Genomic DNA, 56291 nt, shown 5'->3' with positions numbered 1-56291 from the left:
TCATGCGCATCACTTCCGAGCTCATCTGCCAGGCCGCCGACCAACTCAAAGGCTTCGTCGGCCTCAATCGCAAGACCGGCCAGTACATTGTTCGTTTCAGCGAAGACTCTTTCGGCATGGACGTGGCTGACGACGGCATTATTCCCACCAGCGAATTCGTCTGGGCCTCAGGTACCGCGCAGGCCATGACGCTCAAGCGTGAGTTGATTCAGTTGCTGCTGGATCAGAACATCGATGATCGGATCAACATCACCGAGCCGTTGCGGGTGTACATGAATCGGCGGGAAGTGCCGGAGATTTCGGCGGTTCGCAGTCTCGTGCAGAGCTGAGTTTTGCGGTGACTGCGTCGGCGTTCTTCAGAGCGCCAAATGGTCACTGATCAAACCGATACGCCCGCTCAACCTTGCACACCCGCGTATGAAAAGACGAATACCAGGTCGAGCGCCCGCGTTCGCGAATCTCACTGTGCTCGGGATGATGTTTCCACGCCAGAATCGCCGCTTCGCTGGCCCAGTAGGAGACCGTAATCCCGAGCCCGTCCTCACCCCGAGCCGATTCCACACCCAGGAAACCGGGTTGCTCACGGGCCAGTTCGACCATGCGCGTGGCGGCCTGCTCGTAACCGTGATCACCGTCAGTGCGCAGGGAGGTAAAAATCACCGCGTAGTAGGGCGCTGGCGGAGTCTTGACGATCATGACTTCTGCCTCTTGCAGGCTGCGATCAATGCACGGACCAGCGGCGGCAGCTTGCCCTTGAGTGCTGCGCGTTCAGGTTGGAACAGCGTCGCGACGAAGAACGGATGACCTTTGAGTTCCACCGCCCGCAAGTCGCCGGTTGAATCGTGTCCAACGGCGCACAGCTGTTGGGTCAATAACTCACGTTCGAATGCTGGATTAACGCCGTAGCGGCAGCGATATCCCTCGACAATCTCAGTGCTTTCGTACGCCTGCGCGATCAACGAGCCTTCAACCAGATGAATGCTGTCGACGGCCTCCACCAGCGAACAGGTCAGTGGCGTGATCAGCGCTCGCGCCGCATCCGGCGATGTTTCACCATGTTCGGCATCGTCCCAGCCCAGAACATTTCGGGCGTATTCGAGTACGGCGTGTTGAAAACCGCCACAGGTGCCAAGGAAGGGTCGCTGCTGTTCACGGGCAAAACGAATCGCCCGCAACGCACCGTCCCTATCGCGGTAAGGGCTGGCGGGCACGCACCAGAAACCGTCGAAGCCCGCCAATGGCGCATCGGCGCTGATGCGGTCGGTGGCCAACCATTGGAACTGCACGTCTGTGTTCGCATGTTCAGCGGCCATGCCGAGAGCGATGGGGATGGCCTGGTGAGCGGTGACTTGCGGATCGTAATCGCCGATCAGGGCGATGCGGATTGGGCGGGTTTCCATGAGTGCGCTCCACGCTTGTTGATTCCTGGCACCCACTATAGATTGGCGTTCACGCACTCAATATTGGCGGTATCCCAATTGATCAATGCATCAACGCACTATCGACTGGACTACCCCGACCTGTCCCTGATCCTCGCACTGGTGCGCGGCGGCTCTCTGGCCCGGGCGTCGACGCTGTTGAAGGTCGACGTCTCGACAGTATTTCGCGCCGTGCGCCGACTGGAAGCCGCGCTGGGCCAGCAACTGTTCGAAAAAAGCCGCGCCGGCTACTTGCCCACCACCTTGGCGCAAACCCTGGCCGAGCAGGCTGAACGGGCTGAACGGGCCGAACAGGCGCTGGAGGCGGCGCGCATTGGCGTGGAGCAGGGCGGTGAAGTCATCAGCGGTACGGTGCGCCTGACCTGCACCGATTCGGTCTTGCAAGGCTTGCTGCTGCCGGCGTTGGCGAAGTTCATGCCCGGTTACCCGGCGCTGACCATCGAGTTGAGTACCTCCAACGACTTCGCCAACCTCAGCCGCCGGGATGCGGATATCGCCTTGCGCCTGACCCGCACACCGCCCGAGCACTTGGTTGGCCGGCGATTGGCGGAGGTGTCGTATCGAGTTTGTGCCAGTGAGGCATATCTGAAATCGGTCGACTCCGAAGACTTGGCTTCGCTGACCTGGATTGCGCCGGACGATTTCCTCCCCGATCACCCCACCGTCGTGTGGCGCCGTCAGCAGTTGCCCGGCGTCACACCGGGTTATCGCTGCAACAGCATGTTGTCGGTGACTGAACTGGTACGGGCCGGGCTCGGTGTCGCGGCATTACCGGACTTCCTCATCGGTGAAGGGCTGCAACCGTTGAGCGAGCCGCTACACGGTTACGACACGGCGCTCTGGTTGCTGACCCGCCCGGACTGCCGCGCCTTGCGCTCGGTGGTGACGTTGTTCGATGAGTTGGGGCGGGCGCTTCGATTGCCGTGAGCGAGCGCTAAACCTTCGGCTGATCTTGCGCACGAAGTGCTGATGCATTTCCGAGGTCAGGCTTTCGATGCGTTCGGTGGGCCTTGGTCATTTTCCGCGCTACCGATCACTGCTAAAGCGGCGGACATTGTCATTTATTGCAGCTGATAGCAGGCCAGAAACATGTCCAGCGCCGACTCCACCACCGTGGTCTGCATCTCGGCTGACAGGCCGGGCAGGCCCATGGAAATCTGTGGCCAGAACGCAAAGGATTTGAGCATTCCCTGAATCTGTTGTGCAGCGAATTCGGGGGCGACCGGTTTCAATCGGCCATCGGCCTGAGCGGCGCGGATCCACACGGTCAGGCCTTCTTCGCGCTCACCCATTCGGGCGACCATATTCTGGGCGCGCTCGGGGGAATGGATGGTGGCGGCGATGGCCACTCGCGCCAGGTCGAGAAAATTGTCATCGCCCAGCATCTGCAATTTCGCCATCAGCATCCGGCGCATCTGATCGCGCAGCGGCAGGTCAGGGTGGTAGGGCGTTTCCTGTTCTGATGTCACCCGCGCCCATAATTGATTGAGGATTTCGGCGAACAATTCTTCCTTGCTGGGGAAGTGGTTGTACACCGTGCGCTTCGATACGCCGGCGATGGCAGCGATCTTGTCCATGCTGGTGATGTCGAACCCGTTGGCACGGAATTCGGCAATCGCCGCTTGAATGATGGCTTCGCGTTTTCGGTCGGTGAGGCGCTGTGGAGCTGTCATAAGTACGCTTCGGCAGGAAGAAGTGAGAACTACACTTGGCAGTTTACTTGTGATCGGGTTTGATGCAACCTAGAAACTACACTGTGCAGTGTAATGTTTTGTGAATCCTGCGCAGTGAACAATAGAATCTGCGGCTGATGCGTGCGTGCCTTGGCCATTATCGTCCCAAGCGGAGAACCGCGAATCATGTGGTTTTCCTGGAGTCATTCAGTCATGGCCACATCAACTTCCCCATCGGATAACGCCTCTACTCCTGAAGCTTCCCGTCAGGTAGAAGGGCTCTTTCGAAACCATGCACAGGTAAAGCGCGAAGGCTTTCGCAAAACCTTGCGCATCATGTGGAACATGATCTTCCACAAACCGCGTAACACCCGCCCGACCGCATCCGTCCCGGTGAAAACCCTGACTCAGGCAGCGTTGATCGCCGCACCCAACCACAGCGTTTACCGCCTCGGTCATTCCACGGTACTGCTGAAACTGCGGGACAAATTCTGGATCACTGACCCGGTCTTCGCCGAGCGCGCCTCACCGGTGCAATGGGCCGGCCCCAAGCGCTTCCACCAGCCGCCGATCAGCCTCGAAGAGTTGCCGCCGATCGAAGCGGTGATCCTGTCCCACGATCACTACGACCACCTCGATTATCAAGCCGTGCTCAAACTGGCGGACAAGGCCAAGTACTTTCTGACGCCGCTGGGTGTGGGCGACACCCTGATCAAGTGGGGCGTCGACGCCAGCAAAGTGCGCCAACTGGACTGGTGGCAGGGCACAGAAGTTGACGGCATCCAGTTCATCGCCACGCCATCGCAACACTTTTCCGGTCGCGGTCTGTTCGATAGCAACAGCACATTGTGGGCCTCGTGGGTGATGATCGACGGCGACACGCGGATCTTCTTCAGCGGCGACAGCGGCTACTTCGACGGCTTCAAACGCATCGGCGAACAGTACGGCCCTTTCGACCTCACGCTCATGGAAACCGGTGCCTACAACGTCGAATGGCCGCATGTTCACATGCAGCCGGAGCAAACCCTGCAAGCGCACATTGACCTCAAAGGTCGCTGGTTACTGCCGATTCACAACGGCACCTTCGATTTGTCGATGCACGCCTGGTACGAACCTTTCGACCGGATTCTGGCATTGGCCTGGGAGCGCAATATGTCGATTACCACACCGCAAATGGGCGAGGCGTTCAACGTCATGTATCCGCAGCGTGGTAGTGCTTGGTGGGTAGGGTTGGAAAATGTAGGCGATCAGGTCGCGACTCAGAACGCTTGATGATGTGTTGCCGGGCCGACTCACGTGAGCGGCCCGAGTTTCACCACTAAACTACCTGCGTTCATCCTCTAGCAGGTTTAGATATTCCGAGATCTTTGCCACGGTCAAATCGCGAAATTCTCCACGGAGCATTTCATTCCACTCCTCCTGAGACAGCCCGAGCTTTTGCGCCGCCTCCGTCTTACTTAGCCGACCGGTTTCGAGGAGTATGCCAATCTTCATAACGTACTCAGATTTGGCCCGCATCTGACCCGCATGGGGATAGTTCAGCGCCTCGTAAAAACAGCTGTCGTTTCCATCGACTTCACTCATTCGCTGACACCTCACTCAACCATCGCATAATCCCCTCGCCCCACCGGATTCGGCGTAGACCCCTTCACATTCATCCCTCTCCCCGGCGCGAACCCCGGAAAGAAAACCAAACCCTCCGATTCAAACCGGTAAGCCAACGCAAGCCGGGTCACATCCCGCACATCACGCTCCGCCTCGAAACGCTGAATAGCGTCAACCGAAACCCCGGATTCCCGAGACAGCTCCTCCACACTCCAACCCAGCATCGCTCGGGCCTGAGCGCAATGCGCGGGGGTGAATTGGAAAAGGGCGATACGTTCCAGGGTGATTTTCATCGCAAGAGAGGCCATGGTGTTCTCCGGGCTCGAGAGTGCTGATTCAAAATATACTGTGTTTTTGTACAGTTGTTTTGCGCCCGGATCAAACTCATTTTTTGATCGGTTATGTTTTTTCTCTCTGGCAGGAGCGTCGGAGCGACTACGCTATTTCTATGCGGGATCCTGAAAACTCAGTGGCTTTCAGCCCCCGTCAGCAGCAATGTTTGAACGTCAGCTTCTGATTTTCAACACAAGGAAAGGTGGCGTTTCAAAAGCAAGCAGGTGGTATGCGTCACAGGGAAGGCAATCATGAAAAGATTACGTCTGCTGTGTGCCCTGATCGGTTTTACAAGTCTGCCGGTCCTGGCCGATATGGAATCGTCTAACAAAGATGCCTTTGTCACCCACCTGATAAATCAGATGACCCAGGAGGAAAAGATCGGCCAACTGCGGCTGATCGCTATTGATGAAAAGATGACTCCCGAAAGGATGCGCCAAGAGATCACCGCCGGGCGAATCGGAGGTACGTACGGCTCTGTGAGCCGTTCCGTAAACAGACCCATGCAGGACGCGGCTCAACAAAGCCGCCTGAAAATACCGATGTTTTTCGGCTGGGACGTGATACACGGCCATCGAACCATTTTTCCCATTGGCCTGGCGCTGGCCTCCAGCTGGGACATGGACGCCATTGAGTTGAGCGGTCGAACGGCGGCGAAAGAAGCCAGTGCGGACGGTATCGATTTGACCTTTGCACCGATGATAGATGTCGCCCGTGATCCTCGCTGGGGGCGTACATCCGAAGGCTTCGGTGAAGACACCTATCTGGTTTCGCGCATTGCCAAAGTGATGGTTCAGGCCTACCAGGGCAAAAGCCTGAAAGCACCCGACAGCATCATGGCCAGCGCCAAACACTTCGCGTTGTATGGTGCTGTCGAGGGTGGACGCGACTACAACAGCGTCGACATGGGCCTGGCCAGAATGCACCAGGACTACCTGCCACCTTATCGTTCGGCGATTGAGGGTGGCGCGGGAGCGGTGATGGTGGCGCTTAACTCGATAAATGGCGTGCCAGCCGCTTCCAATGCATGGTTGATGCAAGACCTGCTTCGCAAAGCATGGGGCTTCAAGGGGTTGGTCATCAGCGACCACAATGGGATAAACGATCTGGTTCAGCATGGTGTTGCGAAGAATCACCGCGAAGCGGCCAGGCTCGCGATCAGGGCCGGTGTTGATATGAGCATGAACGACTTCTCCTATGGTCCGGAGCTACCCGGGCTGCTTGAGTCTGGCGCTGTTTCCCAGAGCAATATCGATAACGCAGTGCGGGAAGTCCTGGGGGCCAAGTATGACATGGGGCTGTTCGAAGACCCTTACCGGCGCATCGGCGTTGCCAGTGAAGACCCCGCTGATAACAATGCCGAAAACCGTCTGCACAGAGCGCCGGCTCGTGAGGTGGCACGCAAGACATTGGTGCTGCTGAAGAATGAAAACGGGCTCTTGCCGCTAAAAAAAGAGGGTGTGATCGCGCTCATAGGCCCGTTGGCAAAAAGTACCGTCGACATCATGGGCAGTTGGTCCGCAAGCGGCGTGCCCTCGCAATCGGTGACGATCTACGACGGGTTGAAAAGCGCTATGGATAAGGGCTCGCTGATCTATGCCCGAGGCGTCAATCTCACGGAGGATCAAGAGGTTATTAAATACCTGGGAGCGTCTGAAATCGAGAACGACGCTCGTCCGGCAGCAGAAATGATTGACGAAGCGGTCAAGGCTGCACAACAAGCCGATGTTGTGATTGCAGTAGTGGGTGAGCCCCGCAGTATGTCTCATGAAGCGGCCAGTCGAACCAGCCTCGATCTGCCAGGACGCCAGAGTGAATTGATCACCGCCCTGAAAGCCACCGGCAAGCCGCTGGTACTGGTATTGATGAACGGCCGGCCCCTTTCCATCGGCAAGGAGCACAAACAGGCCGATGCGATTCTGGAAACCTGGTACAGCGGCTCTGAGGGAGGCAACGCCGTTGCCGATGTATTGTTCGGTGACTACAACCCCTCCGGCAAGTTACCCATCACCTTTCCACGCTCCGTGGGGCAGATCCCGAATTACTACAGCCATTTGAACACCGGCCGCCCCTACCTGCCGGGTGGGCCTCGCAACTACACGTCTCAATATTTCGATCAATCCCATGGTCCGCTTTATCCCTTCGGCTATGGGCTGAGTTATACCGATTTCAGCTTGACCGACATGGCCCTGTCTTCGACCACACTGAACAAGACCGACAAGCTCGTCGCCAGCGTCATGGTGAAGAATATCGGCCAGCGCGACGGCGAAACAGTGGTTCAGCTGTATATCCGCGATGTCGTTGGCTCCCTCAGCCGTCCGGTCAAAGAACTGAAGAACTTTAAAAAAATCATGCTCAAGGCCGGAGAAGAGACAGCGGTCCACTTCAGCATTGATGAGAACGACTTGAAGTTCTTCAACGCTCAGTTGGAGTACGCCGCCGAGCCGGGCGAGTTCCAGGTGCAGATCGGTCTGGATTCTCAGGATGTGAAGGCGCAGAGTTTTGAGTTGCTGTAAGAGTGAAGGCGCGTCAGACACAAGACCTGTGGCGAGGGGGCTTGCCCTAATTCCAGTCAGTCAAGCGCAATCCATGTGGGAGCGGCGGTGCGGCGATCCGACTTGCTCGCGAAGACGGCGGCACAGTCAACATTGATGTCGCCTGACACACCGCTTTCGCGAGCCCGCTCCCACAGGTTTCGCAAACTAACTGGCAATTAGCGGCAATGGCCTCTCTATTTCACCCCCTCCAACCAAACGGTCGGCGCCTGCCCCAGTATGCGGCGGAACATTGTCGAGAACGCCGCCGGGCTGTCATAGCCAAAATCCAGGGCAATGCGCGTTACCGGTTCGCCCACCACCAGCCGCGCCAGAGCCAGCACCACGCAGGCCCGCTGCCGCCATTGGCTGAAACTCAGGCCAGTCTGATGGCGGAACAGGCGATTGAAAGTACGCAGGCTTACGTGCAAATGAACGGCCCATTGCTGGGGCGACTGATGAGCGTCGGGCCGCTGCACAAAGCCCTGGCACAACGCGAGCAGCCGCGCATCGACGGGCAGCGGAATGTGCAACGGCAGGTGAGTGCTGCGCCCAAGTTCATGCAGCAGCAAGCCGATCAACGTACCGTCGCGCCCGCGCTCGTCATACTCCAGCGGGATTTCTACCGCCTCCATCAGCAAATGCCGCATCAACGGCGAAACGCTGATCACCTGACAGCGATCCCCCAGATCCACCACCGCCGGTTCGATATACACACTGCGCGTGCTCACCCCCAGCATCAGCACCTCATGCGCCACCCCCGACGGAATCCACACCGCCCGTTGTGGCGGCACCACCCAGCTGCCGTCGTGCGTGCTGACCTGCATCAACCCGGTGGCGCCGTACAACAATTGCGCCCGCCGATGCGTATGACGAGGTAACAAATGCCCGTGAGAATAATCCGTGCCGATGGCCACCACTGGCCGTGGCGTGTGGTCCAGCAGATCAATCGAAACATTGCGCATCGAACAGCCTCAGCGGTTGGCGTAAACGAAAACATTATTGGCTAACTTGCTGAAGCAGGCCAAGGCGCATTGCCCTAACGTCGACCGCTCTCACCAATGGACGACACGCAATGCTCTATCTCCTGCTGGCACTCTTCGGCTGCATGACCGGCATCACCGCGGTGCTGTTCGGCTTCGGCGGCGGCTTCGTCGTCGTGCCATTGCTGTACCGCATGCTCATGGCCAGCCACGGCACAGACGACCCCGTCGGCCAATCGGCAATGCACATTGCTGTGGCAACCTCGACCTGCGTCATGATCGTCAACGCAACGATCGCCACCGGAAAACACCGTCGCGCCGGAAACCTCATTCGCCATTACCTGTGGCCGTTGGGCGGGTTCATCGGCTTGGGCGCGATCGTCGGTGCCGTCTCGGCGATGTGGGTGAGTGGCGAAGTGATTCGCTATGCCTTCATCGCGTACCTGGGAGTGACCATCGCGGATTGCCTGTTACGACGCGGCTTTCTTACAGCGTCCGACACCGCAGTCCCACGGCGATTGGGAAGGGCAGAAGTGTCTGGCGGGGGCGTAGGAATCGGCACCATCGCCACGTTTCTCGGCGTAGGCGGCAGCGTCATGACCGTGCCGTTGTTGCGGCGTTGCGGGCTGAGCATGTCCCAGGCGACGTCCATGGCCAATCCGCTCAGTTTGCCCGTGGCGCTGGCCGGGACGCTGACTTACATGGCGATGGCTGGGTTCACCAAGTTTGATCTGGGGCCGTGGTTTATCGGTTATGTGGATGTGCTGGCGTTTGCGATTTTGACGGTCGGGTCGCTGGTTGGGATTCGGTTGGCTGCGCCGTGGATTGGGCGGATACCGGATCGAACCCATGCGCGGGTCTATATCGGTTTGCTGATGTTTGTGATGCTGAGTATGTGGGGCAACTAAATCACCCCTCTATTTAGGGGTTGGTATTGGTAGGTTTTTTCGCAAGAATGAGTCTTTGCGCTGAGCACAATTCTTCGCGGGAGGATGTCATGTCCATCATCGAAAGTGACTGGAAGAAATTCAAGGAACTGCACAAACTTGCGCTCGATCGTTTCTGCCAGGGTGTGCTGGCTGATGCCAAGACAATTGCCCAGCATGACGCGCTCTCGGCTCATGCCAGGTATCGAATGCTTTATCGCCTGATGCATGATCGGGACAAGGACATCGTCCGAACTTTCGACCCCTACAGTCGTTCCAGTGCACCCATAGCTTTGCGATGGATGGTCAAGCACGACTTGCTGACCGATGCAGAGCTGTCGGCTCTTAGCGAAGCAATGTTAGAAGAGGTCGCTGACGTTGTTCGTCAACCCTATAAGCTTGAATGGGCTGAAGAGATCGTGCGAGAGGACTGAAAACGGTTATCAACCAGCCCTTTATAAGAGAACGATGGATGTGGATCTTCAATTGTACCGACGCTGCAAGTAACTTCTTCAGCCGCGTGCACAAGGGTAAAAAAATCAGCCCGGTGCACAAACCGCCAACGTCCGTCATTGAAGATGACGTGTCTGATGAGTCAACCGAACAGTGGCTGGTTCACGCCGTCACTGTTCAACGCAAGCATGTGTTGTACGTCATTCACGTAAAAACTCGTTATTGCATGATTTTTGCGGACGCGAAAAAAGCGGATGTCGAAGGTTTCGTTCAACGTTTTTCCGAGCGTTGGATAAACGGCGTGATTCAGCATGCGGGGCAACACGACATACTTCGTTGGTTCAACGACGAACTGATAGCGGAGCGATTCCAAGAGAGTTGTCGCGAGTACGTGTTTTACAAACGCGGACATCGCGGTGCGCAGAAACACATCAATGACATCGCCTGGGTGTTTGAGGGATGTGCTGCCGAACGAGGTTCTTTACCCCCTGACGAGTTCTCGGCAGGCCGCTTCGATACCGACATGAACAACTACCTGAGAGGCGGTAAAGAACACAAGGATTACTTCTACCCGGATGAGGAAATGATCGTTCACTGGTTAAGCCGTTACGGCGGCCTTGATGAGCCTGGCATTCAAGCAGCACGTGAGCGGCACAAGGAAGCGAAACGGGAGATTAGGGAGGCCGTAAGGCAGCTTAATCTCGAAGCGCAATGAGTCGTCGTAATAACGCCGTGACCCGGTTCTTTAACCTTTGAGCCCCGGCGCCTCACGAATAATGAAGTGATCCAGGTTCTCAATATTCGCACTGAACACCCCGAACATTTGCTCGGGGTTTTTCTTGCTCGGCACCTGCTTCAACCCCGGCGTCACACCATAGAAAAAGCAAAACAACTCTTTTTCACTCTCGATTGCGTGCTTGATCTCTTCCAGAAACGCTTTGCGCTTGCGGTAGTTGTCGATCAGCTTTTTGCTCAGGTAAACATTGACTGAATAAGGCTTCTTCTTCGCCTCGTCCGGTTGCTTGAACCAGACCTTCTGTTCGAAGTCGATGCGAAAACTTGCGCTGTGGTAATCCTCGATCTTCTTGATCTTGCCCCAGTAAATCAGCCCCTTGTGGTCCTGCAGATACTCGATCTTCTTGAAGAACGACCCATAAGGCGCCGTGTGCTCGCCAATCTTCAGCGGCATGCGCTTGAGCAACTCCTTGTCCTCGAAGTTCGACACAAAACACTCCACCGGGTGGGCGAAGACACTGGTCTTGTCTGGTGCTGATTCGCGGCTTGGGTGATCGACGTCACTGGCCGCTGAAGAGGGTTTCGGATCGTCCCGCATCACGTCAGCCGCCACCGCCGGGTTCGACGGTTTACGCACATACTCACGCCGCGTCAGCAACAACTCCGACGGGAAATGCTCCTCGCGACTGTCATCCGTTTCCGCACCGTCCGCGTCCACACCTGACGCCGACGTCTTGAGACTGACATAAGGACAATCCGCAACATGCCGAGTGCTGGGCGTGTTCTTGAAGTGCGGGGTGCGCACGTAATTCACGTTTTTGGCGTTGAACGTCGTCAACACATTCGCCGCATCAAACGCCGCCCGGCAGGCATCGATGGGGCACTGGAAGTGTTCCTTGGCGGAATCGAAATCCATCGTCTCGTCGAAATTCAAATCGCGCACGTCATAGATCGACAGCTTGTCGTCGAGGCTGAGGCAGTAGGCGAGGTCGAATTTCATGGTGGGCTCGGGTCCTTGCAGGCGCGAGCTTGCTCGCGATGGTTGCTAACGATAACGCATAAAACCTGATACCTCGCGGCGTTCTCAGGCTTTCGTCGCAACGCCGCCCGGAGCAAGCTCGCACCTACACCCATCAGCGCAATCCAATCCTGCCCACCGGTGCTCAACCCTGGCGGATATCCACCAACCGGGGCTTGGCAATCGACAGGTAATCCTGCGTATCGAGCACCATTGATGCATCCAGCCGACCGGCGTTGAAGGCGATTTCGCCGTAGCCCGTGATCAGGGACGGGTCGACGATCAATTGAATCCTCTCATCGAAGGTAAACGGAGGGATGGCGCCGATCCTGCACCCGGTCAGTTGCATGGCAGTTTGCGCGTTCACCAGCTCGGCTTTTTTTCCTCCCAGGGCCGCTCCGACTTTCTTCATGTCGAGCCTCTGGTCCCCTGGCAGTATCACCAGGGCATAGGGTTCGGCCTGACCCTTTAGCGCGCAGAGCATGGCTTTCGCGCCTTGGCCGGGTTCGGTGCCACGGAGTTCGGCGACCCGCGCCGACTGGCCCTCGGCATCGTGCATCAACACCCGATAGGCGGCGGCGTGGGCATCGAGTAGCGCCACCAGGCGATCAAACATGGGCTGCATGGGCTTTCCTCAGGTTTTCAGCAACAGGTCGTAGGACAGTTTGCTGATCAGAATCACCAGCAACACCAGAAACAGCGCCCGGACAAAGGGCACGCCTTTACGCACCGCCAGCCAGGTGCCGGTCAACGCGCCCAGGATGTTGAAGGCCGCCATGGGGAGGGCGATCAGGTACAGCACGTTCCCTGTCGGGATGAAGAATATCAGCGCCGCCACGTTGGTCGCGATGTTCACCAGCTTGGCCGACGCCGAGGCGTGCAGGAAGTCGAAGGCGAAGCAGCGGATAAACAGGAAGATCAGGAAGGAACCGGTGCCAGGGCCGAACAGCCCGTCGTAGAAACCGATGGCGCCGCCGATGACGACCGCCAGCCACTTCTGCCGGATACCGATGTGCGTGGGGGCGTGCAGGGCGCCGAAGTCCTTTTTCCAGAAGGTGTAGATCGCCATGAGCACGATCAATACCAGCACCGCCGGGCGCATGACTGACTGGGGCACGAACGATACCGTGGCCGCGCCGAAGAAGGCCATGACAAAGGCGGCGCAGGCGGCTGGAATCACCAGGCCCCAGTCGATCACCACCTTGCGCACGAAGGACCGGGCCGCGAACGCGGTGCCGAACGCGGCCGCGACCTTGTTGGTCCCCAGCAGTGCTGCCGGTGGTGCGGCGGGTAGCACGTTGAACAACGCGGGTATCTGGATCAGGCCGCCGCCGCCCACCGCCGCATCGATCAGGCCGGCGGCGAAGGCGAACACACAAAGAATGACAATATCGACCATGAACATCAGGCTCTTGCGATGAAGGGTTGTTGGGGGTTCAGCGCCAGCACGCGGGCCGGGTCGTTGACCCCGAAAACGCGCAGCAGCCAGCGGTCGCGCCCGTCGTAGCGCGGGGTAAAACCTTCCCTGGCATGCAGGGTTTGCTGGTTCTTGAAGATCAGCATGTCCCCCGGTTGCAGCAGGATGGGGCGTGCGACATCGGGGTGATTGGCGGCGGCTTCAAACAGCTGCAGGGCCAACTTCGCGATGGCGCAGGTGGCTGTGACACTGGCCTTGTTGTAACGGCAAAACAGTTCGCCGGTTGCGCTTTTGTACAGCAGGGGCACGTGTTCCAGCACATTGCCTGGCTTGCCGAAGGACACCGGTCGGTGAATGGCGAACTGCGGTTGTGACAAGGCTGTTTCAACCCAGGCGGGCAACATGGCCAGCACCTCGCTAATGGCAACGATGCGGGTCGGCACATCCGGCTCGCAGCGCAGACCGGTCAGGCACAGGTACTCCGGACAGGCCGACAACGTTGAGACAGGTTCGCAGGTCAAGGGCAGGTGCGGGTTGTCGACGTGCATGCACAGGTCCATGCGCGACCCATAGGAGCTTTTTTCGGCTTCACGCTGGTGCTTGGGCGACACGTGGCGGAACACCGTGTCGTCGTTTTCACCCTCGTAGGCCACCGGATTAGTTTGCAGGGTCTGCAGCACCGCAAGGATAGCGCCGGCCACTACCGGCAGTTGCTCGATACCCGGCGTCATATCGTAGGGGGTGGCGGGCAGGTGCGAGTCCAGGGGCAGCCCCCTGACGATCATTGCCGTCTCGGGAGCCTTGGGGAAGTTGCGCAAGCGATCGATTTTTTCACCGCGCAGGATGCTCTCAAGCAGTTGCCCCAAGGCCGGCATGCGACGGATACCCGAGGCGCTGTCGGTCACGGCCAGGGAAGCCAGGCCGGCGTGAAGCGCGTGCTGCTCTTCGAACGAGACATGAATCTGCGGTATCGCCTGTCGGGTTGAACTCGCTGAGTGACTGCGCTGCCAGTCACGAATATGTTCACCCTCAGTGGGCGTTGATGTCCCGATTATTTCTTCCAGCTTTGCCACGTCCATTTGCTCCGGTTTGCCTACATCCCTGTAAATTGAGCGCGAAGGTTAACGGAAGGGCCTTTTTTGTGTTGCAATGCCACGTTGCGATAAATGCAATGAGGTGTTCAATGGCTCTGGATAAGTTATGGGCGCTTGAAGCCTTCGCGACCGTAGCGCGCAAGCGCAGCTTCGTCGCGGCGGCACGCACGCTGGGGCGCTCTCCCAGTGCGTTGACCCGCGCCGTTCAAGGCCTGGAGGAAAGTGCCGGGGTCAAGTTGTTTAATCGCTCCTCCAGCGCCGTAAGCTTGACGGAGGCGGGTGAACGCTTGCTGCCCCACGCCTGCAAAATGCTGGAATTGCAACGTGAGGCGGATGAAGACCTGGCCGGTCTCAGCGGCATGGCGAGCGGGTGGGTGCGTTTTTCCGCCCCCGAGTCCCTCGCTCACGGTGTTTTGCCGCAACTGATCGCGCAGTACGCCGAGGGTTATCCAGACGTGAACGTCGACGTGATCTTCACCGATGAGACCCTCGACCCGGTCAAGAGCAAGCTGGACTTCTCGATTCGCGGCGCGTTTGCGCAATCCAGTGACCTGATCGGCTATCCACTCTGGAGTTACTCGCGTCATCTGTACGCCAGCCCCGGCTACCTGCAGCGGCGCGGGACGCCTGAGGCCATTGAAGCGCTGGGGGACCACTCGCTGATCCTGCACACGGCGCCGCGCATCCTCAAGGAATGGAATTTCCGCAGTGAGCAGCAGGCCATCAGCGTTCGGGTCCATCCAGGGTTTCGGTTCAGCTCGGGTGTGGCGGTGTTCCAGGCCGCCCTGGCGGGCATCGGCATCGCCCGCCTGGCGGACTGGCTGGCGGAGCCCGAAGTGCAAGCGGGGCGCCTGCACCGGGTCTGCCCCGATTACCGGCTCACCTCCAGCAACGGCGACAGCCCGCAGATGCACGCGGTGTACCCGGCCGGGAACTTGCCGCTGCGGGTGAAGGCACTGCTGGAGGTGATTCGCGGGTTTGGTCACAGCCTTGAGCGCAAGCACGGACCTTAAACCGCGAATTTTGAAGGAGCACAATCGGGTCCTTGAATGGGGAAGAGTATTAATAGCGGGAGGCGGGGCGGGTTGCACTGACTGTTTTCAATACACCGCAAAATCTGCGGCAACACACCAAACCTGTGGGAGCCTGCTCGCGATTCCCAAGATCAACACCGCAACCAAGCCAGGCACGAACCTGTGGTGAGGGGATTTATCCCCGTTCGGCTGCTGAGCAGCCCTAAAACTCAGCATATGCGGTGAATCAGACATACCAAGTTGTTTGCTTGGCGACTGCTCCGCAGCCGAACGGGAGCAAGCTCCCTCGCTACAAATCTTGTTCAGTCCAATTGTTCACGCTTCAATCGTTCTACCTTCTGATAAAGCGTGGCAGTGAATTCGTCTTTGTCGTTGGCGTGATGGCACCGCTTATGGCAATTAGGACAAAGCGCGACCGCGTTACTCCGGCGATCCGATCCGCGGTTTGCTAAATGCTTTACGTGGTGAACCTCAAGAAAGCGAGTGCCATCAGCTTGTTCGAAAGGACCTGGCTGATCGCAACCTTCGCAAATCCCTTTTGCATTGTCCAAAATCCAGGCTTTGATCCGAGGGGAACGAGCGTACGAGGTGGTGGTGACAGTTACCTTTTTTGGCTTCTCTATACCTTCTGGCACGCCTAGGAGTTTTTTTCCTCGAAGCTTTTCAGTGCGACGGTTGAGCGTCTCTTCGTCCGCAGTTGGTAAATAGTCGTCAAGGTCGATCACGCCTTTCGAGGCAAGAATTATTTCGACGCGTGCTGCAACCCCTGACCCGATATTCGCCATTAAGGGGTAACTATTAGGCTTCAGGCCTAACTCAACAAACAGGAACGACAGGTTCTGTAGGCGGAAATCAACGGCTTTGGTGGTGCGGTTGATTAATGCCCCTTCTTGCAGAATTCGTTGTTCAAGAGGTTTGTCGACTGTCTGACCATCCTCTTCGAGAGCGAGAATTTTAAGATAGGTATCGACCGACGCCGCTAGCTCTTCGTCAGTCCATCTAGATTGCTTCTTTTCCGTGTCCATACAATCGCCGAGGGTTGAAAACCCTCGGACGATACTGAGTGGCCATTACGACTGTCTACGAAAATTCCTACACAAAAGAGCGACGAGTCGTTCAATTCATCCTACAAAGGAGCAGCCGCGCTAACCCACCGAATGCTTCGAAGACTGAAACACCTCCGCAACCTTCCGCCACCAAGGCTTAACCACCGGCACTCGCCGTCGCGTGCGATTGAGTAACAAATAAGGCATATCCCGCAGCCGAATCCAGCCTTCATCCTGCCAATGCAACAGACTCAACGACATCTCCGGCCAATCCAACAAACTCAACATCGGGCGATCCGTGTTCTTCGACTGCCCCGCATCGCGCAAGGCGGGCACTACTTGATGAGTCAACCACTCACGCAACAATCGATGCCCCGGCGCGTAATGGTAGACCAGCAGCGCATACGCACCGGACTCGCTGAGCATCAACCGCTTCTCCGGTTGCCCGTGGTACTCAATCAACAATGTTTGTCGCTGGTCCTCGTCCAGTTTGTTGACCACACGATCACTCAGATGGAAACCCATTAAACGACCCAGATCGCGGGCGCAGAACCATGGCTGGTTTTCTAGAAGAAGGGCATGGAGGGCAAGGTTGTGGCGAGTGAAGACTTTTACAGAAAAGGGATCAGTCATGACTGATCTCCAGAACGGCGAGAGTGCGGAGTAAATCGTGTTCAGGCATATCCATTACCTCTACGTATAGATTTAGGAGGGCCTGGGCCCAACGCAGAGTGGACTTAAAAAAATCCCAACGAGCAAAGCCTTCGCACATCCGAACGACAAATCACCATAGGATGAATTGCGTGTCTGTGTGATTGACCAAGCTTCTACGTTGGGCGTTTCTTAGGCACCTGCAATGGAGCTTAGAGGTGCTTTGAAAGAGCATCAATGCGGACGGAGCTGTAAGTGCTGTAGGAGTTTTAGCGTCGTAGCGTAGGGTTGGAAAAAAGTATTTTCATTCCCCAATAAAAAGGCCCCGATCAGATCGGGGCTTTTGCTTTTTCGATTCTTCGATTCAGATTGCAATCGTCAAATCGCGGCTAGCTAGGGAATCAATCCCAGCTCAACGCCCCACCAGTCTGATACTCAATAACCCGAGTCTCAAAGAAGTTCTTCTCTTTCTTCAAGTCCATAATCTCGCTCATCCAAGGGAACGGGTTAGTCGTCCCTGGGTACTCTTCTTTCAAACCGATCTGCGACAGGCGACGGTTAGCGATGAACTTCAGGTAGTCCTCCATCATCGCCGCGTTCATGCCCAACACGCCGCGAGGCATGGTATCCCGCGCATATTCGATCTCAAGCTGAGTCCCCTGCAGAATCATCTGGCTCGCTTCTTCCTTCATTTCAGCATCCCACAAGTGCGGGTTTTCGATTTTGATCTGGTTGATCACGTCGATGCCGAAGTTCAGGTGCATGGATTCGTCGCGCAGGATGTATTGGAACTGCTCGGCGACGCCGGTCATTTTGTTGCGGCGGCCCATGGAGAGGATCTGGGTGAAGCCGCAGTAGAAGAAGATGCCTTCCAGAACGCAGTAGTAGGCGATCAGGTTGCGCAGCAACTCTTTGTCGGTGTCGACGGTGCCGGTTTCGAACTTCGGATCGGAGATCGAACGGGTGTATTTCAGGCCCCAAGTGGCTTTTTTCGCGACCGATGGGATCTCGTGGTACATGTTGAAGATCTCGCCTTCATCCATGGCCAACGATTCGATGCAGTACTGGTAGGCGTGGGTGTGGATCGCCTCTTCGAACGCCTGGCGCAGGATGTACTGGCGGCATTCCGGGTTGGTGATCAGGCGGTACACGGCCAGTACCAGGTTGTTGGCAACCAGGGAGTCCGCGGTGGAGAAGAAGCCGAGGTTGCGCATGACGATGCGGCGTTCGTCGTCGGTCAGACCTTCCGGGTCTTTCCAGAGGGCGATGTCGGCGGTCATGTTGACTTCTTGCGGCATCCAGTGGTTTGCGCAGCCGTCCAGGTACTTCTGCCAGGCCCAGTCGTACTTGAACGGGACGAGTTGGTTGAGGTCGGCGCGGCAGTTGATCATGCGCTTTTCGTCGACAGCCACACGGGCGGAGGCACCTTCGAGTTCGGCGAGGCCTTCGGCGATGTCGAGGTTGTCCAGGGCAGCTTTTGCACGGGCGATTGCGGCGGAGTCGGACGCGGTTACAGCGCGGGCTTCTTGCGCAGCGACGCCGCCAGCGGTGTCGAGGCGGTCCATGTTGGCTTCAGTGGCGTGCCCAGCGTTGGCGCCTTTTACAACGGTTTCGCCGCTGTCTTCTTTGTCGAATTCGTCCCAGCTCAGCATGACGTGTCGTCTCCTGCGTGAGGGCCAGATGCCCGTGTGAAAACTGATAGGTTGGTTTTTCACACGGCCTTACTGGCCGCATTGGATCTAAAGGAAATCGTTTTTTGCAGCAGTACAACGCAGGCAATAAACAGAATTTTGTACGGGTGTTCTGAGGCCACTGACGGGCGCAGAAAATGTGAACAGCTTCTGCGTGGGCTTCAGACTGGCGTGTTCCCTGTAAGGGAATATTGCAGGCCCGATTTACGCCGCATTATAGGGAAATTTTCGGCCGCGTGGTGCGACGAAGTGGCACTGCGAGGGGGCGGCAGGACATGTTTTTAGGTCGGAGCGAGGGTTTACAGGGCTTTGGCTGGATGTCGCGAGTGAAGATTTTTTTCCATAAATTTTGGCTAGCCATTTTTTTGTTCAAAAAACAGCCAAAAAATCACGTTTTTCACTACATGTTGTGTTTTAAGTCGCTTTTCGAAGGCCCCAGACACAACTAAGCCCGACCGAAGTCGGGCTTTAACGTCACGCTTGATGATCAGCTGAGGCGGGCGGCACCCACGTGATCTGCACCATCGGCAGCCACTTTGGCAGCGCCGGTGCGATCAAAACCGTCAGAAGCGAGTTTGGCAGCGCCAGTGTGATCGGAGCCATCGGAGGCGAAAGACGCCGAGCCGGTATGGTCGTAACCGTCAGAAGCGACAGCCGCTTGCGTGTTGTAAGCAGCCGAGCCAGTGCGGTCGTAGCCGTCAGCGGCGAAGGTGTTAGCGGCCAGGACGGAGAGGGTCAGGGCGAGGATCAGTTTGGTTTTCATGGTAGCGGCTCCAGGTTCGTTGGCGTTTTGTGCCTTGGGTGTGGAATTGATACTACGCCAGATAATTTGATTAAAAAGCGCAATTAAACGCTTATATCAATCGTATAAATCGATATATAAGGTTCGGCGCTTTCATCTGCCTTATGTAGCGGGCGAGTGGGTCGAACCTTGGAGGGGTGAGAGCGGGTGATTAGCCGTTAGAACAGCCGTTACCCATGACGCTGTAACGAAGAATGTGGCGTTGGCCTTTGGAGTCGTCGTATTCCATTTTCGCCGGAACAACTTCACACACATTCGGGATTTCGCTCATGGAGACAACTTTGGCGATGTCCAGGTGAGTGGAGTAGGTGTATTCCTCAACGGCGGGTTGCTGCTGTGCGACATCAGTCGGGACCTCGTCTGCCATGGCGGTTGCGCACAGGCTGCTGAGGGCCAGAACTAATAAAGCTTTCATTTCAGATTTACCTTTTGGAGGTCGAATGGGGTCACGCAACCTTTTTGAGGTTGCGTGTAGAACTTAAGTACTGGTTTTGGATTAACTGCCTTCGTGGGGGCTGCAACTTGGTTAATCGCCTGGTTGGCGAGGCCGATTTTAGGCGTGGGGTTTACATTCATATAGGCGTGCTTTTGATAAACACTATTGGCAGATCCTGTAACAATCCTCGAAAAGCGACCTTTGGCTCGCTGATTAAGCCAATTTCATAAATGCCCAAAGCCCCTGAAATCACCGCTCTTGAGCGCCTTGACGAGGTATAGCCACATTTTGTAGGGGCTTGTTACTACCATCGTCGAATGGTTCTATAGGCCCGGCCCGGCTACAACTGGGTCATACAAAAACAACTATTCCACCGAGGTAACAAAGATGAGTGCGGCTTCTCTGTATCCCGTTCGTCCCGAGGTTGCGGCCAACACGCTGACTGATGAGGCGACCTACAAGGCCATGTACCAGCAGTCCGTCGTTAACCCGGACGGCTTCTGGCGCGAGCAAGCCAAGCGCCTCGACTGGATCAAGCCTTTCACCACGGTGAAACAGACTTCCTTCGACGATCACCATGTCGACATCAAATGGTTCGCCGACGGCACCCTGAACGTTTCCTACAACTGCCTCGACCGTCATCTGGCCGAGCGCGGCGATCAAATCGCGATCATTTGGGAAGGGGATGACCCTGCCGAAAGCCGCAACATCACTTACCGCGAGCTTCACGAACAAGTCTGCAAATTCGCCAACGCCCTGCGTGGCCAGGATGTGCACCGCGGCGACGTGGTGACTATCTATATGCCGATGATCCCCGAAGCCGTGGTCGCCATGCTGGCGTGTACCCGGATCGGCGCGATTCACTCGGTGGTGTTCGGTGGTTTCTCGCCGGAAGCCCTGGCTGGCCGGATCATCGACTGCAAATCCAAAGTGGTGATCACTGCTGATGAAGGCATTCGTGCCGGTAAGAAGATCCCGCTCAAGTCCAACGTCGACGACGCGCTGACCAACCCGGAAACCAGCAGCATTCAGAAAGTTATCGTGTGCAAGCGCACCGGTGGCGACATCAAGTGGAACCAGCATCGCGACATCTGGTACGAAGACCTGATGAAAGTGGCAGGCACTGTGTGCGCGCCGAAAGAAATGGGCGCGGAAGAAGCGCTGTTCATCCTTTATACCTCCGGTTCGACCGGTAAGCCGAAGGGCGTGCAACACACCACCGGCGGCTATCTGTTGTACGCGGCGATGACCCACGAGCGCGTGTTCGACTACCGTCCGGGCGAAGTCTACTGGTGCACCGCCGACGTCGGTTGGGTCACTGGCCACACCTATATTGTCTATGGCCCGCTAGCCAATGGCGCGACCACCTTGCTGTTCGAAGGCGTACCGAACTACCCGGACATCACCCGTGTGGCGAAAATCGTCGACAAGCATAAGGTCAACATTCTCTACACCGCCCCCACCGCTATCCGCGCGATGATGGCGTCGGGTAAGGCTGCCGTTGAAGGCGCCGATGGCAGCAGCCTGCGTCTGTTGGGTTCGGTCGGTGAGCCGATCAACCCGGAAGCGTGGGATTGGTACTACAAGAACGTCGGTCAATCCCGTTGCCCGATCGTCGACACTTGGTGGCAGACCGAAACCGGCGCGACCCTGATGAGCCCGCTGCCGGGTGCTCACGCGCTCAAGCCGGGTTCTGCTGCACGACCATTCTTCGGCGTGGTACCCGCGTTGGTGGATAACCTGGGTAACATCATCGAAGGCGTCGCCGAGGGCAACCTGGTGATTCTCGATTCGTGGCCAGGCCAGGCGCGCACGCTGTATGGCGACCATGACCGCTTCGTCGATACCTACTTCAAGACGTTCCGCGGCATGTACTTCACCGGTGACGGTGCGCGTCGTGACGAAGACGGTTACTACTGGATCACCGGTCGCGTGGATGACGTGCTCAACGTGTCCGGCCACCGCATGGGCACCGCCGAGATCGAAAGCGCGATGGTCGCCCACCCGAAAGTCGCCGAAGCGGCCGTGGTCGGTGTGCCGCATGACATCAAAGGGCAGGGCATCTATGTCTACGTCACTCTGATCGGTGGCGAAGAGCCGAGCGAGCAACTGCGACTTGAGCTGAAAAACTGGGTCCGTAAAGAGATCGGCCCGATTGCCTCACCGGATGTCATCCAGTGGGCGCCGGGCCTGCCGAAAACCCGTTCGGGCAAAATCATGCGCCGTATTCTGCGCAAGATTGCTACGGCCGAATACGATGGGCTGGGGGATATCTCGACCCTGGCGGATCCGGGTGTGGTGCAGCATTTGATTGATACGCACAAGACCATGAACGTCGCCTAACCCGCCGCTCCTGAGTCATCGAAGCCCCGCCGGCATTGCGCCGAGCGGGGCTTTTTACTGCCTGATGTTTTTGTGTCGGCAGACCGGGCCTCTTCGCGAGCAAGCCCGCTCCCACATTGAATCTGAGTCGGTCACAAATTCAGTGTTCACTGGAGATCAAATGTGGGCGGGCTTGCTCGCGAAGGCGTCCTGTCAGACACCACATCAACAACGGCCAATAATTATCGGCTTCACCTGTAGGTGATTTCCCACTGTTACCCGCCACTATTCAAGTTACTGAATGTGTAACCGCGCGCACGGATGCGGGGCATTGGGAAACGCAAAGCCCCATCATCGGGCTTCTCCAGCCCCCATAAAAAATAAGACACAACGCTGCGCTTGCCGGATTAGAAGGGTTTGCCAATAATAGGCCCGCAATTTGCAGTATAAATCGGTTCACTGTCTTTTGCTCTTGCATGAATTTGCAAGGCTGTCAACGCGCCCAAGCGGCTTTCTCGGTGCTTCTGTAATTAGTTGTCGCATTGAAGAAATATCGGCTTCGGGCCTGTCGTTAGAATGCCGATCACTTGCTCGTTGTTGCTCGCGCTGAAAAAAGCGCGCGATTCCTACAACGCAGCACCGCTTTGCGGTTCCACTCATTCGCATATTGGGCTGTCGCTCACTCTGCCGTTTTAGCCCTTTACCGATGGAGTCCCAAGATGAAGAAACTCGTGCTGCTTGGCGCCCTGGCACTGTCCGTGCTGTCCCTGACGACTTTCGCCGATGAAAAGCCTCTGAAAATTGGTATCGAAGCGGCTTACCCTCCGTTCGCTTCCAAAGCGCCGGACGGCAGCATCGTTGGTTTCGACTACGACATCGGCAACGCTCTGTGCGAAGAGTTGAAGGTCAAGTGCGTTTGGGTCGAGCAAGAGTTCGACGGTCTGATCCCGGCACTCAAAGTGCGCAAGATCGACGCGATCCTGTCGTCCATGTCGATCACTGAAGACCGCAAGAAGTCCGTGGACTTCACCAACAAGTATTACAACACTCCGGCTCGCCTGGTCATGAAGGCCGGCACTCCAGTCAGCGACAGCCTGGCTGAGCTCAAGGGCAAGAACATCGGCGTGCAACGTGGTTCGATCCACGAGCGTTTCGCCCGCGAAGTTCTGGCTCCGCTGGGTGCCGAGATCAAGCCTTACGGTTCGCAAAACGAAATTTACCTCGACGTCGCCGCTGGCCGCCTCGACGGCACCGTGGCAGACGCTACGCTGCTGGATGACGGTTTCCTGAAAACCGACGCTGGCAAAGGTTTCGCCTTCGTTGGCCCGGCCTTCACCGACGTCAAATACTTCGGCGACGGCGTGGGTATCGCGGTTCGCAAGGGTGACGCGCTGAAAGACAAGATCAACACCGCGATCACCGCCATTCGCGAGAACGGCAAGTACAAGCAAATCCAGGACAAATACTTCGCCTTCGATATCTACGGCAAGTAACACGTCCCGGCGACAAGTCTGAAATGGCGCAAGCAACAGAATCTCTGAGGTTTGCGCCATTTTTTCATCCTAACTTTCGAGGACCTGAATCATGTTGAAAGGCTACGGGGCTGTCATCCTCGATGGCGCATGGCTGACGCTTCAGCTCGCCTTGTCGTCCATGGTCTTGGCCGTTGTTCTGGGTCTGATCGGCGTTGCGCTGCGTCTGTCCCCGATTCGCTGGCTGGCCTGGCTGGGCGACCTGTATTCCACGGTGATCCGCGGTATTCCCGATCTGGTGCTGATCCTGCTGATTTTCTACGGTGGTCAGGACCTGCTCAACCGCGTCGCGCCGATGCTCGGTTTTGACGACTACATCGACCTGAACCCGTTGGCCGCCGGTATCGGCACCCTGGGCTTCATCTTCGGTGCGTACCTGTCGGAAACCTTCCGTGGTGCCTTCATGGCGATCCCGAAGGGTCAGGCAGAAGCTGGCATGGCGTACGGTATGAGCAGTTTTCAGGTGTTCTTCCGGGTGTTGGTGCCGCAAATGATTCGCCTGGCAATTCCGGGTTTCACCAACAACTGGCTGGTCCTGACCAAGGCCACCGCGCTGATTTCGGTGGTAGGTCTGCAAGACATGATGTTCAAGGCCAAGCAGGCGGCAGATGCCACCCGCGAGCCTTTCACCTTCTTCCTCGCAGTGGCGGCGATGTACCTGGTAATCACCAGTGTCTCGTTGCTGGCATTGCGTCACCTTGAGAAGCGCTACTCGGTAGGCGTAAGGGCGGCTGATCTATGATCTTCGACTACAACGTCATTTGGGAGGCCCTGCCGCTGTACTTCGGCGGCCTGGTGACCACCCTGAAATTGCTCGCGCTGTCGCTGTTTTTCGGCCTGCTGGCGGCCTTGCCGCTGGGGCTGATGCGCGTCTCGAAGAATGCCGTCGTCAACATGTCGGCCTGGCTGTTCACCTACGTGATCCGCGGCACGCCGATGCTGGTGCAGCTGTTTTTGATCTACTACGGTTTGGCGCAGTTCGAAGCCGTACGTGAAAGCTTCCTCTGGCCGTGGCTGTCCAGCGCCACGTTCTGTGCTTGCCTGGCGTTCGCGATCAACACTAGTGCCTACACCGCTGAAATCATCGCCGGCAGCCTGCGGGCCACGCCGAATGGTGAGATCGAAGCGGCCAAGGCGATGGGCATGTCGCGCTACAAAATGTACAAGCGGATCCTGCTGCCGTCGGCCCTGCGCCGGGCGCTGCCGCAGTACAGCAACGAAGTGATCATGATGCTGCAGACCACCAGTCTGGCGTCCATCGTGACCTTGATCGACATCACCGGTGCCGCGCGCACGGTCAACGCTCAGTTCTACTTGCCGTTCGAGGCATACATCACGGCGGGTGTGTTCTACCTGTGCCTGACCTTCATTCTGGTGAAGCTGTTCAAACTGGCCGAGCGCCGCTGGCTGGGCTATCTGGCCCCGCGGAAGCACTGATATGGAACGCATCGATCATGCATTGCCGTGGAACCACCTGGGTAGCGAACGCCAGATTTCGGTGTTCTGTTTCGGTAATGGGGAGCGCAGTGGCGGGCGCAAGGCCTACATTCAGGCCAGCCTGCACGCCGATGAATTGCCGGGCATGCGTACGGCTTGGGAGCTGAAAAAGCGCCTGACCGAACTTGAAGCTCAAGGCTTGCTCAACGGTGTGATCGAACTGGTGCCGGTGGCCAATCCACTTGGCCTCGGCCAACTGCTTCAGGGCAATCATCAAGGGCGTTTTGAGGCGGGCAGCGGCAAGAACTTCAACCGGGATTTCGTCGAGCTGAGCGCGCCAGTGGCCGCCGAGCTGGAAGGGCACCTGGGCGATGATCCGCACGCCAATATTCAGCTGATCCGTCAGGCCATGAGCGATGTGCTGGCCGCATTGCCGCCAGCCGCTAGTCAGTTGCAAGGCATGCAACGCATTTTGCTCAGCCATGCCTGCACCGCTGACGTGGTGCTGGATCTGCATTGCGATGCCGAAGCGGCGCTGCACATGTACGCCTTGCCGCAACACTGGCCGCAATGGCGTTCGTTGGCCGCGCACCTGGACGTGAAGGTGGGTTTGTTGGCGGAAGATTCCGGCGGCAGCTCCTTTGACGAAGCCTGTTCGCTGCCGTGGTTGCGTCTGTCGCGTCTGTTTCCTGATGCGCAGATTCCCCTGGCCTGCCTGGCGACTACCATTGAATTAGGTGGTCAGGCCGATACCTGTCGCGCTGAAGCCTGCGCTTACGCTGAAGGCATTCTGGCGTTTCTGGCCGAACAAGGCCTGATCAGCGGCGAATGGCCAAAACCTGCGCAAGACGCTTGCGAAGGCATGCCGTTCGAAGGCACTGAATTACTGTTCGCGCCACACCCTGGCGTGATCAGTTTCTTGCGTAAACCCGGTGAGTGGATTGAAGCCGGCGATGAGATTTTCGAAGTGATCGATCCGTTATCGGATCGGGTCAGCACGGTGTGTGCTGGTACGTCCGGGGTGCTGTTTGCCATTGAACGGCTGCGTTATGCCCAACCCGGTTTCTGGCTGGCCAAGGTGGCGGGGCGCGAAGCGCTGCGTCACGGGCGCTTGCTCAACGACTGACTGACTGTTTTTGTGAGAACCGACCGCATGTACAAACTTGAAGTCCAAGACCTGCATAAACGCTATGGCAGTCACGAAGTGCTCAAGGGCGTGTCCCTGAAAGCGGCGGCTGGCGATGTGATCAGCATCATCGGCTCCAGTGGCTCCGGCAAAAGTACCTTCCTGCGCTGCATCAACCTGCTGGAGCAGCCGCACGCGGGCAAGATTCTGCTCAACAACGAAGAGCTGAAACTGGTCGCCAACAAGGACGGCGCGCTGAAAGCCGCCGACCCGAAACAGCTGCAACGCATGCGTTCGCGCCTGTCGATGGTGTTCCAGCATTTCAACCTGTGGTCGCACATGACCGCGCTGGAAAACATCATGGAAGCGCCGGTCCACGTGCTCGGCATGTCCAAGGCCGAAGCCCGCGAGAAGGCCGAGCACTACCTGAACAAGGTCGGTGTCGCCCATCGCAAAGACGCTTACCCGGGTCACATGTCCGGCGGCGAGCAGCAGCGTGTGGCGATTGCCCGTGCGCTGGCGATGGAGCCTGAGGTGATGTTGTTCGACGAACCGACGTCAGCGCTCGACCCGGAACTGGTCGGCGACGTGCTGAAAGTCATGCAGGCCCTGGCGCTGGAAGGCCGGACCATGGTGGTGGTGACGCACGAAATGGGCTTCGCCCGTGAAGTGTCGAACCAGCTGGTGTTCCTGCACAAAGGTGTCGTCGAAGAAAGCGGCAACCCGCGTGAGGTGCTGGTCAATCCACAGTCCGAACGTTTGCAACAATTCCTCTCGGGCAGCCTCAAGTAATCGCTCCCGTTACGCACCAAATTAGGTCATGCTGCGCACCGCGCGCCAGATGGTCTAATTTGGTTGCAGCCGCTTTCGGCTTCTAACAGTGTTTTCGTTTCGGATTGCCCGCCATGACTGCCCATCGAATTGGTTTCCTGATTTGGCCCAGCACTAAAGCACTGACGCTTGCGCTGGCTGAGGAGGCCTTGCGTGTTGCCCAGCGTGTGCATCCGGACGTTGTCTACGAACTGTCGTTTTTGCAGGCCGAACCGCCGACCGAAGGCGCCTGGCAATTGCCGGGTGAGCCGTGGGCCGGGAAGCTCGAAAACTTCCAGAAATTGTTTCTGCTCGCCGATGAGCCACCGACCTCACTCGCGCCGGCACTCAGCAGTGCGCTGAAACAACTGGTGCGTGCTGGCTGTGTGATTGGCGGTTTGTCCGCCGGTGTTTACCCGCTGGCCCAACTGGGTTTGCTCGACGGTTATCGCGCTGCCGTGCATTGGCGCTGGCAGGACGATTTCACCGAACGTTTCCCGAAAGTCATCGCCACCAGTCATCTGTTCGACTGGGATCGCGATCGTCTGACCGCGTGCGGCGGCCTGTCGGTACTCGACTTGTTGCTGGCCGTGCTGGCCCGTGATCACGGCGCAGAACTGGCTGGTGCGGTGTCGGAAGAATTGGTGGTGGAGCGCATCCGCGAGGGTGGCGAGCGTCAGCGCATTCCGCTGCAGAACCGTCTCGGTTCCAGCCATCCGAAGCTCACCCAAGCGGTGTTGCTGATGGAAGCCAACATCGAAGAGCCGCTGACCACCGACGAAATCGCCCAGCATGTGTGCGTGTCCCGTCGGCAGCTGGAGCGGATCTTCAAGCAATACCTCAACCGTGTGCCGAGCCAGTACTACCTGGAACTGCGCCTGAACAAGGCCCGGCAGATGTTGATGCAAACCAGCAAGTCGATCATCCAGATCGGCCTGTCGTGTGGCTTCTCCTCGGGGCCGCATTTCTCCAGCGCCTACCGCAACTTCTTCGGTGCCACGCCGCGGGAAGATCGCAACCAGCGGCGCAGCAGCAGTCCGTTCGAATTGTCGTCGGTGCCCTCGGAGCGTGGGTGACAGAGCAACCACGCCACCTGCTGAAGGCTGATTTACTCCTCCATGTCGGAGCCTTCAGAAGTCGAGATATCCATCTCTCCTCGATTGATCAACTCGTCCACGCCAAAGTCCATGCCCGTCCGTTCGAAGTAACCGATCAGTCGTAGCAGGCTCTCCCCGGAAAACCGATTATCTCGAAAACTGATGTTTTCAGCGATTTCCACCGGTAGTTCCAGCACGTCGCTGGGGACTTCGGTGATGGCGTTGCCACTGAGGTCGGCCCAGTCCAGCTCTGTCATTTGCAGCAGGCCGTGCGGTATTTCGGTGATACCGGTGTCATTCAGCAGTACGGTAGCGAGCTCCATCATCTGACTCAGGTCAGGCGTTTGCCCCAGGGGGTTGTGGGCCAGATCGAGATAATCGAGCTGTTCCATTCCCGCCAGCGCACTTGCCGATTCCGCTGACAGTCTGACGCGGCATTCAGGGAGCGACAGCGACCGCAGTTGACCCATCTTGAACACAGCATCGGGAATGTTGCCCAGATTACAGTCGCGCAGTCTGAGGCTTTTGAGGTTGGGGAAAGACTCCAGAAAACGCCCGGCGCGGGTCACTCCGTCGGCGCTGCGTAACTCCAGCGATGTCACATGACTGAAGTCGGCGTTCAGGGTAGGCAGGTCGTCGTTGGTGTGGGATTCGAAAACGAGTTCATAGGTGGGCTCCAGCGCCTCATTGAAATCATCCTGTTCGCTTTCATGCCGCCAGCACTGCTCCAGTGTCTGTTTGAACTGGTCGCGGTTCATGTGCTCGACAAGCTGTTGTTGGGCGGTGAACGGTTCGCCCGTCAACGGGTGTTGGGCCGGAAGGTCGGCTGTCCATACCGCCAGGTCGTTGCTCAGCTGTGCCAACTCCGCTTCAAGGTTTGTCAGCTCGATCCGGCCGTCTGCCAGTGTGCCTGCCAGTTCATAGACAAACTCGCTCGCCTGTTCGACCTCCAGGTTCGGGTACAGCGCCCTGACTCGGTTGATGTCCGCCTCTGGGGCATAGATACCCAAATCGTATGAGCTGTCGAAGTAGTGATGCTTGATCAGTTGTCGGGCGTTATCCGAAAGTGGGTTGTGCGTCAGGTGTATTGCGCGTTTGGTGTACACCGGGCTTTCGAATAATTGCGAAGGCAGCTCACTGATCCGGTTGTGTAGCAGCTTGGCGGTATCAAGTTTGGGGTGGCGAACTACGCTGTCGGGAATGTCGGTCAGGCCGGTACGACTCAGGTCCAGGTGAACAAGCTCAGGCATAGATTCGACACTGGGCACCATAGTGAACGGGTTCTGGTACAGATCCAGCATGACCAGCTTGTTCAATGAAGACAGTTTCGCCCAGTTGGCTGCATCGAACCTGATTCCGCAATCGCTTAACACCAGCGCATCAAGGTCCGTCATTCGAGGAATGGCCTCGGGGAGGGACGTCAGGGAAAAGCGTTTTAAATCGAGGCGGCGCAAGCTGGTGAAGCGCTGAAGAAACTCGGGAACACCCTGCACAGCATGACTCCCTTCAAGGGACAGCAATGACACATGGGGGAAATCGGCCGTCAGCGTCGGTAGATCGCCAAGAATCGGCTCGGCAAATCTGAGTGCGTAGCGCGGTGTGTCATCCGGGCCATCGAAGTCCCGCTCTGATTGTCGGCGCCAGCTGCGCTGGATTTCCTGGGCCAGCAGCCTGCGATTGTGTTGAGCAGCCTGTCGTTCCAATTCGTTCAAGGGGGCTCGGGTTTGCGGATGAACAGTGGGCGAGTCATTTATCCAGGTGTTCAGGTCCTGATGAAGTCGCGAGAGCTCGCTGGACAGGCGTGAGAGCTCCATGCGCGCGCCATCGGGATGCGTTTGTAACTGGAGAACAACAGACTGGAGTTCCTCCTCGGAAAGGCTGGGGTAAACCTCGCGAACACGGTCGTTGAGGGATGGCGTCGGGGAGGGGCTGCGCTGGTATCCATTTGAGCCGCCAGGCAAGCGCATGGTCGTCGGATCGTAGAACGGTTTTCGATTGGGATTTTTTGCGAACAGCTTGCGTAGTGCCGGTTGGTCCAGTGCATGTTCGGTGATGCGTAGTTTGAGTGTCTGAGCATCAGTGATCGATGGGCTCAATGCATTACGCTGTGCTTGCGGCAACGCTTGAAAGAGTCCCTGATAAAAATCACCGGGCACCGATTCGCTGTCTTGATAAACCTGGTAAGTGCCGTCTTCGGCGCGCACCAGTGTTTTCAGGATTGGCGCATCGGCCTGGCCAATGCTGTCGCGCACAAGTCCGTCATGGGTGTAATCCCTCACTTCAATACGCAGTTCGGCGGGAAAGCCGGGCAGCGAACTCAGGCTATGCAAGGCCAATCGGTGGGTGTTGGTGTTGTCCAAAACGTCGGCATAAAGGCCTTCACAGGCTCGGGTTGCGCGTACGGCCTCCATGGCTTTTAGTGCTGCTTCCTTGAGCCGTTGGGGCGCGCGACCGTTGTGCAGCTGGCGTAACTCGGTCCCGGTTGCATTGCTCACCAGCTCTTGCGCGACATCGGTCGGCAATCCATGCACGTCGTCGAGCAGCCGCTGGACCTGCACGTTGTCGGTTTTCTCCTGCGCGCGATAGCGTGTCTCGAACAGCGATTTTTGATGCTTCAGGGCAAGTTCGGCCGTTTGTTTTCTGAAGGCTTGTGTTTGGGTTTCCGGTGCCGGCATTGGCGTGTCGACAGGCCAATCGTCGTAGCTGGTCAGTAATTGATGTTGCAGGATCAGATCAGCCTTGCGATAGCGCTCGGGCTGGTCGCTGCCGATCTGTTCGATAAAAGTTTCAATGTCCCGGTTGATCCTGAAGCGCTTGATCGTGTCTGTCAGCAGCGAAGGCGGACGATAATGTTCGACATGCATTTCGCGCACTACGTTGTCGTGGTAACCGCTGACCCGCAGGATCTGTTCGCGCTCGGCGTTGGTGAACGACTCGACGCTATGGCCGAGGCGGCGCATGACCTTTTCCCGGTCCCAGTTCAGCGGTTGCTCCAGCTCTGTGTGCCAGGCGCCGTGGTTGTTATGCAGCAGAGGCGGCTGATAGGCATCAGTTCGTTTCGGATGCTCAATCTGAAATGTGCCTGGCACACGGTCGGGCTTCACGGCATACAGTTTTCCCTCCAATGGCAGCAGCGTCTTGCCCTCGTTTTGATAGAGACCGAGATGATCCGGTTTTACTCCTTCCGGCAAAATGAGTGCCTGTTCGTAAGGCTTGAGATTCGGCTTCCAGTAGCGGGTTTTTCCTTTGGGCGTTGTGACGGGTTTGAGTGGGTCGACAAGCGCAATAGCTTCACGAGAGAGCAGACGGCTGAGGGTTCGGGCTGCGATGGCGCCGCCCACCGCAAATGTTCCCACCTGAACCACCGTTTCGACGAACGTCATCAGATGCCTGAACGCTTCTGTTTTCAGCCCTTCAGCCAGGTCCACTATGCCTTCGAAGGTTTCGTCGAGTAACTGGTAGGCCATGTAGCCGAGCATCAATTCGCCGAGAAACGGGACGAAAGGCAGCGCAACGAACGTCGCGATTTCAAGGATTGTCGAGGCCACTTTGCTGAAGGCATTCCACAATACCCATCGCGCGTTGCTGTCGGCAGTGGCGGTGGAGACGGCGAGCGTGCTTGCATCGTTGAGGATCTTGTTCAGCTGTCGCTGATAGAGATGGTTCCACAGGTCCGCTCTGAACGGGATCGCCGAAAACCGCAAATCAGGCTTGTCGATGGGCGTTTCGCGCCAGCTCGGCAGTGGGTCGCCATGTCGGTGTTGATGCCAGGTCACGCGCTGGAGGCGACGATTGAGGTCAGCGAAAAAATGTCCTCTTTCCTTGTGGTCGACGAAGCGACTGAAGAACGTTTGATAAGCGGGCGAGCGCAGTTTGCGGGTCAGCTCGGCCATGAACGCCAATGTGTTCGGGTATTCCTTGAGAGGATGCTCTGGATCATCGGGAATGTAGGCAATGATCCGTGTTGCCGTGCGTGCGCGCTCCAGGCTCGCCGCGAAAATAACAATGCCGGTCAGCGAGGAGGACATCATTGTCAGGTCGTGACCCTGCAGCGGCTGCCCATCCAGTCGAGCACCCCAACGCCCTTCCAGAATGCGCTGGATCGAGAGATGGGCATCCGCTGAAATATCCTTTCGGACTTGCGCCATCTGCAGCGCAGATTTGAGTGCTGTTTTGTGCGAGCCGATCACCTTCGATTTCAACACCGCACCGGCCACCGGGTTGGACAGCCCCAGATTGTCTTTGAGGTAAGCGTTGTACCGGGCGCCGATATCCAGTTCCCGGCATAACCGGGCAAAGGCCGGGATGGTGAGCTTTTGCTTGACCGCTGGCAGCGTATCGAACTGCCCTGTGGGCGAAGGTTTGGTGATGAACGTCGAGGCTGACTCGTAAGCCCCTGCCGCTGTTTCCGATTCCTGAAAGTTATGCAGGGCGGCGTCGAGCATCGACACGGTCCAGGTGCGCGCGGCGCCAGTCTTGATTCCGAAAAGCGGCACGGTTTGAGGGATGTACAGGCGCAGGAAGGTGGTTTTGACGTCCAGATCCAGGTCAAACCGGGTTTTCAGGGCGTCGCTCAGCAGCGGTTCGGCAAAGGCTTGTGCGCTTCGCAGCTTCGACAGCATTGAGTCCAGACGATTTCGATGGGTCCAGTGTTCCTGACTGATCTTTTTCAGCGACTGGTGCTGCAGCGGTGTTGCGGTGCCATGCCAGTCCGGCGTCATAAGCGTGGCGTTCTTGAGAGCTCGGTGTGTACTGGACGATGCTTCTAATACCCAGACGGGCAGATTGTTGAACAGATGATGGTAGTGATCGTCCGGTTGCGTAGCGGATTGACTGCCTCCAGTAGTGGAAAGGCGATCGTTCTCGTATCGGCTCATGCGCTATTCCCTTAGCGTTTTGAATGAGCCGCCAGCAAAACAGACGATGATCGGTTCCGTGCGGTACATATTTACCGCACCGCTCGACAACCCTGCCTATAACCTGTGTCGGCAGTTTAAACTGCGCCTTTGCGACGCTATATGTCGCATTGCCGTAAACCCGGCTGAAACCGGGGTTTGCGCTATAAGAAGTTGTCGCTTGGCGGCAAGGCCGGGCTGAAAACTGTCCTTACAATCCTCACCAAGCTCGCCAGTTTCAGGCGAGTGTTCCTCATCAGGAGACTCCGATGTCCGTTGAGCACGCTGCGGTACAACGCGCCGATTTCGACCAGGTAATGGTTCCTAACTACGCGCCTGCCGCATTCATCCCTGTGCGTGGCGCCGGTTCCCGCGTCTGGGACCAGTCTGGCCGCGAGCTGATCGACTTCGCCGGCGGGATTGCCGTTAACGTATTGGGCCATGCGCACCCGGCGCTGGTCAGTGCCTTGACCGAGCAGGCGAACAAACTGTGGCACGTGTCCAACGTCTTCACCAATGAGCCGGCCTTGCGCCTGGCGCATAAGCTGATCGACGCTACGTTTGCCGATCGCGCGTTCTTCTGCAACTCCGGCGCCGAAGCCAACGAGGCCGCCTTCAAGCTGGCCCGTCGCGTCGGTTTCGATCGTTTCGGCAGCGAGAAGTACGAAATCATCGCCGCGCTCAACAGCTTCCACGGCCGTACCCTGTTCACCGTGAACGTCGGTGGTCAGTCGAAGTATTCCGATGGCTTCGGTCCGAAGATCACCGGCATCACCCACGTGCCGTTCAACGATCTGGCTGCGCTGAAAGCCGCCATCTCTGACAAGACTTGCGCTGTGGTCCTGGAACCAATCCAGGGCGAGAGCGGTGTGATCCCGGCCGAACTCGAGTACCTGCAAGGCGCCCGTGAACTGTGCACCGCGCACAACGCGCTGCTGATTTTCGACGAAGTGCAAACCGGCATGGGCCGCAGCGGCAAGCTGTTCGCCTACCAGCATTACGGCGTGACGCCGGACATCCTGACCAGCGCCAAGAGCCTGGGCGGTGGTTTCCCGATCGCCGCGATGCTGACCACTGAAGACCTGGCCAAACACCTGGTCGTCGGCACTCACGGCACCACCTACGGCGGTAATCCGCTGGCATGCGCTGTCGCTGAAGCTGTGATCGACGTGGTTAATACCCCTGAAGTGCTGGCCGGCGTCAACGCCAAGCACGACAAGTTCAAGGCTCGCCTGGAGCAGATCGGCGAGAAATACGGCCTGTTTACCCAGGTCCGTGGTATGGGCCTGTTGATCGGTTGCGTGCTGAACGATGCCTGGAAAGGCAAGGCCAAGGACATCTTCAACGCCGCTGAAAAAGAAGGCCTGATGATTCTGCAAGCCGGCCCGGACGTGGTTCGTTTCGCGCCAAGCCTGGTGGTTGAAGACGCCGATATCGATGCCGGTCTGGACCGTTTCGAGCGCGCCGCGGCGAAACTGACTCAAGCCTGATAGTTATTTCGACGCCTGACATTTCAGGCGTCGAACCCATTTTTATGCCGTACCCGCTCTCTGTACGAGCGAAGCTTGCTCGCGAATGGGTCGTGTCAGCCACCGTCATCAACGGCTGACACACCGCCTTCGCGAGCAAGCTTCGCTCCTACAAGGGTTCGGCTTATTTCCCCCAAAAGAGTTTTTCGAGAAAGGAGTGACACCATGCTGGTGATGCGCCCCGCGCAAATGGCTGATCTGGGCGAGGTACAGCGTCTGGCTGCGGACAGCCCGATTGGTGTCACTTCCTTGCCGGATGACGTTGAACGCCTGAGCGACAAGATCGCAGCAAGCGAAGCCTCGTTCGCCGCCGAAGTCAGCTTCAACGGTGAAGAGAGCTATTTCTTCGTCCTCGAAGACACCGCCACCGGCAAACTGGTGGGTTGCTCGGCCATTGTTGCGTCGGCCGGCTATTCCGAGCCGTTCTACAGCTTCCGTAATGAAACCTTTGTGCACGCCTCTCGCGAGCTGAAGATTCACAACAAGATCCACGTGCTCTCCCAGTGCCACGACCTGACCGGCAACAGTTTGCTGACCAGTTTCTACGTGCTGCCGGAGCTGGTGGGGTCGGCTTGGTCGGAACTCAACTCCCGGGGTCGCTTGCTGTTCGTGGCCAGCCATCCGGAGCGTTTCGCCGATTCTGTGGTGACCGAGATCGTCGGTTATAGCGATGAAAACGGTGATTCGCCGTTCTGGGATGCAATTGGCCGTAATTTCTTCGACCTCAACTACGCCGCTGCCGAGCGTCTGTGCGGTCTGAAGAGCCGGACGTTCCTGGCCGAGTTGATGCCGCATTACCCGATCTATGTGCCGTTGCTGCCGGACTCCGCTCAAGAGGCGATGGGTCAGGTGCACCCGCGCGCGCAGATCACCTTCGACATACTGATGCGCGAAGGCTTCGAGACCGATCACTACATCGACATTTTCGACGGCGGCCCGACCCTGCATGCCCGTGTCTCGGGGATCCGTTCGATCGCTCAGAGCCGTGTAGTCCCGGTGAAAATCGGCGAGCCGGTCAAAGGCGCCGGTCGTCAGTACCTGGTGGCCAACGCTCAGTTGCAGGATTACCGCGCCGTTTTGCTTGAGCTCGATTACGCGCCGGGCAAACCCGTGACCCTGGATCTTGAAGCGGCCGAAGCCTTGGGCGTAGGCGAAGGTGCCAGCGTGCGCCTGGTGGCGGTTTAACACCTGCTGCTACGCCTGGAAAGATTGCTTGGAAAGAATGCCTAAAAAGCAGCGAGTTTCACGGGTGGCGCAAGCGGCCCGTTTGAGGAGATAGCATGATCGTTCGTCCCGTACGCAGCAGCGATTTACCCGCTCTGATCGACCTGGCCCGCAGCACCGGCACCGGCCTGACCACCTTGCCGGCCAACGAAGAACGTCTGGCCCATCGGGTCGGCTGGGCCGAGAAGACCTTCCGCGGCGAAGCCGGGCGGGGCGATGCGGACTACCTGTTCGTGCTCGAAGACGATGACGGCCGTGTGGTGGGTATTTCCGCCATTGCCGGTGCCGTCGGTCTGCGTGAGCCTTGGTACAACTTCCGGGTTGGCTTGACCGTCAGCGCTTCGCAAGAGTTGAACATCTATCGCGAAATTCCAACGCTGTTCCTGGCCAATGACCTGACCGGTAACTCCGAGCTGTGCTCGCTGTTCCTGCACGCCGACTATCGCACCGGCCTCAACGGTCGCATGCTGGCCAAGGCGCGGATGCTGTTCATCGCCGAGTTCCCGCAGCTGTTCGGCAACAAGATCATCGCCGAGATGCGCGGCATGTCCGACGAAGCCGGGCGTTCGCCGTTCTGGGAAAGTCTGGGGCGTCACTTCTTCAAGATGGAATTCAGCCAGGCTGACTACCTGACAGGCGTGGGCAACAAGGCGTTCATCGCCGAACTGATGCCGAAATTCCCGTTGTACACCTGCTTCCTGTCGGAAGATGCACGCAACGTGATCGGCCAGGTTCATCCGGACACCGAGCCGGCGCTGGCCATGCTTAAAAGCGAAGGCTTCAGCTATCAGGGCTACGTCGACATCTTCGACGCCGGTCCTGCGGTGGAGTGCGAAACCGGCAAGATCCGCGCAATTCGCGACAGCCAGGCGCTGGTGCTGGCCATCGGCACGCCGGGTGACGACGCCACACCGTTCCTGATTCATAACCGCAAACGCGATGACTGCCGGATCACTGCTGCTCCTGCACGTTTCGCCGCCGGCACGCTGGTGGTCGATCCGCTGACCGCCAAACGTCTTCAACTCAACGCCGGCGATCAAGTGCGCGCCGTTCCGTTGTCCGCTGCCAGGGAGTCGAAATAATGAATTCGCTATACATCGCAGGTGAATGGTTGGCCGGCCAGGGTGAAGCCTTTCAGTCGCTGAACCCGGTAACCCAGCAAGTGCTGTGGGCCGGCGAAGGCGCTACCCCTGCTCAGGTTGAATCGGCCGTGCAAGCCGCGCGCCAGGCATTCCCGAGCTGGGCCCGACGTACCCTGGAAGAGCGCATCACCGTGCTGGAGGCCTTTGCCGCCGCGCTGAAGAACAATGCTGACGAACTGGCTCGCACTATCGGTGAGGAAACCGGCAAACCTTTGTGGGAAGCGGCGACCGAAGTCACCAGCATGGTCAACAAGATTGCGATCTCGGTGCAGAGCTACCGCGAACGTACCGGCGAGAAGAGCGGCCCGTTGGGCGACGCCACCGCCGTGTTGCGCCATAAGCCACACGGTGTGGTCGCGGTGTTCGGGCCTTACAACTTCCCTGGTCACTTGCCGAACGGTCACATCGTGCCGGCGCTGCTGGCCGGTAATAGCGTGCTGTTCAAACCCAGCGAGCTGACGCCGAAAGTCGCCGAGCTGACGGTCAAGTGCTGGATCGAAGCCGGTCTGCCGGCAGGCGTGTTGAACCTGCTGCAGGGCGCTCGCGAAACCGGTATCGCCCTGGCGGCGAATCCGGGGATCGATGGCTTGTTCTTCACCGGCTCCAGCCGCACCGGCAATCACCTGCATCAACAGTTTGCCGGTCGTCCGGACAAGATCCTCGCGCTGGAAATGGGCGGTAACAACCCGCTGGTCGTTGATCAGGTCGCAGACCTCGATGCTGCCGTTTACACCATCATCCAGTCTGCGTTCATTTCCGCTGGTCAGCGTTGCACCTGTGCCCGCCGCTTGCTGGTGCCGCAGGGCGCCTGGGGCGACACACTGCTGGCGCGTCTGGTGGCGGTCAGCCGTACGATTGAAGTCGGCGCGTTTGATCAGCAACCGGCACCGTTCATGGGCTCGGTGATTTCTCTCGGCGCTGCGAAAGCACTGATGGATGCGCAAGAGCATCTGCTCGGCAACGGCGCAGTCGCGCTGCTGGAAATGACTCAGCCACAAGCTCAAGCTGCCTTGCTGACCCCAGGCATTCTGGACGTAACGGCAGTGGCTGATCGCCCTGATGAAGAGCTGTTCGGCCCGCTGCTGCAAGTGATCCGCTACGCTGATTTTGAGGCGGCGATCGCTGAAGCCAACGACACCGACTATGGCCTGGCGGCCGGTCTGCTGTCGGATTCCGAAGCGCGTTATCAGCAGTTCTGGCTGGAAAGCCGTGCTGGCATCGTCAACTGGAACAAACAGCTGACCGGTGCTGCAAGCAGCGCGCCATTCGGCGGTGTCGGCGCCTCGGGCAACCACCGCGCCAGCGCCTACTATGCGGCAGATTACTGCGCGTACCCGGTCGCTTCGCTGGAAACCCCGAGCCTGACCTTGCCAGCCGCGCTAACCCCGGGTGTGCGGATGTCGTAAGACCGCCATCGCGAGCAGCTCGCTCCTGTAGGAGCGAGGCTTGCCCGCGAAGGCCGCGACTCGGTCTTACTGAATTGTTACCTGATGCCTATAACAACAGATTCTCGTGGAGCCTCGCTGATGAAATCCTATGAAGTCAATTTTGACGGTCTAGTGGGGCCGACCCATAACTACGGCGGTTTGTCCTACGGCAACGTCGCGTCCCAGAGCAACAGCCAGCAGTCTTCGAACCCGAAGGAAGCCGCGCTGCAAGGCCTGGCGAAAATGAAATCGCTGATGGAAATGGGCTTTCAACAGGGCGTGCTGGCACCACAGGAACGCCCGGACGTGGCAGCCCTGCGTCGTTTGGGTTTCAGCGGCACCGACGCTCAGGTGATTGAGCAGGCGGCTAAAGATGCAATGCCGTTGCTGGTGGCCAGTTGCTCGGCGTCGAGCATGTGGGTGGCCAACGCCGCCACCGTCAGCCCGAGCGCCGACACCGCGGATGGCCGTGTGCATTTCACCGCGGCCAACCTGAACTGCAAATATCACCGCAGCATCGAACACCCGACCACCAGTCGCGTGCTGGGGGCAATGTTCGCTGACCAGAAACACTTCGCTCACCACGCTGCATTGCCAGCCGTGGCGCAGTTCGGGGACGAGGGCGCAGCCAACCACACCCGTTTCTGCCGTGAATACGGCGAAGCAGGCGTCGAGTTCTTCGTGTTCGGTCGCAGCGCGTTCGACACCCGTTACCCTGCACCGCAGAAATACCCGGCCCGCCAGACCCTCGAAGCCTCCCAGGCGGTTGCCCGCCTGCACGGCTTGAGCGATGACGGCGTGGTCTACGCTCAGCAGAACCCTTCGGTGATCGATCAGGGCGTGTTCCACAACGATGTGATCGCGGTGGGTAACGGCGAAGTTTTGTTCTATCACGAGGACGCGTTCCTCGACACCGACAAAATGCTGGCTGAATTGCAAAGCAAGCTCGCCAAAGTCGGTGGGAAATTTCAGTCGATCTGCGTACCTCGTTCAGCGGTAACCGTGGAAGACGCCGTTCGTTCCTACCTGTTCAATAGCCAACTGCTGTCGCGTCCTGACGGCTCGATGCTGTTGATCGTGCCGGAAGAATGCCGTGGCAACGCGCGTGTCTGGCAGTACCTGCAAGGTTTGACCAGCTCCGGCGGCCTGATCCGCGAAGTGAAAGTGTTCGATTTGAAGCAGAGCATGCAGAACGGCGGCGGCCCGGCTTGCCTGCGACTGCGCGTCGCGCTCAACGAAACCGAACTGGCGGCCGTCAACCCAGGGGTTATCATGACGGCACCGTTGTACGGCACGCTGACCGAATGGGTCGACAAGCACTACCGCGACCGCATGACCGAAAACGATCTCGCGGACCCGCAATTGCTGCTTGAGTGCCGGACGGCACTGGATGAACTGACGCAAATCCTTAAACTGGGCGCGGTTTATCCATTCCAGATCAATTGAACGTCGAGAGCGTAAAAAACATGAGCGATACCCTGCAGCTGATCCTTGAAGACACCGACGGCACGCAACTGGAAACTTCCTGCACCCGCGTCGCGGTCATGTGGCAAGGCAAAGAGCTGTGGATTCAGCAGGACGGCCGCGGCCAATTGCTGATCGGCGTGGACGTCGAGGAAGGTGACGCTGAATACGCAAACCTGCTGCTGCGCCCATTGGCGACTAATCTGGTAAGTCTGCAACTGGAAATGGAACCGGCTGAAGTCGGTGACGAAGACCACGTGCACGGCCCGGATTGCGCACACGACCACTAAGGAAACCGCTCTATGCTCGCCCTCGGCAAACTGCTTGAACTGACCCTCGCCGGCCGCGAACCGGCGGAGAAGACTCAACTGACTGTCGAAGGCGTGCGCATGCGCTGGTTGAGCGAAGGTGCGCTGGAAGTCCGGCCACCTGAAGCTCGCGACAACGGCCTGGACCTGCTGCTGTCGGCCGGCATCCATGGCAACGAAACAGCGCCGATCGAGTTGCTTGATCGCCTGTTGCATGACCTCGCCCGCGGTGATTTGAAACCGCGCGCACGTATCCTGTTCCTGTTCGGCAACCCGGAAGCGATTCGCAAAGGCGAGCGTTTCATCGAGCAGGACGTCAACCGGCTGTTCAACGGCCGTCACGAACAAAGCAGTGGCTCCGAAGCCCTGCGCGCCTGTGAACTGGAGCGGCTGGCGGCGAGTTTCTTCAGCCTGCCGGATCGCAACCGTCTGCACTACGACCTGCACACGGCCATTCGCGGTTCGAAAATCGAGCAGTTCGCGCTGTATCCCTGGAAAGAAGGCCGTCAGCATTCACGCCTGGAACTGGCGCGTCTGCGTGCCGCCGGCATGGAAGCGGTGCTGCTGCAAAACAAGCCGTCCATCGTTTTCAGCTCCTATACCTACGACAAGCTCGGTGCGGAGTCCTTTACCCTCGAGTTGGGCAAGGCGCGGCCATTCGGGCAGAACGATGGGGTCAACGTCGATCTGCTGGAAACTCGCCTCAAACAGATCATCGAAGGCAACGAGCCGGCCCAGACCGAAGAGGCGCTGGACGGTTTGCAGCTGTATAGCGTGGCGCGAGAAATCATCAAGCACAGCGATAGCTTCCGCCTGAACCTGCCAGCGGACATCGAGAACTTTTCGGAGTTGGAAGTGGGTTACTTGCTGGCCGAAGACATCGCCCAGACCCGGTGGATCATTGAGGAGGAGGGTGCCCGGATCATCTTCCCGAACCCCAAGGTCAAGAACGGCCTGCGCGCCGGCATCCTGATTGTGCCGACTACCGACGAAAACCTCGCTTAACTGATCGTTCCCACGCAGAGCGTGGGAACGATCATTCAACTAGACGGCTACCGCGCGAGGCTCGCTACGACGCAGCGCTCGCATCTTGTGCAACGTATCCGCGCACGTCTTCGCCGCTTCCTGGCCTTTATGCACAAAGTGCTCGAAGAAGAACTTCTGATGTTCTTCGCCTGCATGGAAGTGGTGCGGGGTCAGGACCACCGAGAACACCGGCACTTCGGTTTCCAGCTGAACCTGCATCAAGCCGCTGATCACCGACTGGGCGACGAATTCGTGGCGGTAGATCCCGCCGTCGACCACCAGGCCCGCCGCGACAATACCGGCATAACGACCGGACTTGGCCAGCAGCTTGGCGTGCAGCGGTATTTCAAAGGCACCGCCGACTTCGAAGAAATCGATCTCCGATTCCTGATAACCCTGAGCAATCATTTCGGCCACAAAGCCCTTACGGCTCTGATCGACGATTTCCTTGTGCCAGCAGGCCTGGATGAACGCAACGCGCTCGCCTTGATGGTTTTTGCTTTTGCTATCGATTGCGGTGGGTTGCATGTTCTGACTCCTGTTTATGTAAAAAACAGGGCATATGAATCGAATGGGATTTAAGGGTACGCACGCTCGCACGAATGCCTGCGGACGGCCCTTTGGCGCCAATCCCGTTCTCTCTTCATCCGGACTATGACCGTCGGCCCCGGGATCACACCGGGTCTGCTGACCTTGCCGCCATCACAGCCATTGCCGTGCCTGTCGCCAAGCGCTCGCGGGCTATGCGCATTGCGCGCAATTACCGCCGGTGGGGAGTTGCACCCCGCCCTGAGAACGTTTTGCCGCCAGATTGTTTGGCGGCGAAGCGTTTTTAACACATATTTCTCACCTGTGCATTGCTGCTATCTGATGATTGCTATCGACTTTTTCGTCGTTTCAGGAAGCCTTTTCCTGCCCAAGGGTTGATTATTCGTCTGCATGACCGCAGTAACTCCTGACTGAAAGGGATTTTCCCTGCTTACCGAGGCCAGATTCATGAGCGTTATTGATCTTCGCAGCGACACCGTCACCCAACCGACCGCAGGGATGCTCGACGCGATGGCCAGCGCGGCCACGGGTGACGACGTTTACGGCGAAGATCCGACGGTCAATCGTCTGGAAGCCGAACTGGCAAAACGGTTGGGTTTTGCTGCGGCGCTGTTTGTCCCGACGGGCACCATGAGCAATCTGCTGGGCTTGATGGCCCACTGTGAGCGCGGTGACGAGTACATCGTTGGCCAGCAGGCTCACACCTATAAGTACGAAGGCGGCGGTGCGGCGGTGCTGGGTTCGATCCAGCCACAACCGCTGGAAGTGCAGGCCGACGGCTCGCTGGACCTGGCGCACGCCGCGGCCGCGATTAAACCGGATGACTTCCACTTCGCCCGCACCCGTTTGCTCGCGCTGGAAAACACCATGCAGGGCAAGGTTTTGCCGCTGGAGTATCTGGCGCAGGCTCGAAGCTTTACCCGTGAACATGGGTTGCAGCTGCACCTGGACGGCGCGCGGCTGTACAACGCGGCGGTCAAATTGGGTGTCGATGCCCGTGAAATTACTCAGCACTTTGATTCCGTCTCGGTCTGCCTGTCCAAAGGCCTGGGCGCGCCGATCGGTTCGGTGCTGTGCGGCTCGGTCGAGTTGATCGGCAAGGCGCGGCGTCTGCGCAAGATGGTCGGCGGCGGCATGCGCCAGGCCGGGATCCTGGCGGCGGCGGGTTTGTACGCGCTGGATAATAATGTTCAGCGTCTGGCTGACGACCACGCCAATGCGCAGTTGCTGGCCGAAGGCTTGCGAGCCGCGGGTTACGAGGTCGAGCCGGTGCAGACCAATATGGTTTACGTGCAGATGGGCGACAAGGCCGAGGCCATCAAGGCGTTTGCCGCCGAACGCGGGATCAAGCTGAGCGCTGCCGGACGTCTGCGCATGGTCACGCACATGGACGTCAGTCGCGCTCAAATCGAGCAGGTCGTCGCGACATTCGTCGAGTTTTCGCGCAACTGATAGCGTTAGCGGTCCAATTGACCGTTTCTATCGTATAAACACGCTGTACCCCGCGCGCAGGGCCGATATAATGCGGCCCTTTGCCGTCGCTTCGTCTGTTGACGTTTCGCACAGGCCTTTGGCCGCAGCCTCCGTGGAAGAACCTAATGAAAAGCGCAGAAATCCGTGAAGCCTTCCTTCGCTTCTTCGAAGAGCAAGGCCACACCCGTGTAGCCTCCAGCTCTTTGATTCCGGGCAACGACCCAACCCTGCTGTTCACTAACGCGGGGATGAACCAGTTCAAGGACTGCTTCCTGGGCCAGGAAAAGCGCGCGTACACCCGCGCGGTCAGCAGCCAGAAATGCGTGCGCGCGGGCGGCAAGCACAACGACCTGGAAAACGTCGGTTATACCGCCCGTCACCACACGTTCTTCGAAATGCTGGGTAACTTCAGCTTCGGTGATTATTTCAAGCGTGACGCCATCACCTACGCCTGGAACTTCCTGACGTCCGACAAGTGGCTGAACCTGCCGAAAGAAAAGCTCTGGGTCACCGTCTACGCCAGCGATGACGAGGCGTACGACATCTGGACCAAAGAAATCGGCGTTCCGGCCGAACGCATGGTTCGTATCGGCGACAACAAAGGCGCGCCGTACGCGTCCGATAACTTCTGGACCATGGGCGATACCGGCCCGTGCGGTCCTTGCACCGAGATTTTCTACGATCACGGCGCCGACATCTGGGGCGGCCCTCCGGGCTCGCCGGAAGAAGATGGCGACCGTTACATTGAAATCTGGAACAACGTGTTCATGCAGTTCAACCGCACCGCCGATGGCGTGTTGCACCCGCTGCCAGCGCCGTCGGTCGATACAGGCATGGGCCTGGAGCGGATCAGTGCCGTGCTGCAGCACGTTCACTCGAACTATGAAGTCGACCTGTTCCAGAGCCTGCTGATTGCATCGGCCAAGGCCATCGGCTGCACCAACGACAATCAGGCTTCCCTGAAAGTCGTCGCCGACCACATTCGCTCGTGCGGTTTCCTGATTGCCGACGGCGTGCTGCCGTCCAACGAAGGCCGCGGCTACGTGCTGCGCCGGATCATTCGTCGCGCCTGTCGTCACGGCAACAAGCTGGGCGCAAAGGGCAGCTTCTTCTACCAGATCGTTGCGGCACTGGTCGCCGAGATGGGCGAAGCCTTCCCAGAGCTGAAATCCCAGCAAGCGCACATCGAGCGCGTACTGAAAGCTGAAGAAGAGCAATTCGCCAAGACCCTGGAGCAGGGCCTGAAAATCCTCGAGCAGGATCTGGCCGAGCTCAAAGGCGACGTGGTGCCGGGCGACGTAGTGTTCAAACTCTACGACACCTACGGTTTCCCGATGGACCTGACCGGCGACATCGCTCGCGAACGCAGCCTGACCATCGACGAAGAAGGCTTCGAGCGCGAGATGGAAGCCCAGCGCGTCCGTGCCCGTTCCGCCAGCTCCTTCGGCATGGACTACAACAGCCTGGTCAAGGTTGATGTGGCCACCGAATTCACCGGCTATGAAGCGACTAAAGGTTCGGCGAAAGTCGTTGGTCTGTATAAAGATGGCCAGTCGGTGGACGTACTCAGCGAAGGCGAAGAGGGTGTGGTCGTACTGAACCAGACGCCGTTTTACGCTGAATCCGGCGGTCAGATTGGCGACTGCGGTTTCCTTCAGGTCGGCAATGCGCGCTTTGACGTACGCGACACCACCAAAACCGGTGGCGCCTTCTTGCATCACGGCGTGCTGGCCTCGGGCAGCCTGACCATTGGTGCGCCGGTAGAGACTCATGTTGATGCCGAAGTGCGTCACGCGACTTCGTTGAACCACTCGGCGACTCACTTGCTGCACGCGGCATTGCGCCAGGTGCTGGGCGACCACGTTCAGCAGAAAGGCTCGTTGGTCGACAGTCAGCGCCTGCGCTTTGACTTCAGCCACTTCGAAGCCATCAAACCTGAGCAGTTGAAGGCGCTGGAAGACATCGTCAACGCCGAGATTCGCAAGAACTCTGAAGTTGAAACCGAAGAAACCGATATCGAAACCGCCAAGCAGAAGGGCGCCATGGCGCTGTTCGGCGAGAAGTACGGCGACAATGTGCGCGTGCTCAGCATGGGTGGTAGTTTCTCCGTCGAGCTGTGCGGCGGTATCCACGCCAACCGGACTGGCGACATCGGCCTGCTGAAGATTATCAGCGAAGGCGGTGTGGCTTCCGGCGTGCGTCGTATCGAAGCGGTCACTGGCGCCGCGGCGCTGGCATACTTGAGCGCTGCTGAAGAACAACTCAAGGAAGCGGCCAGCCTGGTCAAGGGTAGCCGCGACAACCTGATCGACAAGCTGTCGGCTGTGCTGGAGCGCAACCGTCTGCTGGAGAAGCAACTCGAGCAGTTGCAGGCCAAGGCTGCCAGCGCGGCGGGCGACGATCTGTCGGCTTCTGCCGTGGATGTCAAAGGCGTGAAAGTGTTGGCCGTGCGTCTGGACGGTCAGGACGGCAAGGCGCTGCTGGCGCTGGTCGATCAACTGAAAAACAAACTCGGCCGCGCAGTGATCCTGCTCGGCAGTGTCCATGAGGAAAAGGTCGTTCTGGTTGCAGGCGTAACCAAAGACCTGACTGGCCAACTCAAAGCCGGTGATTTGATGAAGCAAGCCGCAGCGGCAGTGGGCGGGAAGGGCGGTGGTCGTCCAGACATGGCGCAGGGCGGTGGTACTGACGCTGGCGCACTGGATGCGGCATTGGCCCTGACTGTTCCATTTGTAGAGCAGGGTTTATAAGGCGGTGTGTCCGGCCCGCAGTCTAGTGGCGGGCCGGAACGCTGTTTGAGTGATTATTTGGGCGCCCTTCATGGGCAGAGGCGGCTTTGAAATGGCTTTGATCGTACAGAAATTTGGAGGCACCTCGGTCGGCACTGTCGAGAGAATCGAGCAGGTCGCCGACAAGGTTAAGAAATTCCGCGATGCCGGCGATGACCTGGTGGTTGTGCTGTCTGCAATGAGCGGCGAAACCAACCGTCTGATCGATCTGGCCAAGCAAATCAGTGGCGACGGCCAACCGGTTCCTCGTGAGCTGGACGTGATCGTCTCCACCGGTGAGCAGGTGACGATTGCACTGTTGGCCATGGCGCTGATCAAGCGCGGCGTGCCAGCAGTGTCCTACACCGGCAATCAGGTGCGGATTCTGACGGACAGTGCGCACAATAAAGCGCGTATCTTGCAGATTGATGACCAGAAGATTCGTGGCGATCTGAAGGCTGGTCGTGTGGTTGTTGTCGCCGGCTTCCAGGGCGTCGACGAGCACGGCAACATCACCACCCTCGGTCGTGGTGGTTCCGACACCACCGGCGTGGCGCTGGCGGCAGCCTTGAAGGCTGACGAATGCCAGATCTACACCGACGTCGACGGCGTCTATACCACCGACCCGCGTGTGGTGTCCGTGGCTCAGCGCCTGGACAAGATTACCTTCGAAGAGATGCTGGAAATGGCCAGTCTCGGTTCCAAGGTATTGCAGATCCGTGCGGTGGAATTCGCCGGCAAGTACAACGTTCCGCTGCGCGTACTGCACAGCTTCAAGGAGGGTCCGGGCACCCTCATTACTATTGATGAAGAGGAAACCATGGAACAGCCGATCATTTCCGGCATCGCTTTCAACCGCGATGAAGCCAAGCTGACCATCCGTGGCGTGCCAGACACCCCGGGCGTTGCATTCAAGATTCTCGGCCCTATCAGCGCCGCGAACATCGAAGTCGACATGATCGTGCAGAACGTCGCGCACGATAACACCACCGACTTCACCTTCACCGTGCACCGCAATGATTTCCAGGCCGCGCAAACCGTGCTGGAAAACACCGCTCGCGAGATAGGTGCCCGTGAAGTCGTTGGCGATATCAAGATTGCCAAGGTGTCGATCGTCGGTGTCGGCATGCGTTCCCACGCAGGCGTGGCCAGCCGCATGTTCGAATCCCTGGCCAAGGAAAGCATCAACATCCAGATGATCTCGACCTCGGAAATCAAAGTCTCCGTAGTGATCGAAGAGAAGTACCTGGAACTGGCTGTGCGCGCGCTGCACACAGCTTTCGAACTGGACGCACCGGCCCGACAGGGCGAGTGATGCGTTTGCCGAAGGGGCGGTCTGACCGCGCCCTTTGTTTTTTTGAATGGTGCGACCTGAGGCTGTTCTTTTGCTCGCGCTAGTCAATACTCAGGCATGTAGGGCTGCGATCGCTCCGGTTGTAGGTCGAGTGCCTTTTTTTTGCAGACTGTTGTCCCTGAAATGAAATGCGTGAGGAGAAAGGTATGCTGATTCTGACTCGTCGGTGCGCAGAAAGCCTGATTATTGGTGATGGCGAAATCACCGTGACCGTGCTCGGCGTCAAAGGAAATCAAGTGCGTATCGGTGTCAACGCCCCGAAAGAGGTTGCGGTCCACCGTGAGGAAATTTACCTGCGTATAAAGAAAGAGAAGGACGAAGAACCAAGCCATTAATTTTTATCGTTTTTTATGTTTGCAAACGGGGAAGAAGCTGGTTAATATACGCCCCGTGTTGCGGAGAGCTGGCCGAGTGGCCGAAGGCGCTCCCCTGCTAAGGGAGTACACCTCAAAAGGGTGTCGGGGGTTCGAATCCCCCGTTCTCCGCCATTATTTGCGTAGTACGTTGTAATCTAGCTTCTTCGGTAAGTGTTTGAAATTACTAGAAAAAGTGCTTTACATAGAGATTAAACGGCCTATAATGCGCGGCAACAAATGCACTCGTAGCTCAGCTGGATAGAGTACTCGGCTACGAACCGAGCGGTCACAGGTTCGAATCCTGTCGAGTGCACCATTTAAGAGTTGTTTGCAGTAATGTGAATGACTTGGCTTCAACCAGTTGTGATCTGGTATAAAAACACAAATGCACTCGTAGCTCAGCTGGATAGAGTACTCGGCTACGAACCGAGCGGTCACAGGTTCGAATCCTGTCGAGTGCACCAAACACCAAAAAGCCCGCGTTTAACGCGGGCTTTTTGCCGTCTGGGATTTGGCTTTTCCTTTGGTGCATCCTCTCTCATCGAACTCGACGTGGGCGCTACGACCTCGCTGGGTGTCGTAACGGTAGCTCGTGGCTGAATTGCGAATACTGATCTTGTCTGGTTTGCCAAGGGCGCTCTCGACGTCCTGCTGACTCATGCCGGCGACAATCCGCTGATTGATGATGGCTTCGCGGCGCTCTTTGGCGCTAATGAGGTTTCCACATTTGTCCTCGGTCTTGCCGACGACAGTCGGATCTCTCCTTTTGATTTTCATACCTGATGTTTCGCGATTCTCGGCTTCTGGCATGAGAGCGGTTGTGCTGCCCGGTGTGAGGGTGCGGACATCCTGTAGCGAAAGGCTGTCTCCGGCCGTACAGCTCAACGTAGTAAAGGTAATGCGCCCGTCGGCCGCCTCGCAGCGGTGAACGGTCGTGGCAAGCGCCCAGGGCGACGGGCAGAGCAGGGTAATCAATAAAAAATAATGTGCATTCGATTGCATTAAACGTCCTCCATGACGGTCCATCTCAAGGGTAGTCGTTACATTTTTCGGCTGTGGTGTGTTTTCTTTTCAGGATGAGTCGTCGCAGTTTCATGGATCAGGACGGTGCTCAGGTTTGTCTTGCAAGCGCTTGTTTCAGCCACGATTTTTTAACGTTTAAAACCGTCGGGCGGTGTATAATTGCGCCCGTCAGCCCCGCCGGGGCTTGTGGAATACCTCCATGGACTTACCCAGTAGTTACTCAGTACCCCATTTTTCCAATCATGAATTGACTGATTGATCCTTCCGGCGTGCCCCGCTGCTGGGAGTGGAGTTCGCCTATGTCTGAAGTTGAAGTAAAGAAAACGCAGGAAAGCTTGCAGGACCGCCTCGCTCAAGTTGTTGAGCTGCTGCAGCGTCAGCGGGTGGTCGAAGACCTGACTCATCGTCAGGAAGGTCCGCATCACGACCGGGTCGAGAACCTGGTTCACCGGCAAAACCTCGTCGAGCTGCAACGCAAGCTCGATGATCTGCACTCCGCCGACGTCGCCTACATCCTTGAAGCCTTGCCGCTGGGCGATCGTCTGACGCTCTGGCAATTGGTCAAGGCCGATCGCGACGGCGACATTCTGCTCGAAGTATCTGATTCGGTTCGTGAAACGCTGATCGCCGACATGGACGATCACGAGCTGCTGGCTGCGGCCAAGGATATGGACGCCGACGAACTTGCCGACCTGGCCTCCGAGCTGCCGCGAGACGTCGTCCACGAGCTGATGGAAACCCTCGATGGTCAGCAGCGTGAGCGCGTTCGCTCCGCGTTGTCCTATGACGAGGAGCAGGTCGGTGCGCTGATGGACTTCGAGATGGTGACGATCCGTGAGGACGTCAGTCTCGAAGTGGTGTTGCGTTACCTGCGTCGGCTCAAGGAGCTACCGGGTCATACCGACAAACTGTTTGTGGTCGATTACGACGGCGTGCTCAAGGGCGTGCTGCCGATCAAGCGTTTGCTGGTCAACGATCCGGAAAAACAGGTTTCGGAAGTCATGGCCAGCGACCCGGTGAGTTTTCACCCGGACGAAGACGCCTATGACGCTGCTCAGGCGTTCGAACGTTACGACTTGATCTCGGCGCCTGTGGTCGACAAGAACGGCAAGCTGATCGGCCGTCTGACCATCGATGAAATGGTCGACCTGATTCGTGAAGAGAGCGAAAACGAAGTTCTCAACATGGCGGGTCTGCGTGAAGAGGAAGATATTTTTGCGTCAGTCTGGAAGTCCCTGCGTAACCGTTGGGCCTGGCTGGCGGTGAACCTGATTACGGCATTCATTGCTTCTCGCGTGATTGGCCTGTTCGAAGGTTCGATCGAGAAGCTGGTGGCGCTCGCGGCATTGATGCCGATCGTGGCGGGCATCGGTGGCAACTCGGGTAACCAGACCATCACCATGATCGTTCGCGCCATGGCGCTGGACCAGGTGAGTACCGGTAATACCTCACGTCTGATGCGCAAGGAGCTGGCCGTCGGTTTGATCAACGGTTTGGTGTGGGGTGGGGTGATTGGTGCGGTGGCCTACCTGCTTTACGGTAGTTGGTCCCTTGGCGTGGTGATGACCGCCGCCATGACGCTCAATCTGTTGCTCGCGGCGTTGATGGGCGTGCTGATCCCCATGACGCTGGCGCGCCTCGGACGCGATCCGGCGATGGGCGCCAGTGTAATGATCACCGCCATGACGGACAGCGGCGGGTTTTTCATCTTTCTCGGGTTGGCGACGATCTTCCTGCTCTGACTTATCGACATTAGAAACCCGCCAATCAATCGGCGGGTTTTTTTTTGCCCGAATTTCAGGCAAAAAAAAGCCAGCGATTAAGCTGGCTTGAGCTTTCGGATGAAATCAGGAAGCGTCTGCGGCCATTTCGGCATCATGCGCAATCAGCGAAACAAGAGCGTTCTGCTGACGGTGGGAGAGTTGACGGAAGCGTTGCAGCAGTTCACGTTCGTGCAATGACAGCTCCGGGCTGTCCAGGCGCATGCTCAATTCTTCGCCCAACGCGCCTTCCTGAATAAGGCTCTGTTCAAGGCGCGCGATGATTTCGGAGTTCATGCTGCGATGATGATTGCGAGCCACCTCGGCAATGCGTTCACGCATTCCGTCTGGCAGACGTACGACGAACTTGTCAGCCGTACGGCTGGAATAAATTGCCTGTTTCAATGGGCGCATATATTTAACCGGTTAGTTCAGGGGAGCGGTTCTCGGGATTGGCCGCAGGATGTCTGATAGGACAAGCGGTCTGGCCAAATGTTCAACCTGAATTGATAGAGGCTCGCATCATGCCTCAAAGTAGCCAGTTCATTGGCGTCAATTCTGTGACAAATATTGAACTGGATAAAGGCGTTATGCCAGCACCAATTATCAGAAATGCGGACTGGTTTGAAAAGTTTGCCCTGGTCCGTATTACTGACCGCCTCCTCTTGCCCGACAGGTGATGTCCTGGGACGCCTGAAGGCGCATGCTGTGCAGATTCGATCAGTGTTCCTTACTTGTACAGGATAGTGGCAATTGGCCGATTTACTAGGGGAAGACGTGCAGTGGGAGGTGATTTCAGGATGGATGGCAGGCTGATTTACTTGATGGGACCTTCTGGGTCCGGCAAGGACAGCCTCATCGAAGCCGCTCGAGAGCCGTTGCAGGCGCTCAATTGTGAAGTGGTGCGTCGGGTCATCACGCGTTCGGCCGAATCAGTGGGCGAGGATGCGATTGGCGTTTCCCGGGAAGAGTTCGAGCAACACAGGGTCGAGGGCGATTTCGCGCTGTGCTGGAACGCCAATGGCCTGGATTACGGTATTCCGATCGAAATAGATCATTGGCTCAATGAAGGTCGACATGTCTTGGTCAACGGCTCTCGTGGCCATCTGGCTGAAGCGCTGCACCGGTATCCAACGCTGTTGCCGGTTCTTTTGACGGTCAATGATGAAGTCCTGCGTGAGCGTCTGCTGCACCGTGGTCGCGAGAGTTTTACGGAAATTGAAGCAAGGCTGCATCGCAATGGGTTATTCACGGCAGAGGGTTCAATCGGTGACACGCAGATTCATCGACTGGACAATTCAGGCGAACTGTTCACCACAGTTGCCAATCTGCAGGATCTGTTGAAGATTAACGCAGTACCGGATCGAACTTGATTTTGCGTCCGGCAATCAGCGCCAGCACAAACAGCGCACCGAACACGCCGCTGGCAATCAAAGGCAGGGTGAGGGCCGTATCCTGGACCACTGACAGATGAAGAATGCCGCTCAGTAAAGCGAGGATGAAAAACCCTGCGGCGGATTTGGACATGCGGTGCTCCTGATGGGGTGATTCAAAATACCAAACGTTCTGAAGACTGAGCCGGCAGCAGAATGCCCTCTTGGCTCACCTCTTGGCTGACAAAGCTGCGCTGGTCGCTCATAACCGCCAGTTGAGGCGCTCTTTGCACCTGAAGGTAATGAGGCATGCGTTGAGTAACCGGCTCAGCACCGCTCTCGGGGATAAAATGAAAGCCCAACAGAACCGTCAGAGCGATCGCGTTCGAGAGTAAAAGGGTGCTGTTCATGAGGCTGGCCTCCGTTGTTCTTCGAGAACAGCTAAAGCAGCCCGCATGCCAAGAGTTTAACGGTAATTAAATCCTTTAAAAACAATGAATTAAGATATTTGCCCGAAGTGCCTGCATTGCATTTTGCAATGATGGCTTTTTGCGGTGATGCAATTTGCACGGTAAACAAAGCCACGCTCCTGCGAGGCGACTGCCTACACTTAAAAAGCCCAACGGACGACATGACAAAAGCAGGCCTGCCCGTTAACATGCACGCCGTCCATCGCATCGCGTTTCTTCGTGGTCGATCTGTGTCTCAGTAGCTCAATTGGATAGAGCATCCCCCTCCTAAGGGGAAGGTTGGCAGTTCGAACCTGCCCTGGGACACCATATAACTCAAGGCCTCTAGAAATTCATGACCCCTCCGATAAACCCTTATGGGGCAGGGTGGGTGCAAGCGGATTGCTTCAGGCATAAAAAAGCCTCGCTCAGATAAATATCTGGCGGGGCTTTTTCATAACCGTTCCGTTCTATTAAGGAGAGGTATGGATACGCTGATGAGTTCGCTCTGGCCGCAATTGCGTCTGCCGGGGGCAGTGCTGTTCTATTGGTCGCCCTTGGAAAACACTAAACTACGAAGCGCCTGCTGAGCGATTTAGCCACTCAGTCGCATCGACCGGTTGAATCCACAACCCAAAGCTGACGCTCGCCAAGGTCTGAACTCGGCCAAAAACGAAAAAAGGGGTGCTTCAGTGACGATGTGGTCTGGGTTTCTGCTGCCCTGATGCTTTGTACGGAGCTTGGAAGTTTTCATAGTGGCAACCCAGGCTCATTGGTAAGGAAAAGAATTTTTAGACTGGGGTTGACCGCGTATTTTAATCCTGTATTATTTGCCTCCCGCTAACGAGCAGCTTGATGTTGTTCTTGGCCTAAGCAATTGATTTTATTAATAAAATCAGCTGTTTTTAAGGGTGCTACTTGAGGGCGTATGCTGTAGAATGCGCGCCTCGGTTGAGACGAAAGATCTTAACCAACCGCTCTTTAACAACTGAATCAAGCAATTCGTGTGGGTGCTTGTGGGGTCAGACTGATAGTCAACAAGATTATCAGCATCACAAGTTACTCCGCGAGAAATCAAAGATGTAACCAACGATTGCTGAGCCAAGTTTAGGGTTTCTTAAAAACCCAAAGATGTTTGAACTGAAGAGTTTGATCATGGCTCAGATTGAACGCTGGCGGCAGGCCTAACACATGCAAGTCGAGCGGCAGCACGGGTACTTGTACTTGGTGGCGAGCGGCGGACGGGTGAGTAATGCCTAGGAATCTGCCTGGTAGTGGGGGATAACGCTCGGAAACGGACGCTAATACCGCATACGTCCTACGGGAGAAAGCAGGGGACCTTCGGGCCTTGCGCTATCAGATGAGCCTAGGTCGGATTAGCTAGTTGGTGAGGTAATGGCTCACCAAGGCGACGATCCGTAACTGGTCTGAGAGGATGATCAGTCACACTGGAACTGAGACACGGTCCAGACTCCTACGGGAGGCAGCAGTGGGGAATATTGGACAATGGGCGAAAGCCTGATCCAGCCATGCCGCGTGTGTGAAGAAGGTCTTCGGATTGTAAAGCACTTTAAGTTGGGAGGAAGGGCATTTACCTAATACGTAAGTGTTTTGACGTTACCGACAGAATAAGCACCGGCTAACTCTGTGCCAGCAGCCGCGGTAATACAGAGGGTGCAAGCGTTAATCGGAATTACTGGGCGTAAAGCGCGCGTAGGTGGTTTGTTAAGTTGGATGTGAAATCCCCGGGCTCAACCTGGGAACTGCATTCAAAACTGACAAGCTAGAGTATGGTAGAGGGTGGTGGAATTTCCTGTGTAGCGGTGAAATGCGTAGATATAGGAAGGAACACCAGTGGCGAAGGCGACCACCTGGACTGATACTGACACTGAGGTGCGAAAGCGTGGGGAGCAAACAGGATTAGATACCCTGGTAGTCCACGCCGTAAACGATGTCAACTAGCCGTTGGGAGCCTTGAGCTCTTAGTGGCGCAGCTAACGCATTAAGTTGACCGCCTGGGGAGTACGGCCGCAAGGTTAAAACTCAAATGAATTGACGGGGGCCCGCACAAGCGGTGGAGCATGTGGTTTAATTCGAAGCAACGCGAAGAACCTTACCAGGCCTTGACATCCAATGAACTTCCCAGAGATGGGTTGGTGCCTTCGGGAACATTGAGACAGGTGCTGCATGGCTGTCGTCAGCTCGTGTCGTGAGATGTTGGGTTAAGTCCCGTAACGAGCGCAACCCTTGTCCTTAGTTACCAGCACGTAATGGTGGGCACTCTAAGGAGACTGCCGGTGACAAACCGGAGGAAGGTGGGGATGACGTCAAGTCATCATGGCCCTTACGGCCTGGGCTACACACGTGCTACAATGGTCGGTACAGAGGGTTGCCAAGCCGCGAGGTGGAGCTAATCCCAGAAAACCGATCGTAGTCCGGATCGCAGTCTGCAACTCGACTGCGTGAAGTCGGAATCGCTAGTAATCGCGAATCAGAATGTCGCGGTGAATACGTTCCCGGGCCTTGTACACACCGCCCGTCACACCATGGGAGTGGGTTGCACCAGAAGTAGCTAGTCTAACCTTCGGGAGGACGGTTACCACGGTGTGATTCATGACTGGGGTGAAGTCGTAACAAGGTAGCCGTAGGGGAACCTGCGGCTGGATCACCTCCTTAATCGACGACATCAGCTGCTCCATAAGTTCCCACACGAATTGCTTGATTCACTGTAGAGGCGATAGACATCCATAAGGTTGTCTTTTTCGTTAGAGTTTAGAAATGAATATTCCATTGTGAATATTGATTTCTAATCTTTGATTAGATCGTTCTTTAAAAATTTGGGTATGTGATAGAAAGATAGACTGGACGTTACTTTCACTGGTAACGGCTCAGGCTAAGGTAAAATTTGTGAGTTAAATTGCGAATTTTCGGCGAATGTCGTCTTCACAGTATAACCAGATTGCTTGGGGTTATATGGTCAAGTGAAGAAGCGCATACGGTGGATGCCTTGGCAGTCAGAGGCGATGAAAGACGTGGTAGCCTGCGAAAAGCTTCGGGGAGTCGGCAAACAGACTTTGATCCGGAGATGTCTGAATGGGGGAACCCAGCCATCATAAGATGGTTATCTTAAGCTGAATACATAGGCTTAAGAGGCGAACCAGGGGAACTGAAACATCTAAGTACCCTGAGGAAAAGAAATCAACCGAGATTCCCTTAGTAGTGGCGAGCGAACGGGGACTAGCCCTTAAGTGGCTTTGAGATTAGCGGAACGCTCTGGAAAGTGCGGCCATAGTGGGTGATAGCCCTGTACGCGAAAATCTCTTGGTCATGAAATCGAGTAGGACGGAGCACGAGAAACTTTGTCTGAATATGGGGGGACCATCCTCCAAGGCTAAATACTACTGACTGACCGATAGTGAACTAGTACCGTGAGGGAAAGGCGAAAAGAACCCCGGAGAGGGGAGTGAAATAGATCCTGAAACCGTATGCGTACAAGCAGTGGGAGCCCACTTTGTTGGGTGACTGCGTACCTTTTGTATAATGGGTCAGCGACTTATTTTCAGTGGCGAGCTTAACCGAATAGGGGAGGCGTAGCGAAAGCGAGTCTTAATAGGGCGTCTAGTCGCTGGGAATAGACCCGAAACCGGGCGATCTATCCATGGGCAGGTTGAAGGTTGGGTAACACTAACTGGAGGACCGAACCGACTACCGTTGAAAAGTTAGCGGATGACCTGTGGATCGGAGTGAAAGGCTAATCAAGCTCGGAGATAGCTGGTTCTCCTCGAAAGCTATTTAGGTAGCGCCTCATGTATCACTGTAGGGGGTAGAGCACTGTTTCGGCTAGGGGGTCATCCCGACTTACCAAACCGATGCAAACTCCGAATACCTACAAGTGCCGAGCATGGGAGACACACGGCGGGTGCTAACGTCCGTCGTGAAAAGGGAAACAACCCAGACCGTCAGCTAAGGTCCCAAAG

49 protein-coding genes, 4 tRNA genes, 2 rRNA genes and 1 riboswitch (1 of these 56 cut by a window edge) are annotated in these 56291 nt (G+C 57.3%); of the genes, 34 read left to right on the top strand and 21 right to left on the bottom strand.

Annotated elements, in window-relative coordinates; all coding sequences use genetic code 11:
- The first annotated feature begins 2 nt into the window (after positions 1-2).
- Positions 3-329, top strand: coding sequence for a DUF2025 family protein (locus QFX16_RS22300; RefSeq protein WP_283181369.1), 327 nt, complete (start codon positions 3-5; stop codon positions 327-329).
- 43 nt (positions 330-372) lie between these two features.
- On the opposite strand, the gene QFX16_RS22295 is transcribed toward QFX16_RS22300, so the two are convergent.
- Entirely contained in the window at positions 373-696 is a 324-nt protein-coding gene (locus tag QFX16_RS22295) for an antibiotic biosynthesis monooxygenase family protein (RefSeq protein WP_283181368.1), read from the bottom strand.
- A complete protein-coding gene (locus tag QFX16_RS22290) occupies positions 693-1400 on the bottom strand; it encodes a CTP synthase C-terminal region-related (seleno)protein (protein ID WP_283181367.1) in 708 nt (235 codons plus the stop codon). The genes QFX16_RS22295 and QFX16_RS22290 overlap by 4 nt, the downstream gene beginning before the upstream one ends.
- Positions 1401-1415: 15 nt before the next feature.
- On the opposite strand from QFX16_RS22290, the gene QFX16_RS22285 reads away from it, so the two are divergent.
- Complete coding sequence (locus tag QFX16_RS22285; RefSeq protein ID WP_283184617.1) at positions 1416-2366, top strand: LysR family transcriptional regulator; 951 nt, start codon at positions 1416-1418, stop codon at positions 2364-2366.
- A gap of 134 nt (positions 2367-2500) precedes the next feature.
- On the opposite strand, the gene QFX16_RS22280 is transcribed toward QFX16_RS22285, so the two are convergent.
- A complete protein-coding gene (locus QFX16_RS22280) occupies positions 2501-3112 on the bottom strand; it encodes a TetR/AcrR family transcriptional regulator (protein ID WP_283181366.1) in 612 nt (203 codons plus the stop codon).
- A gap of 213 nt (positions 3113-3325) precedes the next feature.
- On the opposite strand from QFX16_RS22280, the gene QFX16_RS22275 reads away from it, so the two are divergent.
- Positions 3326-4384: an MBL fold metallo-hydrolase gene (locus QFX16_RS22275; protein ID WP_283181365.1), complete on the top strand. Its 1059-nt coding sequence runs from the start codon at positions 3326-3328 to the stop codon at positions 4382-4384.
- A gap of 51 nt (positions 4385-4435) precedes the next feature.
- On the opposite strand, the gene QFX16_RS22270 is transcribed toward QFX16_RS22275, so the two are convergent.
- The gene (locus QFX16_RS22270; RefSeq protein ID WP_283181364.1) at positions 4436-4696 is read right to left on the bottom strand and encodes an XRE family transcriptional regulator; all 261 of its coding nucleotides are present in this window, start codon (positions 4694-4696) and stop codon (positions 4436-4438) included.
- Between the two features lie 11 nt (positions 4697-4707).
- Entirely contained in the window at positions 4708-5025 is a 318-nt protein-coding gene (locus QFX16_RS22265) for a helix-turn-helix domain-containing protein (RefSeq protein WP_283181363.1), read from the bottom strand.
- Between the two features lie 276 nt (positions 5026-5301).
- Between QFX16_RS22265 and bglX the strand changes: the two genes are divergently transcribed.
- Entirely contained in the window at positions 5302-7566 is a 2265-nt protein-coding gene (gene bglX / locus QFX16_RS22260; RefSeq protein ID WP_283181362.1) for a beta-glucosidase BglX, read from the top strand.
- 215 nt (positions 7567-7781) lie between these two features.
- Here the strand turns inward: bglX and QFX16_RS22255 are convergent, their stop codons facing one another.
- Positions 7782-8549: an AraC family transcriptional regulator gene (locus QFX16_RS22255; RefSeq protein ID WP_283181361.1), complete on the bottom strand. Its 768-nt coding sequence runs from the start codon at positions 8547-8549 to the stop codon at positions 7782-7784.
- Between the two features lie 110 nt (positions 8550-8659).
- Here QFX16_RS22255 and QFX16_RS22250 point away from each other — a divergent pair, with 110 nt between their 5' ends.
- The 3 genes from QFX16_RS22250 (at position 8660) to QFX16_RS22240 (ending at position 10661) form a co-directional block, all read left to right on the top strand.
- Entirely contained in the window at positions 8660-9475 is an 816-nt protein-coding gene (locus QFX16_RS22250) for a sulfite exporter TauE/SafE family protein (protein ID WP_283181360.1), read from the top strand.
- A gap of 89 nt (positions 9476-9564) precedes the next feature.
- Positions 9565-9927, top strand: a complete 363-nt coding sequence (locus QFX16_RS22245) for a hypothetical protein (RefSeq protein ID WP_283181359.1) — start codon at positions 9565-9567, stop codon at positions 9925-9927.
- Between the two features lie 38 nt (positions 9928-9965).
- Positions 9966-10661 (top strand): DUF6933 domain-containing protein, encoded by a 696-nt coding sequence (locus tag QFX16_RS22240; RefSeq protein WP_283181358.1) that lies wholly within the window; start codon positions 9966-9968, stop codon positions 10659-10661.
- A gap of 30 nt (positions 10662-10691) precedes the next feature.
- On the opposite strand, the gene QFX16_RS22235 is transcribed toward QFX16_RS22240, so the two are convergent.
- The 4 genes from QFX16_RS22235 to QFX16_RS22220 form a co-directional block, all read right to left on the bottom strand.
- Complete coding sequence (locus QFX16_RS22235) at positions 10692-11681, bottom strand: hypothetical protein (protein ID WP_283181357.1); 990 nt, start codon at positions 11679-11681, stop codon at positions 10692-10694.
- Positions 11682-11844: 163 nt separating this feature from the next.
- Positions 11845-12324 carry a YbaK/prolyl-tRNA synthetase associated domain-containing protein gene (locus QFX16_RS22230; protein ID WP_283181356.1) on the bottom strand — a complete coding sequence of 160 codons (480 nt, stop codon included), beginning with the start codon at positions 12322-12324 and terminating at the stop codon, positions 11845-11847.
- Positions 12325-12333: 9 nt separating this feature from the next.
- Positions 12334-13098: a sulfite exporter TauE/SafE family protein gene (locus tag QFX16_RS22225; protein ID WP_283184616.1), complete on the bottom strand. Its 765-nt coding sequence runs from the start codon at positions 13096-13098 to the stop codon at positions 12334-12336.
- A gap of 5 nt (positions 13099-13103) precedes the next feature.
- Complete coding sequence (locus tag QFX16_RS22220; protein WP_283181355.1) at positions 13104-14195, bottom strand: TauD/TfdA family dioxygenase; 1092 nt, start codon at positions 14193-14195, stop codon at positions 13104-13106.
- A 104-nt stretch (positions 14196-14299) separates the two neighbouring features.
- Here QFX16_RS22220 and QFX16_RS22215 point away from each other — a divergent pair, with 104 nt between their 5' ends.
- The gene (locus QFX16_RS22215; RefSeq protein WP_283181354.1) at positions 14300-15223 is read left to right on the top strand and encodes a LysR family transcriptional regulator; all 924 of its coding nucleotides are present in this window, start codon (positions 14300-14302) and stop codon (positions 15221-15223) included.
- 323 nt (positions 15224-15546) lie between these two features.
- On the opposite strand, the gene QFX16_RS22210 is transcribed toward QFX16_RS22215, so the two are convergent.
- The 5 genes from QFX16_RS22210 to QFX16_RS22190 all read right to left on the bottom strand — a co-directional run bounded on the left by QFX16_RS22210 (position 15547) and on the right by QFX16_RS22190 (position 19849).
- The gene (locus tag QFX16_RS22210; RefSeq protein ID WP_283181353.1) at positions 15547-16269 is read right to left on the bottom strand and encodes an HNH endonuclease; all 723 of its coding nucleotides are present in this window, start codon (positions 16267-16269) and stop codon (positions 15547-15549) included.
- Positions 16270-16389: 120 nt separating this feature from the next.
- On the bottom strand, positions 16390-16923 hold the full coding sequence (locus QFX16_RS22205) for a BRO-N domain-containing protein (RefSeq protein WP_283181352.1): 534 nt from the start codon (positions 16921-16923) through the stop codon (positions 16390-16392).
- Positions 16924-17342: 419 nt separating this feature from the next.
- Positions 17343-18593, bottom strand: a complete 1251-nt coding sequence (locus QFX16_RS22200) for a ribonucleotide-diphosphate reductase subunit beta (RefSeq protein ID WP_150657174.1) — start codon at positions 18591-18593, stop codon at positions 17343-17345.
- Between the two features lie 526 nt (positions 18594-19119).
- Entirely contained in the window at positions 19120-19395 is a 276-nt protein-coding gene (locus tag QFX16_RS22195; RefSeq protein ID WP_283181351.1) for a hypothetical protein, read from the bottom strand.
- A 190-nt stretch (positions 19396-19585) separates the two neighbouring features.
- Positions 19586-19849 (bottom strand): DUF2790 domain-containing protein, encoded by a 264-nt coding sequence (locus QFX16_RS22190; RefSeq protein ID WP_283181350.1) that lies wholly within the window; start codon positions 19847-19849, stop codon positions 19586-19588.
- Positions 19850-20257: 408 nt separating this feature from the next.
- On the opposite strand from QFX16_RS22190, the gene acs reads away from it, so the two are divergent.
- The 7 genes from acs (at position 20258) to argR (ending at position 28173) form a co-directional block, all read left to right on the top strand.
- Positions 20258-22213: an acetate--CoA ligase gene (gene acs / locus QFX16_RS22185; protein ID WP_283181349.1), complete on the top strand. Its 1956-nt coding sequence runs from the start codon at positions 20258-20260 to the stop codon at positions 22211-22213.
- Positions 22214-22911: 698 nt separating this feature from the next.
- On the top strand, positions 22912-23685 hold the full coding sequence (locus QFX16_RS22180; RefSeq protein ID WP_283181348.1) for an ABC transporter substrate-binding protein: 774 nt from the start codon (positions 22912-22914) through the stop codon (positions 23683-23685).
- Positions 23686-23776: 91 nt separating this feature from the next.
- Positions 23777-24466, top strand: a complete 690-nt coding sequence (locus QFX16_RS22175; protein WP_282375564.1) for an ABC transporter permease — start codon at positions 23777-23779, stop codon at positions 24464-24466.
- Positions 24463-25161 carry an ABC transporter permease gene (locus QFX16_RS22170; RefSeq protein ID WP_283181347.1) on the top strand — a complete coding sequence of 233 codons (699 nt, stop codon included), beginning with the start codon at positions 24463-24465 and terminating at the stop codon, positions 25159-25161. The genes QFX16_RS22175 and QFX16_RS22170 overlap by 4 nt, the downstream gene beginning before the upstream one ends.
- A gap of 1 nt (position 25162) precedes the next feature.
- A complete protein-coding gene (locus QFX16_RS22165; protein WP_283181346.1) occupies positions 25163-26287 on the top strand; it encodes a M14 family metallopeptidase in 1125 nt (374 codons plus the stop codon).
- Between the two features lie 27 nt (positions 26288-26314).
- Positions 26315-27079, top strand: coding sequence for an ABC transporter ATP-binding protein (locus QFX16_RS22160; protein ID WP_008154324.1), 765 nt, complete (start codon positions 26315-26317; stop codon positions 27077-27079).
- A gap of 113 nt (positions 27080-27192) precedes the next feature.
- Positions 27193-28173: a transcriptional regulator ArgR gene (gene argR / locus QFX16_RS22155; RefSeq protein WP_283181345.1), complete on the top strand. Its 981-nt coding sequence runs from the start codon at positions 27193-27195 to the stop codon at positions 28171-28173.
- A 32-nt stretch (positions 28174-28205) separates the two neighbouring features.
- On the opposite strand, the gene QFX16_RS22150 is transcribed toward argR, so the two are convergent.
- Positions 28206-33071, bottom strand: coding sequence for a dermonecrotic toxin domain-containing protein (locus QFX16_RS22150; protein ID WP_283181344.1), 4866 nt, complete (start codon positions 33069-33071; stop codon positions 28206-28208).
- A gap of 287 nt (positions 33072-33358) precedes the next feature.
- Between QFX16_RS22150 and QFX16_RS22145 the strand changes: the two genes are divergently transcribed.
- The 7 genes from QFX16_RS22145 (at position 33359) to astE (ending at position 41188) form a co-directional block, all read left to right on the top strand.
- A complete protein-coding gene (locus QFX16_RS22145) occupies positions 33359-34579 on the top strand; it encodes an aspartate aminotransferase family protein (RefSeq protein ID WP_282482680.1) in 1221 nt (406 codons plus the stop codon).
- Between the two features lie 204 nt (positions 34580-34783).
- A complete protein-coding gene (gene aruF, locus QFX16_RS22140) occupies positions 34784-35803 on the top strand; it encodes an arginine/ornithine succinyltransferase subunit alpha (protein WP_008154316.1) in 1020 nt (339 codons plus the stop codon).
- Between the two features lie 95 nt (positions 35804-35898).
- The gene (gene astA, locus QFX16_RS22135) at positions 35899-36924 is read left to right on the top strand and encodes an arginine N-succinyltransferase (RefSeq protein ID WP_283181343.1); all 1026 of its coding nucleotides are present in this window, start codon (positions 35899-35901) and stop codon (positions 36922-36924) included.
- Positions 36921-38390 (top strand): succinylglutamate-semialdehyde dehydrogenase, encoded by a 1470-nt coding sequence (gene astD, locus QFX16_RS22130; protein ID WP_283184615.1) that lies wholly within the window; start codon positions 36921-36923, stop codon positions 38388-38390. Before astA ends, astD begins: the two co-directional genes overlap by 4 nt.
- Positions 38391-38510: 120 nt before the next feature.
- Positions 38511-39857 (top strand): N-succinylarginine dihydrolase, encoded by a 1347-nt coding sequence (astB, locus tag QFX16_RS22125; protein WP_283181342.1) that lies wholly within the window; start codon positions 38511-38513, stop codon positions 39855-39857.
- Positions 39858-39877: 20 nt separating this feature from the next.
- Entirely contained in the window at positions 39878-40165 is a 288-nt protein-coding gene (locus QFX16_RS22120) for a hypothetical protein (RefSeq protein ID WP_033056735.1), read from the top strand.
- 12 nt (positions 40166-40177) lie between these two features.
- Positions 40178-41188, top strand: a complete 1011-nt coding sequence (gene astE / locus QFX16_RS22115) for a succinylglutamate desuccinylase (RefSeq protein ID WP_134417948.1) — start codon at positions 40178-40180, stop codon at positions 41186-41188.
- Between the two features lie 39 nt (positions 41189-41227).
- Here astE and QFX16_RS22110 read toward each other — a convergent pair whose 3' ends face one another.
- The gene (locus tag QFX16_RS22110; RefSeq protein ID WP_007943897.1) at positions 41228-41737 is read right to left on the bottom strand and encodes a 6,7-dimethyl-8-ribityllumazine synthase; all 510 of its coding nucleotides are present in this window, start codon (positions 41735-41737) and stop codon (positions 41228-41230) included.
- A 102-nt stretch (positions 41738-41839) separates the two neighbouring features.
- Positions 41840-42010, bottom strand: a riboswitch (FMN riboswitch).
- A gap of 195 nt (positions 42011-42205) precedes the next feature.
- On the opposite strand from QFX16_RS22110, the gene ltaE reads away from it, so the two are divergent.
- From ltaE to QFX16_RS22075, 7 genes are all read left to right on the top strand, one after another.
- Entirely contained in the window at positions 42206-43210 is a 1005-nt protein-coding gene (gene ltaE, locus QFX16_RS22105; RefSeq protein WP_283181341.1) for a low-specificity L-threonine aldolase, read from the top strand.
- 146 nt (positions 43211-43356) lie between these two features.
- Positions 43357-45981 carry an alanine--tRNA ligase gene (gene alaS / locus QFX16_RS22100; RefSeq protein ID WP_283181340.1) on the top strand — a complete coding sequence of 875 codons (2625 nt, stop codon included), beginning with the start codon at positions 43357-43359 and terminating at the stop codon, positions 45979-45981.
- Between the two features lie 91 nt (positions 45982-46072).
- Entirely contained in the window at positions 46073-47314 is a 1242-nt protein-coding gene (locus tag QFX16_RS22095) for an aspartate kinase (protein WP_031319071.1), read from the top strand.
- Positions 47315-47499: 185 nt separating this feature from the next.
- Entirely contained in the window at positions 47500-47688 is a 189-nt protein-coding gene (gene csrA / locus QFX16_RS22090; protein ID WP_002554426.1) for a carbon storage regulator CsrA, read from the top strand.
- A 62-nt stretch (positions 47689-47750) separates the two neighbouring features.
- Positions 47751-47841 (top strand) — tRNA-Ser (locus QFX16_RS22085).
- Positions 47842-47948: 107 nt separating this feature from the next.
- Positions 47949-48025 (top strand) — tRNA-Arg (locus QFX16_RS22080).
- Positions 48026-48096: 71 nt separating this feature from the next.
- Positions 48097-48173, top strand: a tRNA-Arg gene (locus tag QFX16_RS22075).
- Positions 48174-48192: 19 nt separating this feature from the next.
- Here QFX16_RS22075 and QFX16_RS22070 read toward each other — a convergent pair.
- Positions 48193-48711: a cell envelope protein SmpA gene (locus QFX16_RS22070; protein ID WP_283181339.1), complete on the bottom strand. Its 519-nt coding sequence runs from the start codon at positions 48709-48711 to the stop codon at positions 48193-48195.
- Between the two features lie 320 nt (positions 48712-49031).
- Between QFX16_RS22070 and mgtE the strand changes: the two genes are divergently transcribed.
- Entirely contained in the window at positions 49032-50474 is a 1443-nt protein-coding gene (gene mgtE, locus QFX16_RS22065; RefSeq protein ID WP_283181338.1) for a magnesium transporter, read from the top strand.
- 105 nt (positions 50475-50579) lie between these two features.
- On the opposite strand, the gene QFX16_RS22060 is transcribed toward mgtE, so the two are convergent.
- A complete protein-coding gene (locus tag QFX16_RS22060) occupies positions 50580-50906 on the bottom strand; it encodes an Arc family DNA-binding protein (protein WP_003178899.1) in 327 nt (108 codons plus the stop codon).
- A 386-nt stretch (positions 50907-51292) separates the two neighbouring features.
- Here QFX16_RS22060 and phnN point away from each other — a divergent pair, with 386 nt between their 5' ends.
- Positions 51293-51865 (top strand): phosphonate metabolism protein/1,5-bisphosphokinase (PRPP-forming) PhnN, encoded by a 573-nt coding sequence (gene phnN / locus QFX16_RS22055; protein ID WP_283181337.1) that lies wholly within the window; start codon positions 51293-51295, stop codon positions 51863-51865.
- On the opposite strand, the gene QFX16_RS22050 is transcribed toward phnN, so the two are convergent.
- Together QFX16_RS22050 and QFX16_RS22045 are read right to left on the bottom strand one after the other, a co-directional pair.
- Positions 51840-52019, bottom strand: coding sequence for a PA3371 family protein (locus QFX16_RS22050; protein ID WP_283181336.1), 180 nt, complete (start codon positions 52017-52019; stop codon positions 51840-51842). The two genes, phnN and QFX16_RS22050, sit on opposite strands and share 26 nt — an antisense overlap.
- Positions 52020-52041: 22 nt before the next feature.
- Entirely contained in the window at positions 52042-52275 is a 234-nt protein-coding gene (locus QFX16_RS22045; RefSeq protein WP_283181335.1) for a hypothetical protein, read from the bottom strand.
- Positions 52276-52567: 292 nt separating this feature from the next.
- On the opposite strand from QFX16_RS22045, the gene QFX16_RS22040 reads away from it, so the two are divergent.
- From QFX16_RS22040 to QFX16_RS22030, 3 genes are all read left to right on the top strand, one after another.
- Positions 52568-52644: transfer RNA gene (locus QFX16_RS22040), tRNA-Arg, on the top strand.
- An 807-nt stretch (positions 52645-53451) separates the two neighbouring features.
- Positions 53452-54990 (top strand): 16S ribosomal RNA (locus tag QFX16_RS22035).
- 299 nt (positions 54991-55289) lie between these two features.
- A 23S ribosomal RNA gene (locus QFX16_RS22030) occupies positions 55290-56291 on the top strand; it runs 1890 nt beyond the window's last position.
- Together the 16S and 23S rRNA genes form the textbook arrangement of a ribosomal RNA operon.

The sequence above is a fragment of the Pseudomonas svalbardensis genome (assembly GCF_030053115.1).
GTDB lineage: Bacteria > Pseudomonadota > Gammaproteobacteria > Pseudomonadales > Pseudomonadaceae > Aquipseudomonas > Aquipseudomonas svalbardensis.
The sequence above is the reverse complement of the archived record's forward strand: the minus strand, read 5'-3'. Positions and strand labels throughout refer to the sequence as shown.

Excerpts from the sequence above, each read along its gene's own strand:
- QFX16_RS22300 (WP_283181369.1), top strand. The coding sequence starts at position 3 with ATGCGCATCACTTCCGAGCTCATCTGCCAGGCCGCCGACCAACTCAAA.
- QFX16_RS22295 (WP_283181368.1), bottom strand. The coding sequence starts at position 696 with ATGATCGTCAAGACTCCGCCAGCGCCCTACTACGCGGTGATTTTTACC.
- QFX16_RS22290 (WP_283181367.1), bottom strand. The coding sequence starts at position 1,400 with ATGGAAACCCGCCCAATCCGCATCGCCCTGATCGGCGATTACGATCCG.
- QFX16_RS22280 (WP_283181366.1), bottom strand. The coding sequence starts at position 3,112 with ATGACAGCTCCACAGCGCCTCACCGACCGAAAACGCGAAGCCATCATT.
- QFX16_RS22275 (WP_283181365.1), top strand. The coding sequence starts at position 3,326 with ATGGCCACATCAACTTCCCCATCGGATAACGCCTCTACTCCTGAAGCT.
- QFX16_RS22270 (WP_283181364.1), bottom strand. The coding sequence starts at position 4,696 with ATGAGTGAAGTCGATGGAAACGACAGCTGTTTTTACGAGGCGCTGAAC.
- QFX16_RS22265 (WP_283181363.1), bottom strand. The coding sequence starts at position 5,025 with ATGGCCTCTCTTGCGATGAAAATCACCCTGGAACGTATCGCCCTTTTC.
- bglX (WP_283181362.1), top strand. The coding sequence starts at position 5,302 with ATGAAAAGATTACGTCTGCTGTGTGCCCTGATCGGTTTTACAAGTCTG.
- QFX16_RS22255 (WP_283181361.1), bottom strand. The coding sequence starts at position 8,549 with ATGCGCAATGTTTCGATTGATCTGCTGGACCACACGCCACGGCCAGTG.
- QFX16_RS22250 (WP_283181360.1), top strand. The coding sequence starts at position 8,660 with ATGCTCTATCTCCTGCTGGCACTCTTCGGCTGCATGACCGGCATCACC.
- QFX16_RS22245 (WP_283181359.1), top strand. The coding sequence starts at position 9,565 with ATGTCCATCATCGAAAGTGACTGGAAGAAATTCAAGGAACTGCACAAA.
- QFX16_RS22240 (WP_283181358.1), top strand. The coding sequence starts at position 9,966 with ATGTGGATCTTCAATTGTACCGACGCTGCAAGTAACTTCTTCAGCCGC.
- QFX16_RS22235 (WP_283181357.1), bottom strand. The coding sequence starts at position 11,681 with ATGAAATTCGACCTCGCCTACTGCCTCAGCCTCGACGACAAGCTGTCG.
- QFX16_RS22230 (WP_283181356.1), bottom strand. The coding sequence starts at position 12,324 with ATGCAGCCCATGTTTGATCGCCTGGTGGCGCTACTCGATGCCCACGCC.
- QFX16_RS22225 (WP_283184616.1), bottom strand. The coding sequence starts at position 13,098 with ATGGTCGATATTGTCATTCTTTGTGTGTTCGCCTTCGCCGCCGGCCTG.
- QFX16_RS22220 (WP_283181355.1), bottom strand. The coding sequence starts at position 14,195 with ATGGACGTGGCAAAGCTGGAAGAAATAATCGGGACATCAACGCCCACT.
- QFX16_RS22215 (WP_283181354.1), top strand. The coding sequence starts at position 14,300 with ATGGCTCTGGATAAGTTATGGGCGCTTGAAGCCTTCGCGACCGTAGCG.
- QFX16_RS22210 (WP_283181353.1), bottom strand. The coding sequence starts at position 16,269 with ATGGACACGGAAAAGAAGCAATCTAGATGGACTGACGAAGAGCTAGCG.
- QFX16_RS22205 (WP_283181352.1), bottom strand. The coding sequence starts at position 16,923 with ATGACTGATCCCTTTTCTGTAAAAGTCTTCACTCGCCACAACCTTGCC.
- QFX16_RS22200 (WP_150657174.1), bottom strand. The coding sequence starts at position 18,593 with ATGCTGAGCTGGGACGAATTCGACAAAGAAGACAGCGGCGAAACCGTT.
- QFX16_RS22195 (WP_283181351.1), bottom strand. The coding sequence starts at position 19,395 with ATGAAAACCAAACTGATCCTCGCCCTGACCCTCTCCGTCCTGGCCGCT.
- QFX16_RS22190 (WP_283181350.1), bottom strand. The coding sequence starts at position 19,849 with ATGAAAGCTTTATTAGTTCTGGCCCTCAGCAGCCTGTGCGCAACCGCC.
- acs (WP_283181349.1), top strand. The coding sequence starts at position 20,258 with ATGAGTGCGGCTTCTCTGTATCCCGTTCGTCCCGAGGTTGCGGCCAAC.
- QFX16_RS22180 (WP_283181348.1), top strand. The coding sequence starts at position 22,912 with ATGAAGAAACTCGTGCTGCTTGGCGCCCTGGCACTGTCCGTGCTGTCC.
- QFX16_RS22175 (WP_282375564.1), top strand. The coding sequence starts at position 23,777 with ATGTTGAAAGGCTACGGGGCTGTCATCCTCGATGGCGCATGGCTGACG.
- QFX16_RS22170 (WP_283181347.1), top strand. The coding sequence starts at position 24,463 with ATGATCTTCGACTACAACGTCATTTGGGAGGCCCTGCCGCTGTACTTC.
- QFX16_RS22165 (WP_283181346.1), top strand. The coding sequence starts at position 25,163 with ATGGAACGCATCGATCATGCATTGCCGTGGAACCACCTGGGTAGCGAA.
- QFX16_RS22160 (WP_008154324.1), top strand. The coding sequence starts at position 26,315 with ATGTACAAACTTGAAGTCCAAGACCTGCATAAACGCTATGGCAGTCAC.
- argR (WP_283181345.1), top strand. The coding sequence starts at position 27,193 with ATGACTGCCCATCGAATTGGTTTCCTGATTTGGCCCAGCACTAAAGCA.
- QFX16_RS22150 (WP_283181344.1), bottom strand. The coding sequence starts at position 33,071 with ATGAGCCGATACGAGAACGATCGCCTTTCCACTACTGGAGGCAGTCAA.
- QFX16_RS22145 (WP_282482680.1), top strand. The coding sequence starts at position 33,359 with ATGTCCGTTGAGCACGCTGCGGTACAACGCGCCGATTTCGACCAGGTA.
- aruF (WP_008154316.1), top strand. The coding sequence starts at position 34,784 with ATGCTGGTGATGCGCCCCGCGCAAATGGCTGATCTGGGCGAGGTACAG.
- astA (WP_283181343.1), top strand. The coding sequence starts at position 35,899 with ATGATCGTTCGTCCCGTACGCAGCAGCGATTTACCCGCTCTGATCGAC.
- astB (WP_283181342.1), top strand. The coding sequence starts at position 38,511 with ATGAAATCCTATGAAGTCAATTTTGACGGTCTAGTGGGGCCGACCCAT.
- QFX16_RS22120 (WP_033056735.1), top strand. The coding sequence starts at position 39,878 with ATGAGCGATACCCTGCAGCTGATCCTTGAAGACACCGACGGCACGCAA.
- astE (WP_134417948.1), top strand. The coding sequence starts at position 40,178 with ATGCTCGCCCTCGGCAAACTGCTTGAACTGACCCTCGCCGGCCGCGAA.
- QFX16_RS22110 (WP_007943897.1), bottom strand. The coding sequence starts at position 41,737 with ATGCAACCCACCGCAATCGATAGCAAAAGCAAAAACCATCAAGGCGAG.
- ltaE (WP_283181341.1), top strand. The coding sequence starts at position 42,206 with ATGAGCGTTATTGATCTTCGCAGCGACACCGTCACCCAACCGACCGCA.
- alaS (WP_283181340.1), top strand. The coding sequence starts at position 43,357 with ATGAAAAGCGCAGAAATCCGTGAAGCCTTCCTTCGCTTCTTCGAAGAG.
- QFX16_RS22095 (WP_031319071.1), top strand. The coding sequence starts at position 46,073 with ATGGCTTTGATCGTACAGAAATTTGGAGGCACCTCGGTCGGCACTGTC.
- csrA (WP_002554426.1), top strand. The coding sequence starts at position 47,500 with ATGCTGATTCTGACTCGTCGGTGCGCAGAAAGCCTGATTATTGGTGAT.
- QFX16_RS22070 (WP_283181339.1), bottom strand. The coding sequence starts at position 48,711 with ATGCAATCGAATGCACATTATTTTTTATTGATTACCCTGCTCTGCCCG.
- mgtE (WP_283181338.1), top strand. The coding sequence starts at position 49,032 with ATGTCTGAAGTTGAAGTAAAGAAAACGCAGGAAAGCTTGCAGGACCGC.
- QFX16_RS22060 (WP_003178899.1), bottom strand. The coding sequence starts at position 50,906 with ATGCGCCCATTGAAACAGGCAATTTATTCCAGCCGTACGGCTGACAAG.
- phnN (WP_283181337.1), top strand. The coding sequence starts at position 51,293 with ATGGATGGCAGGCTGATTTACTTGATGGGACCTTCTGGGTCCGGCAAG.
- QFX16_RS22050 (WP_283181336.1), bottom strand. The coding sequence starts at position 52,019 with ATGTCCAAATCCGCCGCAGGGTTTTTCATCCTCGCTTTACTGAGCGGC.
- QFX16_RS22045 (WP_283181335.1), bottom strand. The coding sequence starts at position 52,275 with ATGAACAGCACCCTTTTACTCTCGAACGCGATCGCTCTGACGGTTCTG.